Annotated in this window: 47 protein-coding genes (1 of these 47 running past the window's edge); 27 read left to right on the top strand and 20 right to left on the bottom strand. The window is 70.8% G+C overall.

Annotated elements, in window-relative coordinates:
* Nucleotides 1-918 carry the 5' portion of a phospholipase D-like domain-containing protein gene (locus KDK95_RS13835; protein ID WP_212518540.1) on the bottom strand. It extends 150 nt beyond the left edge of the window, so 918 of the gene's 1,068 nt are visible here — the first part of the coding sequence; its start codon is at nucleotides 916-918; its stop codon lies off the left edge, out of view.
* A 107-nt stretch (nucleotides 919-1,025) separates the two neighbouring features.
* Nucleotides 1,026-3,533 (bottom strand): aminopeptidase N, encoded by a 2,508-nt coding sequence (gene pepN / locus KDK95_RS13830; RefSeq protein WP_212518539.1) that lies wholly within the window; start codon nucleotides 3,531-3,533, stop codon nucleotides 1,026-1,028.
* Between the two features lie 88 nt (nucleotides 3,534-3,621).
* Between pepN and KDK95_RS13825 the strand changes: the two genes are divergently transcribed.
* Nucleotides 3,622-4,143 carry a DinB family protein gene (locus tag KDK95_RS13825; RefSeq protein ID WP_212518538.1) on the top strand — a complete coding sequence of 174 codons (522 nt, stop codon included), beginning with the start codon at nucleotides 3,622-3,624 and terminating at the stop codon, nucleotides 4,141-4,143.
* Nucleotides 4,144-4,336: 193 nt separating this feature from the next.
* Here KDK95_RS13825 and KDK95_RS13820 read toward each other — a convergent pair whose 3' ends face one another.
* From KDK95_RS13820 to KDK95_RS13800, 5 genes are all read right to left on the bottom strand, one after another.
* Nucleotides 4,337-8,644, bottom strand: coding sequence for a leucine-rich repeat domain-containing protein (locus tag KDK95_RS13820; RefSeq protein WP_212518537.1), 4,308 nt, complete (start codon nucleotides 8,642-8,644; stop codon nucleotides 4,337-4,339).
* A gap of 66 nt (nucleotides 8,645-8,710) precedes the next feature.
* A complete protein-coding gene (locus tag KDK95_RS13815; RefSeq protein ID WP_212518536.1) occupies nucleotides 8,711-9,466 on the bottom strand; it encodes a succinate dehydrogenase/fumarate reductase iron-sulfur subunit in 756 nt (251 codons plus the stop codon).
* On the bottom strand, nucleotides 9,463-11,361 hold the full coding sequence (locus tag KDK95_RS13810) for a fumarate reductase/succinate dehydrogenase flavoprotein subunit (RefSeq protein ID WP_212518535.1): 1,899 nt from the start codon (nucleotides 11,359-11,361) through the stop codon (nucleotides 9,463-9,465). Before KDK95_RS13810 ends, KDK95_RS13815 begins: the two co-directional genes overlap by 4 nt.
* A gap of 13 nt (nucleotides 11,362-11,374) precedes the next feature.
* Nucleotides 11,375-12,184, bottom strand: a complete 810-nt coding sequence (gene sdhC / locus KDK95_RS13805; protein ID WP_212518534.1) for a succinate dehydrogenase subunit SdhC — start codon at nucleotides 12,182-12,184, stop codon at nucleotides 11,375-11,377.
* Between the two features lie 241 nt (nucleotides 12,185-12,425).
* Nucleotides 12,426-13,577 carry a hypothetical protein gene (locus KDK95_RS13800; RefSeq protein WP_212518533.1) on the bottom strand — a complete coding sequence of 384 codons (1,152 nt, stop codon included), beginning with the start codon at nucleotides 13,575-13,577 and terminating at the stop codon, nucleotides 12,426-12,428.
* Between the two features lie 223 nt (nucleotides 13,578-13,800).
* Between KDK95_RS13800 and typA the strand changes: the two genes are divergently transcribed.
* Complete coding sequence (gene typA, locus KDK95_RS13795; protein ID WP_212518532.1) at nucleotides 13,801-15,666, top strand: translational GTPase TypA; 1,866 nt, start codon at nucleotides 13,801-13,803, stop codon at nucleotides 15,664-15,666.
* A gap of 82 nt (nucleotides 15,667-15,748) precedes the next feature.
* Here typA and KDK95_RS13790 read toward each other — a convergent pair whose 3' ends face one another.
* Entirely contained in the window at nucleotides 15,749-16,663 is a 915-nt protein-coding gene (locus KDK95_RS13790) for a DUF4232 domain-containing protein (RefSeq protein WP_212518531.1), read from the bottom strand.
* Complete coding sequence (locus KDK95_RS13785) at nucleotides 16,660-17,133, bottom strand: RNA polymerase sigma factor (protein WP_212518546.1); 474 nt, start codon at nucleotides 17,131-17,133, stop codon at nucleotides 16,660-16,662. The genes KDK95_RS13790 and KDK95_RS13785 overlap by 4 nt, the downstream gene beginning before the upstream one ends.
* Before the next feature lie 291 nt (nucleotides 17,134-17,424).
* Here KDK95_RS13785 and KDK95_RS13780 point away from each other — a divergent pair, with 291 nt between their 5' ends.
* A complete protein-coding gene (locus KDK95_RS13780; RefSeq protein ID WP_212518530.1) occupies nucleotides 17,425-19,581 on the top strand; it encodes a S9 family peptidase in 2,157 nt (718 codons plus the stop codon).
* A 168-nt stretch (nucleotides 19,582-19,749) separates the two neighbouring features.
* Here the strand turns inward: KDK95_RS13780 and KDK95_RS13775 are convergent, their stop codons facing one another.
* Nucleotides 19,750-20,493: a bifunctional DNA primase/polymerase gene (locus KDK95_RS13775; RefSeq protein ID WP_212518529.1), complete on the bottom strand. Its 744-nt coding sequence runs from the start codon at nucleotides 20,491-20,493 to the stop codon at nucleotides 19,750-19,752.
* A gap of 198 nt (nucleotides 20,494-20,691) precedes the next feature.
* Between KDK95_RS13775 and mshB the strand changes: the two genes are divergently transcribed.
* The 9 genes from mshB (at nucleotide 20,692) to KDK95_RS13730 (ending at nucleotide 31,505) form a co-directional block, all read left to right on the top strand.
* Nucleotides 20,692-21,588: an N-acetyl-1-D-myo-inositol-2-amino-2-deoxy-alpha-D-glucopyranoside deacetylase gene (gene mshB / locus KDK95_RS13770; protein ID WP_307844343.1), complete on the top strand. Its 897-nt coding sequence runs from the start codon at nucleotides 20,692-20,694 to the stop codon at nucleotides 21,586-21,588.
* 17 nt (nucleotides 21,589-21,605) lie between these two features.
* Entirely contained in the window at nucleotides 21,606-22,091 is a 486-nt protein-coding gene (locus KDK95_RS13765) for a DUF6113 family protein (protein ID WP_212518528.1), read from the top strand.
* Between the two features lie 280 nt (nucleotides 22,092-22,371).
* Complete coding sequence (locus KDK95_RS37410; RefSeq protein ID WP_212518527.1) at nucleotides 22,372-25,689, top strand: VanW family protein; 3,318 nt, start codon at nucleotides 22,372-22,374, stop codon at nucleotides 25,687-25,689.
* Between the two features lie 147 nt (nucleotides 25,690-25,836).
* A complete protein-coding gene (locus KDK95_RS13755) occupies nucleotides 25,837-26,793 on the top strand; it encodes an ABC transporter ATP-binding protein (protein WP_212518526.1) in 957 nt (318 codons plus the stop codon).
* Nucleotides 26,790-27,521, top strand: a complete 732-nt coding sequence (locus KDK95_RS13750; RefSeq protein ID WP_212518525.1) for an ABC transporter permease — start codon at nucleotides 26,790-26,792, stop codon at nucleotides 27,519-27,521. The genes KDK95_RS13755 and KDK95_RS13750 overlap by 4 nt, the downstream gene beginning before the upstream one ends.
* A gap of 10 nt (nucleotides 27,522-27,531) precedes the next feature.
* Nucleotides 27,532-28,755, top strand: a complete 1,224-nt coding sequence (locus tag KDK95_RS13745; RefSeq protein ID WP_212518524.1) for a sensor histidine kinase — start codon at nucleotides 27,532-27,534, stop codon at nucleotides 28,753-28,755.
* Nucleotides 28,752-29,372, top strand: coding sequence for a response regulator transcription factor (locus tag KDK95_RS13740; protein ID WP_307844342.1), 621 nt, complete (start codon nucleotides 28,752-28,754; stop codon nucleotides 29,370-29,372). The genes KDK95_RS13745 and KDK95_RS13740 overlap by 4 nt, the downstream gene beginning before the upstream one ends.
* A 150-nt stretch (nucleotides 29,373-29,522) precedes the next feature.
* Nucleotides 29,523-30,500, top strand: coding sequence for an ATP-binding cassette domain-containing protein (locus tag KDK95_RS13735; RefSeq protein ID WP_212518523.1), 978 nt, complete (start codon nucleotides 29,523-29,525; stop codon nucleotides 30,498-30,500).
* A gap of 114 nt (nucleotides 30,501-30,614) precedes the next feature.
* Nucleotides 30,615-31,505 (top strand): ABC transporter permease, encoded by an 891-nt coding sequence (locus KDK95_RS13730; protein ID WP_212518522.1) that lies wholly within the window; start codon nucleotides 30,615-30,617, stop codon nucleotides 31,503-31,505.
* Nucleotides 31,506-31,604: 99 nt separating this feature from the next.
* Here the strand turns inward: KDK95_RS13730 and greA are convergent, their stop codons facing one another.
* Complete coding sequence (gene greA / locus KDK95_RS13725; protein ID WP_212518521.1) at nucleotides 31,605-32,105, bottom strand: transcription elongation factor GreA; 501 nt, start codon at nucleotides 32,103-32,105, stop codon at nucleotides 31,605-31,607.
* Between the two features lie 144 nt (nucleotides 32,106-32,249).
* Nucleotides 32,250-32,702: a DUF4307 domain-containing protein gene (locus tag KDK95_RS13720; RefSeq protein ID WP_212518520.1), complete on the bottom strand. Its 453-nt coding sequence runs from the start codon at nucleotides 32,700-32,702 to the stop codon at nucleotides 32,250-32,252.
* 166 nt (nucleotides 32,703-32,868) lie between these two features.
* Between KDK95_RS13720 and mca the strand changes: the two genes are divergently transcribed.
* The 4 genes from mca to KDK95_RS13700 all read left to right on the top strand — a co-directional run bounded on the left by mca (nucleotide 32,869) and on the right by KDK95_RS13700 (nucleotide 36,866).
* A complete protein-coding gene (gene mca / locus KDK95_RS13715) occupies nucleotides 32,869-33,744 on the top strand; it encodes a mycothiol conjugate amidase Mca (protein ID WP_212518519.1) in 876 nt (291 codons plus the stop codon).
* A 294-nt stretch (nucleotides 33,745-34,038) separates the two neighbouring features.
* Nucleotides 34,039-35,028: a dTDP-glucose 4,6-dehydratase gene (gene rfbB, locus KDK95_RS13710; RefSeq protein ID WP_212518518.1), complete on the top strand. Its 990-nt coding sequence runs from the start codon at nucleotides 34,039-34,041 to the stop codon at nucleotides 35,026-35,028.
* Nucleotides 35,025-35,912, top strand: a complete 888-nt coding sequence (gene rfbD, locus KDK95_RS13705) for a dTDP-4-dehydrorhamnose reductase (RefSeq protein ID WP_307844341.1) — start codon at nucleotides 35,025-35,027, stop codon at nucleotides 35,910-35,912. Before rfbB ends, rfbD begins: the two co-directional genes overlap by 4 nt.
* Before the next feature lie 15 nt (nucleotides 35,913-35,927).
* Nucleotides 35,928-36,866: a glycosyltransferase family 2 protein gene (locus tag KDK95_RS13700; RefSeq protein WP_212518517.1), complete on the top strand. Its 939-nt coding sequence runs from the start codon at nucleotides 35,928-35,930 to the stop codon at nucleotides 36,864-36,866.
* Here the strand turns inward: KDK95_RS13700 and KDK95_RS13695 are convergent.
* On the bottom strand, nucleotides 36,774-37,259 hold the full coding sequence (locus KDK95_RS13695) for a DUF2304 domain-containing protein (protein ID WP_212518516.1): 486 nt from the start codon (nucleotides 37,257-37,259) through the stop codon (nucleotides 36,774-36,776). The two genes, KDK95_RS13700 and KDK95_RS13695, sit on opposite strands and share 93 nt — an antisense overlap.
* 5 nt (nucleotides 37,260-37,264) lie before the next feature.
* The gene (locus tag KDK95_RS13690) at nucleotides 37,265-37,924 is read right to left on the bottom strand and encodes a glycosyltransferase family 2 protein (protein ID WP_249161163.1); all 660 of its coding nucleotides are present in this window, start codon (nucleotides 37,922-37,924) and stop codon (nucleotides 37,265-37,267) included.
* 275 nt (nucleotides 37,925-38,199) lie between these two features.
* Between KDK95_RS13690 and KDK95_RS13685 the strand changes: the two genes are divergently transcribed.
* From KDK95_RS13685 to KDK95_RS13675, 3 genes are all read left to right on the top strand, one after another.
* On the top strand, nucleotides 38,200-40,308 hold the full coding sequence (locus KDK95_RS13685; protein WP_212518514.1) for a hypothetical protein: 2,109 nt from the start codon (nucleotides 38,200-38,202) through the stop codon (nucleotides 40,306-40,308).
* Between the two features lie 235 nt (nucleotides 40,309-40,543).
* On the top strand, nucleotides 40,544-42,121 hold the full coding sequence (locus tag KDK95_RS13680) for a DUF2079 domain-containing protein (RefSeq protein ID WP_212518513.1): 1,578 nt from the start codon (nucleotides 40,544-40,546) through the stop codon (nucleotides 42,119-42,121).
* A gap of 263 nt (nucleotides 42,122-42,384) precedes the next feature.
* Entirely contained in the window at nucleotides 42,385-43,518 is a 1,134-nt protein-coding gene (locus KDK95_RS13675; protein WP_212518512.1) for an acyltransferase family protein, read from the top strand.
* Nucleotides 43,519-43,521: 3 nt separating this feature from the next.
* Here the strand turns inward: KDK95_RS13675 and KDK95_RS13670 are convergent, their stop codons facing one another.
* Both KDK95_RS13670 and KDK95_RS13665 read right to left on the bottom strand, forming a co-directional pair.
* Nucleotides 43,522-45,018, bottom strand: coding sequence for a DUF2079 domain-containing protein (locus tag KDK95_RS13670; RefSeq protein WP_212518511.1), 1,497 nt, complete (start codon nucleotides 45,016-45,018; stop codon nucleotides 43,522-43,524).
* Nucleotides 45,019-45,115: 97 nt separating this feature from the next.
* Nucleotides 45,116-46,501 carry a lipopolysaccharide biosynthesis protein gene (locus tag KDK95_RS13665; protein WP_212518510.1) on the bottom strand — a complete coding sequence of 462 codons (1,386 nt, stop codon included), beginning with the start codon at nucleotides 46,499-46,501 and terminating at the stop codon, nucleotides 45,116-45,118.
* A 59-nt stretch (nucleotides 46,502-46,560) separates the two neighbouring features.
* Here KDK95_RS13665 and KDK95_RS13660 point away from each other — a divergent pair, with 59 nt between their 5' ends.
* Genes KDK95_RS13660 through KDK95_RS13645 form a run of 4 tightly spaced genes read left to right on the top strand, consistent with a single transcriptional unit; the run spans nucleotide 46,561 to nucleotide 50,172 of the window.
* Complete coding sequence (locus KDK95_RS13660; RefSeq protein WP_249161171.1) at nucleotides 46,561-47,448, top strand: glycosyltransferase; 888 nt, start codon at nucleotides 46,561-46,563, stop codon at nucleotides 47,446-47,448.
* Complete coding sequence (locus KDK95_RS13655) at nucleotides 47,448-48,350, top strand: glycosyltransferase (protein WP_212518508.1); 903 nt, start codon at nucleotides 47,448-47,450, stop codon at nucleotides 48,348-48,350. Before KDK95_RS13660 ends, KDK95_RS13655 begins: the two co-directional genes overlap by 1 nt.
* 50 nt (nucleotides 48,351-48,400) lie before the next feature.
* The gene (locus KDK95_RS13650; protein ID WP_212518507.1) at nucleotides 48,401-49,264 is read left to right on the top strand and encodes a 2OG-Fe(II) oxygenase; all 864 of its coding nucleotides are present in this window, start codon (nucleotides 48,401-48,403) and stop codon (nucleotides 49,262-49,264) included.
* Nucleotides 49,265-49,266: 2 nt separating this feature from the next.
* Nucleotides 49,267-50,172, top strand: coding sequence for a glycosyltransferase family 2 protein (locus tag KDK95_RS13645; RefSeq protein ID WP_212518506.1), 906 nt, complete (start codon nucleotides 49,267-49,269; stop codon nucleotides 50,170-50,172).
* Here KDK95_RS13645 and KDK95_RS13640 read toward each other — a convergent pair.
* A complete protein-coding gene (locus KDK95_RS13640) occupies nucleotides 50,169-50,561 on the bottom strand; it encodes a YchJ family protein (protein WP_212518505.1) in 393 nt (130 codons plus the stop codon). The two genes, KDK95_RS13645 and KDK95_RS13640, sit on opposite strands and share 4 nt — an antisense overlap.
* 64 nt (nucleotides 50,562-50,625) lie before the next feature.
* On the opposite strand from KDK95_RS13640, the gene rfbA reads away from it, so the two are divergent.
* Genes rfbA through KDK95_RS13620 form a run of 4 tightly spaced genes read left to right on the top strand, consistent with a single transcriptional unit; the run spans nucleotide 50,626 to nucleotide 55,374 of the window.
* A complete protein-coding gene (gene rfbA / locus KDK95_RS13635; protein ID WP_212518504.1) occupies nucleotides 50,626-51,498 on the top strand; it encodes a glucose-1-phosphate thymidylyltransferase RfbA in 873 nt (290 codons plus the stop codon).
* Nucleotides 51,499-51,502: 4 nt separating this feature from the next.
* Complete coding sequence (gene rfbC / locus KDK95_RS13630) at nucleotides 51,503-52,099, top strand: dTDP-4-dehydrorhamnose 3,5-epimerase (protein ID WP_212518503.1); 597 nt, start codon at nucleotides 51,503-51,505, stop codon at nucleotides 52,097-52,099.
* 14 nt (nucleotides 52,100-52,113) lie between these two features.
* A complete protein-coding gene (locus KDK95_RS13625; protein ID WP_212518502.1) occupies nucleotides 52,114-52,344 on the top strand; it encodes a hypothetical protein in 231 nt (76 codons plus the stop codon).
* 39 nt (nucleotides 52,345-52,383) lie between these two features.
* Complete coding sequence (locus KDK95_RS13620; protein WP_212518501.1) at nucleotides 52,384-55,374, top strand: ATP-binding protein; 2,991 nt, start codon at nucleotides 52,384-52,386, stop codon at nucleotides 55,372-55,374.
* Here the strand turns inward: KDK95_RS13620 and KDK95_RS13615 are convergent.
* The 3 genes from KDK95_RS13615 to KDK95_RS13605 form a co-directional block, all read right to left on the bottom strand.
* Nucleotides 55,365-56,186 carry an ABC transporter permease gene (locus tag KDK95_RS13615; protein WP_212518500.1) on the bottom strand — a complete coding sequence of 274 codons (822 nt, stop codon included), beginning with the start codon at nucleotides 56,184-56,186 and terminating at the stop codon, nucleotides 55,365-55,367. The genes KDK95_RS13620 and KDK95_RS13615 overlap by 10 nt on opposite strands.
* Complete coding sequence (locus tag KDK95_RS13610) at nucleotides 56,183-57,205, bottom strand: ATP-binding cassette domain-containing protein (RefSeq protein ID WP_212518499.1); 1,023 nt, start codon at nucleotides 57,203-57,205, stop codon at nucleotides 56,183-56,185. The genes KDK95_RS13615 and KDK95_RS13610 overlap by 4 nt, the downstream gene beginning before the upstream one ends.
* 121 nt (nucleotides 57,206-57,326) lie before the next feature.
* Nucleotides 57,327-57,671: OsmC family protein (locus KDK95_RS13605; RefSeq protein ID WP_212518498.1), on the bottom strand; the 345-nt coding region annotated here is incomplete at its 5' end.

Below are 57,671 nucleotides of genomic sequence, written 5' to 3'. Positions count from 1 at the left end.
GGTGTTCGAGATGTTGATCGAGCCCAGCTCGGCACGCTCGTCCCACTGTCCGTAGTCGGCCAGGAACGCCTTGGCGTGCGAGTACAGCGTGTCCGTGCCGGTGTTGTTCAGGGCGATCTGCACGCCGGCCGCCAGCAGTTGGTTCAGGTACGGGTACAGGCCGCACTCGTCGATGATGGCCAGCTTGACCTGCACGCCGCGCTGCGCCGCCGCGACCAGGGCGTTGATCACGTCGGTGTCGTACATCTCCTCCTGCTCGACCAGCAGGGTGCGGTGCGCGCCGTCGATGACGTCCAGGATCCGGTCCTCGGACGTGGTCGGGGACCAGACCAGGTCGCCGCGGCCCGCGCCCGGGGTGATCGGCTCGTGCGCGAAGTCGGCGTCGAAGGTCTGCTCGATCGCGCGCACGTCCTGCGGGTTCGCGTCGAACAGCGCGTAGTCCCGGTCGGAGTTGTACCAGTAGGAGTCCAGGTTGCCGGTCATGATGAGCGACTCCCGGCCGTCCACCGTGAGCGTCTTCTGGTGGGTGTAGTAGTAGGCCGGGTTCGACCAGACCACGTTCACGCCGCCGGCCTTCAGCTCGTCGTAGCCCGGCTGGTAGTACCTGCTGCCCGGGCCGACCCGGCCGTCCAGGATCACCCGCACGTCCACGCCGCGCTGGGCGGCCGCGACCAGGTCCGCCTCCATCGTGCTGTCGTCGAGCTCGTACATCGTCAGCTCGATGCTGCGCTTCGCCGAGTCCACGAAGTCGTAGACCGGCTGGTGCGAGCCGGGGAAGACGAGCAGCGTGTGGTTCGCGAACTCGCCGCCCGGCCCGCAGTCGGCCGCGGCGCCGGCCTGCGCGGTCGCGGTGCCCAGCGACACGGTGAGTATCCCGGCGACCGCGGCCGCAGCCAGCCGCGTGTGCTTGAGACGCATCTTGACCCTCCTGAGGTCTGCGGGCCGCCTTGGCCCGAACAGGTCAGGACATCAGGGTTGGACGATGCGAGGCCACCAAGCGCCGGTAAACACTCGGTGACGGATGGTCACGCGGCGCGGGCCCGCAGTGCCCGGGCGAGGTCGTCGCGCGCCTCGAGGACCAGCCGCCGCAGCGCCGGGGCGTGCTCCCCGGCGAGCCACTCGTCGGCCCGGGCGAGGGTGCCCGGGTCGACCAGCAGCTCGGGGAAGGCGCCGGAGACGATCGCGGAGGCGTTCTCGATGGTGCGCTCGGCCCAGATCCGGTCCAGGGACTCGAAATACGGCTCGGCGTAGCCGGTCAGCAGCTCGGCCTGCCCGGCCCGGTTGAAGCCGTTCAGCAGCGCGCGCAGCAGGTCGTTGGGCTGGTCCTTGGGCGTGCTGACCCGGCGCCACACGTCGGCCTTGGCCTCCGGCAGCGGACGCGCGGCCAGACAGCCGGCGTGGTTCCGGTGGCCCGAGGCCGTCTTGTCGCGGGCCAGTTCGGCGTCGATGCGCTCCTTGTCCGCGGCGCCCGCGGCGGCCAGCCCGAGCAGGAACTCCCAGCGCAGGTCGGCGTCCACGGTCAGGCCCTCGAGCACGGCCGTGCCCTCGAGCAGCGCGGCGAGGTAGTCGAGGTCCTCGGGGCGGTACCCCGCCTTGGCGTAGAACCGCGCCCAGGCCAGCTGCTTGTCCGAGGCGGCCTGCGCCGCGCGCAGCTCGCGCCTGGCCATCGCCGCGACCGGCTCCCGGGCGGCGGCCCGGTTCTCGTCCGTCAGGTAGTACGCGAGCACGAAGCCGGCCTGGTCGAGCAGGTTGCTGAGCACGCCGACCTCGGTCTCGGCGGCCGCGTGCCGGTTCACGAAATCGAGGAAGCGGCGGCCGGGGAGCACGCCGTCGCGCGTCATGTTCCAGAGCGAGGACCAGATCAGCGAGCGCGGCATCGGGTCGGTGAAGGTGGACAGGTGCTCGTAGGCGAAAGCCAGCTGCGCATCGTTGAGCACGACCTTGCAGTAGGACAGGTCGTCGTCGTTCACCAGCACGAACGCGGCCGAGGACAGGTCCGGCGGGATCAGCGCGCTCTCGCGCTCCAGGTCGAGCTCGACCCGCGCGACCCGGGCCACGCCCGCGTCGCCCAGCTCGTACGCGCCGACGGCGATCCGGTGCGGCCGCGGGCTGCCCTGCTGGCGCACGACGCCGTCGGTCAGCGTCAGGGTATTGACGCCACTGGTCTCCAGCCAGGCCTTGGACCAGGCGGACAGGTCGCGGCCTGAGGTCTCCTCGAGCGCGCTGAGCAGGTCGGTGAGCGTCGTGTTGGCGAAGGCGTGCTGCCGGAAGTAGCGCCGCGAGCCCTCGATGAAGGCGTCCTCGCCGACGTACGCGACGAGTTGCTTGAGCACCGAGGCGCCCTTGGCGTACGTGATGCCGTCGAAGTTGAGCTTTGCGTCTTCGAGGTCGTTGATGGTGGCCACGATCGGGTGCGTGGACGGCAGCTGGTCCTGCCGGTAGGCCCAGGCCTTGCGGCGGTTGGCGAAGGCGACCCAGGCGTTCTTCCAGCGCGTCGCGCCGACCGAGCCGTAGGAGCCCATGAAGTCGGCGAAGGACTCCTTGAGCCACAGGTCGTCCCACCAGCGCATCGTCACCAGGTCGCCGAACCACATGTGCGCCATCTCGTGCAGGATCACGTTCGCGCGCGACTCGTAGGCCGAGTCCGTCTGCTTGGAGCGGAAGACGAAGTGCTCCGTGAACGTCACGCAGCCGGGGTTCTCCATCGCGCCGAGGTTGTATTCGGGCACGAAGGCCTGGTCGTACTTGCCGAAGGGGTACGGGTAGTCGAACTTCTCGTGGAAGAAGTCCAGGCCGCGCTTGGTGACGTCGAAGATCGCCTCGTCGTCGAAGTGGTCGGCGAGGGAGTGGCGGCACAGCGCGTTGAGCGGGATCTCCAGCGTCGTGCCGTCCGGCAGCGCGCGCTTGTAGACGTCGCTGGCCACGTGGTAGGGCCCGGCGACGACGACGGTGATGTACGTCGAGATGCGCGGCGTCGGCAGAAACGTCCAGTGCGCGACGCCGTTCACGACCGGGGCGCGCTTGGCCGGGGCCGAGTTGCCGGCGATGTACCAGCCGGCCGGGGCCTTGACGTCGAAGGTGAACGAGGCCTTGAGGTCGGGCTGCTCGAAGTTCGCGTAGAGCCGCCGGGCGTCGGCCGGCTCGAACTGCGTGTAGAGGTAGACGCGGCCGTCGGCGGGGTCCGCGAAGCGGTGCAATCCCTCGCCGGTCCGGCTGTAGGCGCAGTCCGCGACGACGGTGACCGTGTTCTCGGCCTGCAGCCCGTCCAGCCGCACCCTGCTGTCGGCGAACACCTCGGCCGGGTCCAGCGGCACGCCGTTGAGCGTGACCGAGCGGACCGACGGCGCGATCAGGTCGAGGAACGTGGACGCGCCCGGCTCGGCGCAGAAGAACTCGATCGTGCTGGTGGAGAGGAACGTGCGCGCCTCCAAGTCCTTGGCGTTCCCCAGGTCGAGCGAGACCCGGTAGGTCGAGACGCGCAGCAGCTCCGCGCGTCGGGCCGCTTCGGATCGGGTCAAGTTCCTGCCTGGCATGGTTCCCAAGGCTCCTTCGCCTGCGAGGTTCGCGTCCCGCCCATCCTGCCACGCGGCCGCTGTCGGAGGCTGTCATTACCGTGGAGGCATGGAGGAGACCCGAACGCGTACCGAAGTGCCGCTGGACACCGTCGACGAGCGCACCCTGTTCGACGGCTTCCTGGACTTCCACCGCGACACACTGGACTGGAAGGCCAGCCGTCTGGCGGACGACCAGCTGCGCGCGCACGCCGTGCCCGCGTCCAACCTGACCCTGCTCGGCATGCTGCGGCACATGGCCGAGGTGGAGCGCTTCTGGTTCCGCGAGGTATGGGCGGGCGAGAAGTTCGAGAGGGGGATGTACGACCGGACGGATGACCGCGACGAGGAGTGGAATGACCTCGATTCGGACACCGGTCCCGCGGCGTACGCGCGGTGGCGGGCCGAGGTCGAGCGCGCGCGGGCCGTCGTCGCGGGCACGCCCGACCTCGACGCGGTCTTCACCCGCGGGGACACCGGGGAACGCGTCTCGGCCCGCTGGATCCTGATCCACATGGTCGAGGAGTACGCGCGGCACAACGGCCACGCCGACCTGCTGCGGGAGTCCCTGGACGGGGAGGTGGGGGAGTAGCGCGAGCCGACGTAGCGCCCGCGGCCGCCGGGACCGGGCGAGATGGGCAAGCGGCGCGAGCAGCCGCGGCGGTCACCACGGCTGCCGAGGTCGCCCGGGTCGGCGGTCGCCGTCTCGGTCAGGCCGCAGCCGAGGAGCGCGGTGTCCTCGACGTCGGAGGACCTCAGGTCGCCCGGCGGCGCGGGCGGGTGGCCTATCTCCGCCTGCGGTACGGGGCCGCGTGGTCGGCGCACAGGTAGAGGGCCAGGCCCTCCGGGGTGGTCACCCGGGTCAGGCCGCCCCAGCGCTGGGCGGGATCGATCTCGGTCAGCCAGTTCTGCAGCAGCCGGAAGCCGGCCTCGTTCGTCGCGCGCGAACTCGGGCCGTCCGGCTGCCGCTGGTCCATCGCGGGGTTCTCGCCGCGCAGGTCCACGTCGGGGAGCTGGTCGACGAGCTGGGCCATCAGCTCGAGGTCCGACTTCATGTGCTCGGTGAGGTGCTCTGCCGTGGCGCCGAGCAGCGGACCGGCGAGCGGGGCGGCGTGCTTGAGGATGACGACCAGCTCGCGCAGGTAGGGCGTCATCTTGCGCAGCCAGGGGGGTGACTGCGCGACCTGGTAGACGCCGCCCGCGCTCTCGGGCAGCGGGTGCCAGGAGCCCGGCTCCTCGCAGTAGAGCGAGAACTCGTACTTCGCCCCGCGGATCCGGCTGCGCCGCACCGGCGTCACGGCGAACACGCTCGGGCACTTCGTGTCGAGGCCGCTCTGGATCTGCTGCTGCAGCCGCAGGAACATCCGCTGCTGGTCGCTGGCGAGCTCGTTGAGCCGCTCGCCGATCTCGACGCTGCCCCGGGCCAGCCGGTCCAGCGTGCTGCGGATCTCGTCCCGGTCCGAGGGCGGGATGCCGAGCAGCAGCCGCGGCACGTAGACGTCCGCGCCGGACTTCCGGCATTCGATCTCGGTCCGCGGCGGCGTGCGCTCCAGCCGCCGCTGCAGGTCCTCGTATTCGTACAGCTCCGTGCATCCGGTCGCGCAGTTGCACGGGACCATGCGCTTGATGCTGAGGCCGGGATACCGGTCCAGGGTGAAGTTCAGCCCCTCGTTCAGCACGGCGAAGAACGTCGCGGGCGACGGTCCGCGCACGGTGAGCTCCACCTCGTTCCGGTGCCGGTCGACGCGTATCAGGGCCCGATGCCGCCCGTCCGGATGGGCGAGCAGCGCGCCGGAGCGCCAGTGCGTGTCCGTGGTGAAGCGGTGCGAGCGTGCGATGAACCAGGTCGGGATGCCCGGCGGCGTCGTGTTGAGCTGGTAGATCATCCGGATCTCGTGCCCGCGCACGCCGCCCGGCGGCACCAGGTTCCAGCGCTCCTCGTATCCGGCCGGAGCGTTCCACGGCAGCCGCTCGACGACCAGGGCGACGTCGCTGCCGTTCTCGCTCTCGGTCCGGTACGACAGGTCGTACTCGGCCATCATCCGCAGGAAGTGGTCGCGCATGCCGTGGTCGAGGTCGCTCCAGAGCTCGTCCAGGTGCGATCGGTTCAGCAGGCCGTGCCGCCGCTCCACCTCGCTGCTGTCCAGTACGCGGCTGATATACGAGTTCACCCATTCGGGCCGCAGGATGACGGTCTCACCGAGCTCCGGGTCGTCCATGTGGAAGAGGATCGAGCCGATCAGGTGCAGCGTCTCCGCGATATACCGCTGGAACTGCGGCACCCGCAGCCCGGCGGCGGCCATCGCCTGCCAGAGCTGGAGCGGCGTGACGTACTTCGCCGGCAGCGCGTCCACCGCCTGCGTCGCCGCCAGCCAGCTCGTCGGCCACCGCTGGCCCATCAGCGGCAGCGTCGCCGCGCAGTCCGCGATCAGCCCGCGCAGCGCGGCGAGGCCGTCCTCGGTCTTGTTGTCGATCGCCGTGCTCGCCGCGATCTGCGGGTACTCCCGGCGCAGATCCTCCACCGGCAGGTCCACCGGGCGCTCGTTGGACGCCGAGTGCGTGGCGACGAGCAGGATCGGCGCCTCCGGAGCGCGCGCGGCGATGATGTCGAGCCAGTACCGCAGCCGCCCCTGCTCCCAGCCGAACCGGCTGTTCCACAGCAGCAGGAACAGCGACCGGTCGGTTAGGAAGAACTGGTGGGTGGCGTGGTAGATCTCCTGGCCGCCGAAATCCCAGGTGCGCAGCTGCATCTCCACGTCCGGCCGCTCCGGATGGGCGACGCGGTAGTCGAAGATCCGGATGCCGTGCGTGGTCGACTCGGCCGGGTCGAAGGGCTCGTGAATCAGATTCTTGATCAGCGAGGTCTTGCCCACGCCGCCCTCGCCGACGACGAGCAGCTTGGAGATCCACTGCTCCGCCGTGCCCTTCCGGCGATCTCGGATGAAGGTGAGGATCGCGTTCGTGCCGCTCGCGGCGATCTCGCGCGGCGGCGTGACCAGCGGATTGCCGCCTACCTCGATGAAGGACAGGCGCGGCAGGTCGAGCAGCCAGTCGGGCACCGACCGGAGTTCGTTGTTGTTGATGTGCAGGATGCGCAGGTGAGTGAGCCCGCTCACGCTCTCGGGTACCGCTTCAATGTCGTTGCGGTCCAGGAAGATCTGGGTGAGCTGGGACGGCAGCGTCAGCAGCGGGTCCACCCACGCGATGGCGTTGTTGGAGGCGGAGAGCGAGGTCAGCGAGTCCAGCTGCCCGATAGATGCCTGCAGTTCCACCACACTGTTGTTGTTGAAGCTGAGATAGCCGAGGCGCTTGAGGCCGCTCAGCGAACGTGGCAGCGCGGTCAGCAGGTTGTCGTCGGCGTCCAGCTGCGTCAGCCACGGCAAGTCGTTGATCCAGTCCGGTAGGGCGCCGAGTTCGTTGTCTCGCAGCATCAGCCATCGGAGACGGCGCAACCGGCCGACCTCCGGCGGTAGCGAGGAGATGAGGCAGTTCGTGGCATAGAGGGTCCTGAGGCGGCGCAGGTTCCCGAGCCACGACCACGACTCAGACGCCGAGCCCGAATGCAGGTAGAGCACTCTCAGGCCGGTGAGCGCACCGAGCCATGCGGGGAACTGAAGCAGCGACTCGGCACCCAGGCCCAGCTCGGTCAGCTGGTCGTGCTCACCGAGCCAGTCGGGAAGCTCAACCATCGGGTTGTGGTGCAGCGTGATCCGCTTGAGCGTCGTTCGCCCGCGCAGCGTTCGCGGCAGCGCCGCCAACTGGTTGTTGTCGAGGTAGAGCGTTTCGAGCCGGGGGAGCGCTCCGACCCATTCGGGCAGCTCGGCGATCGAGTTGCTGTAGAGGCTGAGCCGGGTGAGGTGGATCAGCGACGCCAGTTCGTCCGGCAGACCGGTGAGCGCGCACACGCCCACGTCGAGCGCCGTCAGAGTGCGAAGGTCGCCGAGCCACCCGGGTAGCTCGCGAAGCCCGTTGGCATCCAGGTACAGCGCGTTGAGCTGCGTGAGCTCGGTCAACCGCACCGGCAGGTCGGCGAGCTTGGCGTTGGTCAGCGAGAGGCTGCGCAGGCCGCTCAGCTCGCCGATCCACTCGGGGATCTCGCTGATCGGATTGCCGTCCAGATTCAGCTCGACCAGGCGGCGCAGGCCGCGCAGCCAGGCCGGGAACTCGTGCAGGTAGCAGCGCTGCAGGTGCAGCCGCTTCAGCCGGCCCAGATCGCCGATCCAGTCGGGAAGCTCCCGCAGGTGGTCGTTGCCGGATACGCCCAGCTCCGTCAGCCTGGACAGCTTCCTCATCGACTCCGGCAGGCTGCCGAGCTCGTTGTTGTCGATGCGCAGCCTGCGGAGATTCGCCAGGTCGCCGATGGATTCGTCGACCTCGCGCAGCAGGTTCAGCGAGGCGCGCAGGTACCGCAGCCCGCTCAGCTGCGGGAGCCAGCTCGGCAGGTCGTGGAGCTTGCAGTCGTGGACGTCGAGGACGGCGAGCTGCGGCATGCGCGCGATGACCTCGGGCAGCTGCTCGAAGCGGTTGCCGCTCAGGTACAGATGGTCGAGGCGGTGGAGTTCGGCGAGCCACGCGGGGAGGTCGGCAAGGCGGTTCTCGGACGCGTCGAGCGTCGCCAGATGGGGTAGCGACGCCAGCGAGGGCGGGAGTTCGGACAGCAGCAGATCGCCGATGCCGAGCCATCTCAGCTCCGTCAGCTGCGTGATCCAGTCCGGAACCGCCGGCAGTTCCGTCATGCCGATGTCGAGGACGAGGAGCCTGCGCAGCGCGGTCATCGACTCGGGAAGCTCGCTGAAGTCGTTGCCGTACAGCCGCAGTCGGCGCAGCTGCCGGAAGCCGCCGATCCAGTCCGGGATCCCGGCCAGCGAGTTGCCGGTGAGGTCGAGCACCTCCAGCAGGCTCTGCCCGCTGAGCAGCCAGCGCGGCAGCCGCTCGATGCGGTTGCCCTGCGCGTGCAGAGCCCGCAGATCCTTGATCTGCAGGATGGTCTCCGGCAGCTCGGTGAGCCCCAGATCCTTCAGCCACAGCGACTTCTCGCCGCGCTGCGCCGCGCGGGCTATCCGCCGCTGCGCCTCTTGCTCGCCCCAGGACATCGCACGCCTCCCCGAAAACATAGTGGCCCACCGGTCACCCGGCGGGCCACTCAGGAATGCGGATTCTTACTTACCGCTTCGGCGGGCGATCTTGCTGCCCAGCCACACCAGCGGGTCGTACTTCCGGTCGACGACGCGCTCCTTCATCGGGATCAGCGCGTTGTCGGTGATCTTGATGTGCTCGGGGCAGACCTCGGTGCAGCACTTGGTGATGTTGCAGAAGCCGAGGCCGTGCTCCTCCTGCGCGTCGTTGCGCCGCTCCCGGCTGTCCAGCGGGTGCATGTCGAGCTCCGCCACGCGCATGAGGTACCGGGGGCCGGCGAAGTGCTCCTTGTTGTCCTCGTGGTCGCGCACGGCGTGGCAGGTGTTCTGGCACAGGAAGCACTCGATGCACTTGCGGAACTCCTGCGAGCGCTCGACGTCCACCTGCTGCATCCGGTACTCGCCGGGCTTGAGGCCCTCCGGCGGCTCGAACGCCATGACCTCGCGGGCCTTGGTGTAGTTGAACGACACGTCCGTCACCAGGTCCCTGATCACCGGGAAGGTGCGCAGCGGGGTGACGGTGACCGTCTCCTCCTCGGTGAAGGTGGACATCCGGGTCATGCACATCAGACTCGGCCTGCCGTTGATCTCGGCGGAACAGGAGCCGCACTTGCCCGCCTTGCAGTTCCAGCGCACCGCCATGTCGGGCGCCTGGGTGGCCTGCAGCCGGTGGATGATGTCGAGGACGACCTCGCCCTCGTTGACCTCGACGTCGTAGTCCGCCAGCTCGCCCTTGCCCGCGTCGCCGCGCCAGACCTTGAACTTGGCCTTGTAGCTCACTTGGCGTCCTCCAGCCCCTCGAGCTCCTCGTCCGTCATGTACTTCTTCAGCTCGGACAGCTCGAACAGCTCGAGGAGGTCCTTGCGGATCGTCGGGACCGGCTTGCGCTCGAGCTGCGCCAGCCCCTGCTCGTCCAGCGAGCAGACGAGGTTGATCTTGCGCCACTCGGCGGACATCGCCGGGTAGTCCTCGCGGGTGTGGCCGCCGCGCGACTCCTGGCGCTCCAGCGCGGCCTTGGCCACGCAGTCCGCGACCAGCAGCATGTTGCGCAGGTCCAGGGCGAGGTGCCAGCCCGGGTTGAAGGTGCGGGTGCCGGGGGCGGAGATCTTCTCCCGGCGCTCGCGGAACTCGGCGAGCTTCTCGACCGCGGCCGCGACCTCGGCCTCCCGCCGGATGATGCCGACCAGGTCGTTCATCGTCTGCTGCAGCTCCGCGTGCACGGTGTACGGGTTCTCGCCGCCGTCGTGCTCCAGCGGGGCGAGCGCCTCGACGCGGGCCGCCTCGACGTCCGCGTCGGAGACCGCCGGACGGCCGCCGGCCGCGAGCCCGTCGATGTACTCGGCCGCGCCCAGGCCCGCGCGCCGGCCGAAGACCAGCAGGTCGGACAGCGAGTTGCCGCCGAGGCGGTTCGAACCGTGCATGCCGCCCGCGACCTCGCCGGCCGCGAACAGGCCGGGCACGGTGGACGCCGCGGTGTCCGGATCGACCTCGACGCCGCCCATCACGTAGTGGCAGGTCGGGCCGACCTCCATCGGCTCGGCCGTGATGTCCACGTCCGCCAGCTCCTTGAACTGGTGGTACATCGACGGCAGCCGCTTGAGGATCTGCTCCGCCGGAAGGCGCGTGGAGACGTCCAGGAAGACGCCGCCGTGCGGGGTGCCGCGCCCGGCCTTGACCTCGGAGTTGATCGAGCGCGCGACCTCGTCGCGGGGCAGCAGTTCCGGCGGCCGCCGGTTGTTGTCCGGGTCCTCGTACCAGCGGTCGGCCTCCTCCTCGGTCTCCGCGTACTGCTTGCGGAAGACGTCGGGGACGTAGTCGAACATGAAGCGCTTGCCCTCGGAGTTGCGCAGCACCCCGCCGTCGCCGCGCACCGACTCCGTCACCAGGGCGCCCTTGATCGAGGGCGGCCAGACCATCCCGGTCGGGTGGAACTGGATGCACTCCATGTTGATCAGCGTCGCGCCGGCCAGCAGGGCCAGCGCGTGGCCGTCGCCGGTGTACTCCCAGGAGTTCGAGGTGACCTTGAAGGTCTTGCCGACGCCCCCGGTCGCCAGCACCACGGCCGGCGCCTTGAAGAGCACGAACCTCCCGTCCTCGCGGCGGTAGCCGAAGGCTCCGGCGATCCGGTCGCCGTCCTTGAGCAGCCGGGTGACCGTGTGCTCCTGGAAGACCTTCACCCGGGCCTCGTAGTCGCCGTGCTCCTTGAAGTCCTTCTGCTGGAAGGAGACGACCGCCTGCTGCAGGGTCCTGATCAGCTCCAGGCCGGTCCGGTCGCCCACGTGCGCCAGGCGCGGGTACTCGTGCCCGCCGAAGTTGCGCTGCGAGATCTTGCCGTCCTTGGTGCGGTCGAACAGCGCGCCCCACTCCTCGAGCTCCCAGACGCGGTCCGGGGCCTCCTTGGCGTGCAGCTCGGCCATCCGCGGGTTGTTCAGGAACTTCCCGCCGCGCATGGTGTCGCGGAAGTGCACCATCCAGTTGTCGTGCGCGTTGACGTTGCCCATCGCCGCCGCGGCGCCGCCCTCGGCCATGACCGTGTGCGCCTTGCCGAACAGCGACTTGCAGACGATGGCGACGGACTTGCCGTGCGCCCGGGCCTCGATCGCGGCGCGCAGCCCCGCCCCGCCGGCGCCGATCACGACGACGTCGTACTCGTAGGTCAGAATCTCAGTGGCCATAGTCCCGGCCCTCCTAGAAGAACTTCGGGTCGGAGAACACGCCCGAGGCGACCAGCCAGACGTACAGGTCGGTCAGCGCCACGCCGAACAGCGAGGCCCAGGCGAGCTGCATGTGCCGGGTGTTGAGCTTCGAGACGACCGTCCAGGCCCGGTAGCGCACCGGGTGCTTGGAGAAGTGCTTGAGCCGCCCGCCCATGATGTGCCGGCAGGAGTGGCACGACGCCGTGTAGAGCCACAGCAGCGTCGCGTTCGCCAGCAGCACCAGGGTGCCGAGGCCCATGTGGCCCCACTCGCCCTGGGCGTTGCGGAAGCCGAGGATCGCGTCCCAGGTGAGGATGACGTTGAAGACGGCCGCCGCGGCGAACCAGTACCGGTGCGAGTTCTGCAGCAGCAGCGGGAACCGGGTCTCTCCGGTGTACTTGCCGTGCGGCTCGGCCACGGCGCAGGCCGGCGGGGACTGCCAGAACGCGCGGTAGTAGGCCTTCCGGTAGTAGTAGCAGGTCATCCGGAAGCCCAGCGGGAAGATCAGGATCAGCAGCGCGGGCGAGAGGCCCCACCAGGATCCGATGAAGTGCACTTCGCCCGCGCCGGGCATCGGCACGCAGTTGGTGGAGATGCACGGCGAGTAGAACGGGGAGATGTACGGCGGGGCGTAGTAGTACTCGTTCTGGAACGCGCGGAACGTGGCGTACGCGATGAACGCGAGGAAGACCACGAACGTCAGCAGCGGCGCGACCCAGTAGCGGTCGGTGCGCAGCGTGGGCTGCTCGATCTCCGCCCTCGACCGCGCGGGCGGTGGTGTAGATACGGTACCGGTGCTCATGCTTTTGGAAGCTCCTGCAGCTGTGAAGGAGCCGGGCGGCTATGTGTCGTCGGCGCACTGCACTCTAGTGGAGTGATCTTCAGATCCAAACGGGATCATCACTCCGAGTAGTGGCGGGTGACCAACATCACATGCCGAAACGGCTGAGGGGATCTTGAAAAAACGGCGCTCGGCAGCGTAGGAGCGGCCGAGGGATGGCTGCCGGGCTCGCGGGCCGGCCCCCCTCCCTCGGTCGCTAAAGTCAACGACGCGGCGCGGCCCACGGATCGCGGTGCGGGTCGCGCGAGGCCGGATCAATGGTCTGAGCCGCGTCTAGCGGGCCGGCCGCGCCGAGGCCCTCGACGGCCTCGATGCCAAGGCGCTCGCGGACGATAGCGACCCGGGCGTACCAGGGGGCGAAGGTGTGCGCCTCCCGCAGCGTCCGCGCCGCGCGGTCCACGCTGCCGGCGGCGGCCTCGATGCGGGCGCGGGTGCACAGCGCGTCGGCGATCTCCAGGGGCGTGCTCACGCTCGCCAGGAAGCGCTCCATGCAGCCGCGGGCATTCGGCAGGTTCCCGGTCTCCAGCCGGTAGAGCGCGAGCATCGCCGCGAAGCCCTCGCTGCTGGCGACGTGCGTCTGCCGGCGCAGAAAGGCGCCCGCGAGCATCACGGCCTGCTCCGTGGTCTCCGGCCTCGCCTCGGCCATGAGCAGGGCCAGGTGCGTCGTCTCCAGATCGGCCAGCATGTGCTTGCTCGGGTCGAAGTCCATCGCGACGGAGACGGCCTCTTCGTACTCGCCGCGCGCCACGTGCAGTGCCTCGACGATGAGCTTGGACCCGTCCAGCGGCCATCGGTTCGCGTGCACGGCCGGCAGCAGCGCGGCGGCCGTGGCCCAGTCGCCGTAGAAAACCGCGTGGTAGGTGTGCGCGAAGACCGGGAACCGCGGCTCGGACAGCTCCGCGTCGAGCGACGGCGTCGTCCTGCGCACGACGCGCATGATGACGCGGCGGCGCGTGTACTTCTCCTTCGCGAGTGCGCGGATCAGGACGCAGACGAACACGAACGCCAGCGTCGCGACCGTCGTCCAGCCCGGCACGAACACGGCGACGAGCGCGCCGAGCAGCAGCGGCGAGACCAGGCCCGAGCTGATCAGCAGGCGCTTGTCCCGCGCGTAGTGCTCCCGGCGCGGCAGGTATCTCGCCTGGAAGCGGATCGGGAGCATCCGGATCTCGGTGACGTGCTCGCGGCCGGGCGTGCGCCGCAGCACCGGCCCGAAGCCCCACTCGACGTTCGTCACCCGGGCGCCGAGGCCGCGGGCGAGCAGGAGTTCGAGGAGCGGGTCGAGCAGCAGTATCGCGAACCCGAGCACGAGGCCGAGGTAGGTCTCCGGTATCCAGCCAGAACCCGCCGACATGCGCCGCCTTCCCCGCTTGTTCGCGCCTCGGACCCGCGGAGGCGGCCTTATGTTATGGGGCGCGGGTACCCCGAGGAAGAGTGCACGGTCGGCGTGTCCCCGAATTTGCCCGTACCATGGACATGGTGCCCGCGCTGTGTCTCAGCAGCGCAGGGGGCAATGGAGCCCCGAACGAGCGGCACCCCTCTACCGCTTCTCCCTACCCGAAAGCGACGCTACCGGCATGCCTACGCGTAACGACATCCGCAACGTGGCCATCGTGGCGCACGTCGACCACGGCAAGACCACGCTCGTCGACGCGATGCTCAAGCAGTCCGGCGCGTTCCGCGAGAACCAGCACGTGGACGAGCGCGTGATGGACTCCAACGACCTGGAGCGGGAGAAGGGCATCACGATCCTGGCCAAGAACACGGCCGTGCACTTCCGCAGCCCCAAGGACGAGACCGACACGGTCATCAACATCATCGACACCCCGGGCCACGCCGACTTCGGCGGCGAGGTCGAGCGCGGCCTGTCCATGGTCGACGGCGTCGTGCTGCTGGTGGACGCCTCCGAGGGGCCGCTGCCGCAGACCCGCTTCGTGCTGCGCAAGGCCCTGACCGCGAAGATGCCGGTCATCCTCGTCATCAACAAGACCGACCGTCCGGACGCGCGGATCGCCGAGGTCATCGACGAGACCTACGAGCTGTTCATGGACCTCGACGCGACCGAGGACCAGATCGACTTCCCGATCGTCTACGCCTCCGGCCGCGACGGCAAGGCCTCGCTGGACAAGCCGGAGAACGGCGCCGCCCCGGACAGCCCCGACCTGCTCCCGCTGTTCGACACGATCCTGAACACCATCCCGGCGCCGACCTACGCCGAGGGCGCCCCGCTGCAGGCGCACGTGACCAACCTGGACGCCTCGAACTTCCTCGGCCGCATCGCGCTGTGCCGGATCATGCAGGGCACCATCCGCAAGGGCCAGCAGGTCGCCTGGATCAAGCGCGACGGCTCCACCGAGCGGGTCAAGATCACCGAGCTGCTGATGACCGAGGCGCTCGAGCGCAAGCCCGCCGAGCAGGCCGGCCCCGGCGACATCTGCGCCATCGCCGGCATCCCGGACATCATGATCGGCGAGACCCTGGCCGACCCGGAGGACCCGCGCCCGCTGCCGCTGATCCACGTCGACGACCCGGCGATCTCGATGACGATCGGCACCAACACCTCGCCGCTGGTCGGCCGGGAGAAGGGCTCGAAGGTCACCGCGCGCATGGTCAAGGACCGGCTCGAGAAGGAGATCGTCGGCAACGTCTCCATCAAGGTGCTGCCCACCGACCGGCCGGACGCCTGGGAGGTGCAGGGCCGCGGCGAGCTGGCGCTGGCCATCCTGGTCGAGCAGATGCGCCGCGAGGGCTACGAGCTGACCGTCGGCAAGCCGCAGGTCGTCAAGAAGGAGATCGACGGCAAGGTGCACGAGCCGGTCGAGCGGCTGACCGTGGACTGCCCGGAGGAGTACCTGGGCGTCATCACCCAGCTGCTCGCGGTCCGCAAGGGCCGGATGGAGTCGATGTCGAACCACGGCACCGGCTGGATCCGGATGGAGTTCCTGGTCCCCTCGCGCGGCCTGATCGGCTTCCGCACCGAGTTCCTCACCGACACCCGCGGCACCGGCATCGCGAACACCAACTTCGAGGACTACGAGCCGTGGTTCGGCGAGCTGCGCACCCGCGCCTCCGGCTCGCTCGTGGCCGACCGGGCCGGCGCGGTCACCGCGTTCGCCATGACGAACCTGCAGGAGCGCGGCACCCTGTTCGTCGAACCCGGCACCGAGGTGTACGAGGGCATGATCGTCGGCGAGAACTCGCGCTCGGACGACATGGACGTCAACATCACCAAGGAGAAGAAGCTCACGAACATGCGCTCCTCCACGGCCGACGTCACCGAGACGCTGATCCCGCCGCGCAAGCTCTCGCTGGAGCAGGCGCTGGAGTTCTGCCGCGAGGACGAGTGCGTGGAGATCACGCCGGCGAACGTGCGCATCCGCAAGGTCGTGCTGGACGCCGCCACCCGCGGCCGTTCCGCGGCGCGCGCCAAGCACGGCAACTGACGCCTCGCGCGTAACGCGGCGGCCCCCGATCGGTGAGAACCGATCGGGGGCCGCTTTCCGTTCCGAACGGGCGGCGCCGGGGTCAGCCGCTCGAACCCGAGACCAGCGGGTCGGTGTCCAGCACGCCGTTGCCGCAGACCGTGATCGGGCCGCCGGTGATCGTCTGAACGATCTGCTGCTTCTGGTTGGGCGGGATCACGGCGAGCGAGTACGAGGGCATCCCGCAGCCGGCGCCCGAGGTCGAGCCGGCGGCCGGCGCGGTGAACGTGGCCGTGGTCGAGACCGAGCCGTTCGCCGGGACGACCAGCTTCGCCACCGAGGACCTGTTGACCCGGGTCACCGTCGTGCTCTGCAGCTGGCCGGAGTCCGTCTCGAGCTGCAGGCCCGGGTACCCGTACGTGGTGCACGAGTGGCCGGAGGTGTTCGTCAGCACGATCAGGATCGAGTCGGCGGTGCTGCCCGAGCTGCCCGCGGCCGTGCTCACCGTCAGCGTGAAGCTGTCGCTGGCGCACTCGGGCATCGAACTGGCGGACGGGCTCGCCGTTCCGGCCGCCGCGGCCGTGGTCGCGCCGGTCTGCGTCGCCGTGGCCGAGGGGCTCGGCGTCGGCTTGGCCGACGGGGACAGCGCGGTGGCCGAGGCCGACGGCGAGGAGCTCGCGGTCGACGAGTTCGCCTCGCCGATCACCGGACCGCCCGGGCCGGTGTGCCCGCTGAGCGCGACGGTCGTGCCGGCGGTGCCCGCCATCACGACGAACGCGGCGGCCGCGGCCCCGGCCCAGACCTTGCGGGCCCGGCGCCGGCGGCCGGCCACCAGCACGCGCTCGAACGCGTACGGCGGCGTGGGCATCGCCGGCATCGGGCCGAGCCGCTCGCGGAACATCGCGTCGAAGTCCGGATCGGCCGCGCCCCAGGTCATCGAGTTGGGGTCGTCGAACAGGTGGTGCTCGGTGTTCTCGTTCCCGTCGTGCGTCTCTTCGGGGTCGAAAGGGGACGTCATCGCGTTCCCTCCAATGCCTTGCGCAACACTGCCCTCGCTTGGAACAGGTCGCTCTTGACGGTTCCCGTCGGCCGGTTGGTCAACCGCGCGATGTCTCCGATCGGGAAGCCTGCGTAGTAGTAGAGCAGCACCGACACGCGCAGCCGCTCCGGCAGCTGCTCCACCAGGCGGCGCAGTTCGGGGTCGCCCGACTCGTGGTCGGACTGCCGCTCGTTCTGCAGCACGCGCATGCCGTCGCGCTCGCGCTTGGTCTTGCGCCAGTGGTCGCGCACCAGGTTGGCCGCGATCACGTACAGGTAGCCGACCGGGTCGTCCACCTTGCGCAGCCGCCCGAGCAGGCGGGTGAAGGCCTCCATGGCTATCTCGCTGGCCGTGCCGTCGTCGTCCAGCAGGCGACGGCACCAGCCGGCCAGCCGACCGTAGTGCGCCGCGAACAGCTCCGCGGCCACCGCGTCGTCGGACAGCCGCATCTTGCTGCCCGGCGTCAGTTCGTCGGCAAGCACGGGCCAGCTTCCGCTGGTCTCTTCCACACCCACCCCACACAAGACAGTGCTCACTTACCCCGCGCCCCCCGTCCGGGGCGCAGGAGGTAGTCTGCCCTGATCTCCCGGCCGGTGCCCACTCCCGCACTTCACGATGTCTAAGACGTCCGGTTCGCGTATCGGTTGTCACGAATTCGCAACAGCGCGGTGAGCCATGCGTGACCTCTCCGGTGCCGCCCCCGTCGGCGCGAAGTCGCAGCGGCAGGTGAGAATGGGCGCATGACGGACGCAGAGCAGATCACCTTCCCCAGGCAGCACGCGCGCACCCAGCGCTTCACCCTGGGCGCACCACGCGCCTTCACCCCGGCGCCGGACGGAAGCCGGATCGCCCTGCTGCGCACCAAGACGGGTGCGGACTCGGCGACGTGCCTGTGGACGGCGGACCCGGGCACCGGCGCGCTGACCCTGATAGCCGACCCGGTGGAACTGCTCAGCGGCGGCGGAGCGGAGCAGCTGACCGAGGCCGAGCAGGCCCGGCGCGAGCGCTCCCGGCAGGGCGCGGCCGGCATCGTGGACTACTCGGCGGACGCGGCGGTGACCGTCGCGGTCTTCGCGCTCTCCGGCCGGCTGTTCGCGGCCGACCTCGCCAAGGGCGGCGTGCGCGAACTGCCCGCGCAGGGCCCGGTGGTGGACCCGCGGATCGACCCGGACGGCCGAGCGGTGGCCTACCTGTCCGGCGGCTCGCTGCGGGTGATCGGCGCGGACGGAACCGGGGACCGCGCGCTGGCCGAGCCGGACGGTCCGGAGCCGGAGAACGTGGCGTACGGCGCCGCCGACTTCATCGGGGCCGAGGAGTTCCACCGCTTCCGCGGCCACTGGTGGGCGCCGGACGGCGGCTCGCTGCTCGTCGCCCGGGTGGACGAATCGCCGGTGCCGGTCCAGTACATCTCCGACCCGGCCAACCCGACCCGGCCGCCGCGCGCGGTGCGCTACCCGGCCGCGGGCGTCGCCAACGCCATCGTCGACCTCTACCTCATCGGGCTCGGCGGCGAGCGGCGCAAGGTCGAGTGGGACCGCGAGGGCTTCGAGTACGTGGCGGCCGTCAGCTGGAACGAGCACGGCCCGGCGCTGGTCGCGGTGCTGAACCGGGACCAGCGCACCGGCCTGGTGCTCGCGGTCGGGGCGGACGGCTCGACCTCGGTCGCCGCCGAGGAGCACGACCCGGTCTGGGTCGAGTTCTTCCCGGGCGCGCCGGTCTGGGCACCCCCGAGCGGCCCCGAGGGCGCGGCCCGGCTGGTCCGGATCGCGCCGCGCGGCGAGTCGCACCGGCTGCTGCTGGACGAGCAGGCGGTGACGCCGGAGGGCGTGCAGGTGCGCTCGCTGCTGTCCGCCGGGCCCGAGTACGGCTTCGTCACCGCCTCGATGGACGATCCGACGCGGGTGCACGTGCTGCGCGTGGCCTGGGCGGACGGCGCGATGAAGCGGCTCAACGGCTTCTCCGGGGTCAGCTCGGCCGCGATCGGCGGCAGCCTCGCGGTGATCACCACGGCGACGCTGGAGGAGCCGCACGGCAGGAGCGCGGTGGCCGACGTCTCCGGCGAGCAGCCGCAGAAGCTGGCGGTGATCGAGTCGGTGGCCGAGCGGCCGGTGCTCACCGCCCGGCCGATCGAGCTGGTGCTCGGCGAGCGGGAGCTGCGCGGCGCGCTGCTGTTCCCGGCCAGCCACAAGCCGGGCAGCAAGCTCCCGGTGCTGCTCGACCCGTACGGCGGCCCGGGCGCCCAGCGCGTGCTCGGCGCCCAGAACGTCTACCTGACCTCGCAGTGGCTGGCCGACCAGGGCTTCGCGGTGCTGGTGGTCGACGGCCGCGGCACGCCGGGCCGCGGGCCGGCGTGGGAGCGCTCGATCCGCGACGACTTCGCCGGGGCCACCCTCGACGACCAGATCGACGCGCTGCACGCCGCGGCCGCCCGGTATCCGGACCTCGACCTGGACCGGGTGGCCATCCGCGGCTGGTCCTACGGCGGCTACCTCGCGGCGCTCGCCGTGCTCAAGCGGCCGGACGTCTTCCACGCGGCCGTGGTCGGCGCCCCGGTCACCGACTGGCGGCTCTACGACACCGCGTACACCGAGCTCTACCTCGGCCACCCGGACGAGCAGCCGGAGGTCTACCGGGCCAACTCGCTCTTCCCCGAGGCCGGCGAGGGCGCGTGGCAGTGGGCCGAACCGCACCGGCCGATGCTGCTGATCCACGGCCTCGCCGACGACAACGTCGTGATGGCGCACACCCTGCGGCTGTCTTCGGCGCTGCTCGCCGCCGGCCGGGCGCACCAGGTGCTGCCGCTGTCCGGCGTCACGCACATGACGCCGCAGGAGGTCGTCGCGGAGAACCTGCTGAAACTGCAGATGCAGTTCCTGCAGGACGCGCTCGGCCGGTGATCCGGGCCGCGGTGTGACGGTCGGCGCATGGCGGCCGTTGCGTCCCGGCCGGGCGGACTCGGGCTCCGACCCGGCCGGGACGAACGGCGTCGCCCGCCGCGCTCCGGCGACAGCGCGCCGCGGGCGGGCCCGGGCGAGGACGGACGCCCGGGCCCTTCCGGTGAGTCCTCAGGCGGTCTTGGCGTGCACGGTCCGCCACAGCCCCGGATACGTCGAGCGGACCGCGCGGTCGATGACCTCGACCACCGCGGCCAGCGGCGGCAGCGCGCGGCCGGCCGCCGGCGGCGTCGCCCAGACCACGCCGGCCCGGCCGGTGTGCCCGGGCGTGGGCAGCGGCACGTAGTCGAGCCGCTCGGGACCGCCCAGCACGCTCAGGTCGAGCCCGGCCCGCTGCCAGCGGGCGAAGTCCGCCTCGGCCTCCTCCAGCGCCTCCGGACCGATGCCGAGGTCGACCAGGAACGTGATCCTGCCGTGCCCGTCCACCGCCGGACCCTCCATCGCCGAGCGCTTGGAGAGCTGCTCCAGCGCCGCGACGCCGACCAGCGCCGGGGCCCGCACCGCGCCGAGGCGGCAGGCGCCGGGGACCGGGCGGCCGAGCACCGCCAGGACCGGCGCCTCCGTGCACATCCGCCACACGACGCGCACCAGCGTGGGCGTCGCGCAGGAGGCGAGCCGCCAGGCCCCGGGCACCGGGTGCGCGCCGTAATCCGGGCACTGCTTCGCGCCGCAGTCGCAGATCTCACCGTCCACCGCGTAGCCGGGGGCCAGGGGCCAGCCGAGCCGCTCCGCGTAGCCGATGGCCGCCTGCGCCGCGGGCCCGGGGACTTCCGCGGCGTGGTGGCCGTCCGTCCGTCCCCATCCGCCCGTCGAGCGCACGATGCGGCCGTTCGCGCCTCGCTGGGTGTCTGTCATCACCGGTATGTGTCCTCTCCCCGAACTCGATCGTCCCGCGGGCCGTCCGCCGCCGCGGCCCGAGTCGCTGCGTGGGTGGTGGCGGAGGTTCCGCGTGTCACTACAGAGTGAAACGATCCGGACACGGTTCTGCGAGGCCTGGCGACCGGACTTCTAGCGGACAGGTCCGGTCACCCGGGTACGGGTTAACCTGACCAGGTGACCAGCGACACGGCAGCGGACCCCGTCACCGCGCGGACCGGGGGCATCCTGTTCGTCCACGCGCATCCGGACGACGAATCCATCAACAACGGCGCCACGATGGCGAAGTACGCCGCGCAGGGCACGCGCATCACCCTCGTCACCTGCACCCGCGGCGAACTCGGCGAGATCATCCCGCCGCGCTTCGCGCACCTGGCCGCCGACCGCGAGGGCCGGCTCGGCGAGCACCGGGAGGCGGAGCTCGCGGCGGCGATGAAGGAACTCGGCGTCGACGACCACCGCTTCCTCGGCGAGCCGGGCGAGTACCGCGACTCCGGGATGATGGGCACCGAGGGCAACGAGCTGCCCGAGTCCTTCTGGCGCGCCGACGTGGACGAGGCGGCCGGACGGCTCGCGGACGTCATCCGGGAGGTCAGGCCGCGGATCGTGGTCACCTACAACGAGATCGGCGGCTACGGCCACCCCGACCACATCCAGGCGCACCGGGTCGCGCTGCGCGCGGTGGACCTCGTCGAGGGCACCGAGCACGCCGTGGACCGCGTGTACTTCAACCTGATGCCCCGCTCGGTGATGGCCGCCGCGCTCGACTCGCTGCGCGCAGCCGGGGACGGCACCGAGTTCTCCGTGCCGGCCTCCGTGCAGGACGTCGCCGTGGTCGTCGAGGACGACTCGCTGGTCTCCGCTGCCGTCGCCGCGGAGGAGTTCGCCCAGGCCAAGGCGGCGGCGATGCGCGCGCACGCCACCCAGATCACCGTCGACGAGCCCTTCTACGCGCTGTCCGACAACGTCGGCATGGCCGTTCTCGGCACCGAGTACTACCGCCAGGCGCGCGGCGACCTGCCGGACCCGGGCGCGCCCGTGCGCACGGACCTGTTCGCCGGGCTGGCGGGATAACCGGGAGAATGTCTGCCGTGACCACGCCGCCCGACACCAAGCCCGCCGCCGCGCCCACCGCGGCCGGCCGCGCCACCCGGATCGCGCTCTCGGTGCTGCTCCTCGCCGCGGGCCTCGCGGTGGGCACCGTCGGCGCCTTCTACCACCGCGCCGAGTTCACCACCGGCACGATCTCCTGGCCGAACGGCCTGCTGCTGAGCCTCGGCGGCCTCGTCGGCCTGCTGCTCGGCCTGGGCGAGCTGCTCCCCGTCGTGCCCACCCGCCGCGAGGTCCCCGCGCGCCTGCCCGGCGTCGCCTTCGCGGCGGCGGGCTGGGTGATCGCCGTGATCTGGCTGTCCTACATCGGGCCGCCCTTCAGCTTCGCCAACAAGGGCGACGTCATCCTCGCCAACGACTGGATCTCGATGGCGTTCCTGATCGTCGGCATGGCCCTGGCCACGTTCTTCCTCTACCGCGCGTGGATCGCCTCGCTGGACGCGAAGCTCGCCAGGGCCCGCGGCTGACGCCGTCCCCCCGGCCCGGCCGGGCTATCCCGGCTATCCGCCGACCGCGGCAAGGCTCTTACTCGCGGTCGCCCTGGGTGCCTGGCTCGAATCCGCATGCCAGGCCCTGATCCGGACATCAAGGGCCTCACCCGTCAGGGTGAATTCATCCGCAAGCTCCCTGCGTACGCACGGGACTACCCGCTGTAGTGGGGGAAAGCGCCACGGGGCGTTCGCCGGTCACAGTATGGTGATCGGCGAAATACTGTCCGTCAGCGGAGCGGAAGGCCGGACCGGCGTAGTGACCGACGCATTCCCAGACCCCAGCGAGCCCACCGACCTGCTCGAGTTCCCCCCGCTGCCGCAGCAGCCGGGGCGGAGCGGCGACGGGGGGCCGCGGCACGGGCAGCGGCCGCCTCAGCAGGGCCCTGATTCCAATGGCGGCAGGCCGGCCGGCGACGCGGGCGAGCAGCCGGACTCAGGACCGATCCGCGTCGTGCCCGAGGCCGAGGCCACCGCGCGGATCCGGATCATGCTGCCGACGCAGCCGCCGACGCCGTCCACCGCGCTGCGCCCGCAGCACTCGTGGGAGGACACGCACGCCGCGGACGAGCCGGCCGTCGAGGCCTTCGCGCGGGTCGCCGCGTCCCCCGCCTCGCCGAGCACGCTGCCTTCGCAGCTGGCCGCGATGACGCTGGCCACCATGGTCATCCCGCTGCCGCCGTCGGTGCGCCCGGGCTCCGGCCTGCTCACCACGACGCTGCCGCCGGACCAGGCCGCGCAGGCCAACGCCGCGCAGATCGGCGACGCGTTCCGGGACACCATCGAGGAGATCTTCGGCGTCGACCTCGAGACCGTCGACCCGGCGGAGCTCGGCCTGCCGCCGCGCCCGGCCGCCGCGAGCGCGGCCCCTGACCTCGAGTCCGGATACGCCGCGGCCTACGGCGCCGAGGACGACGACGCGTACGGGGGCTACGACGCCGACGTCTCGGGCACCTACGCGCTGCCGGCCGACCCCGAGTCCGGCTTCCGGGCCGAGGAGCTGGCCGAGCAGGCCTTCCCGCCGATCCCGGCGGCGCCCCCGATGCCGTTCCCGCGCCCGGTTCCGGCCGAGGTGTTCGGCGGCCCGTACGGCGTGCCGACCGCGCGCGCCCCGTTCGGCGGCGTGCCGGAGCCGGCCGACCCCTTCGGCCACCAGCGCGGCATCGCCGATCCGCAGCGGCACGCGCTCGCGCTGCGCTACCTCGGCGGCATCTTCCACGACTCCAGCGGCGAATCCTCGTTCCTGGACCCGGACGAGATCGACCAGGGCTGGATCCCGTCGGCCTTCGGCGCCGTCCCGCCGGACGCGCCGACCGAGCAGATCGCGCGGATCACCGCCGAGCTGCCGACGCCGGGCTACGCCGCGCCGGCCCCCGCCGTGCCGGACCGCTCCGCGTCCGCGCCGACGACCGTGCTGCCCGCCATCACCCCGACCACCGTGCTGCCCGCGGTCGCGTCCGCCGACCCGGTCGATCCGGCCCACGGCCGCTCCGGCGCACGCCGCGCCGCCCGGCAGGCGCCGTATCAGGGCGGTGACAGCGCCGCGGCGAAACCCGCGCAGCCCGGGGCGCAGCCGAGGCCCGCGCAGCCGAAGCCCGCGCAGGCCAAGCCGCAGCCCACGACTCCTCAGCCGCAGACTCCTCAGTCCAAGACGCCGCGCCCGAAGTCCCAGCACACTAAGGCCCACTCGGCCGGGCAGGCGAAGACCGGGCAGGGCAAGCGCGGCAAGACGCTGACCCTCGTCGGGCTCGTCGTCGCCGGCTTCGCGATGCTCTACGGCATCGCGCTGCTGGTCGCCGGAGGCGTGCTGGACGGGAAGATCCCGGCAGGCGTGAGCGTGGACGGCGTGAACATCGGCGGCATGAGCCAGGACGCCGCGCGCAACGCCATCGCCACGCAGCTCGGCCCGATCTCCACCCGGCCGGTCCAGCTGATGGTCGGCCAGACGCCCGTCACCATCGACCCGGCGAAGTCGGGGCTGTCCCTGGACGTCGTGCAGACCGTCGCGGCCGCCGAGGCCGAGCACACCGATCCGTTCTCCGTCATCCCGGCGCTGTTCGGCGTGCACCACGCCGTCGACCCGGTGATCGCCGTGGACCAGTCCGCGCTCACCGCCGCGCTGGACAAGCTCGCGGCGACTTACGACAGTCCGCTCGTCGAGGGCGAGATCACCTTCACCAACGGCCAGCCGGTCGTCACGGATCCGAAGGAGGGCCGCGGTTTCGACGTCGCGGCGGCCGTCAACGCGGTGAAATCCGGCTACCTGCGGATCACCCCGATCGAGCTGCCCGTCAACGCGCAGACCCCCAGGGCCACGGCCGACGGACTGCAGAGCGCACTCGAGCAGATCGCGCGTCCGGCCGTGAGCGCGCCGATCACGATCGTCACCGGCAGCGTCAGCACGACGCTGACGCCGACTCAGATCGGCAACGCGCTCACCATCGAGCCGAACCAGAGCGGCACGATGGTCCCGATCCTCGACGGCACCATGCTGCGCGCCGACCTCAACCCGGCCGCGCTCGCCACCGAGCGGCAGGGCACGAACGCCTCGTTCACCGTGATCAGCGGCCAACCGCAGTTGATCGCAGAGAAGGACGGCGTCGGGTACTCGCCGCAGGCCCTCGCCTCGGCCGTCGCGGGCGTGCTGACCAGCGCCTCCCCGCGCTCGGTGACCCTGCAGCAAGGTCCGCTGCCTCCGTCCTTCACCACGGCGCAGGCGCAGGCCCTCGGCGTGCAGGCGGTCCTCGGCAGCGCCACGATCGCGATTCCCGCCGCGACCGACCGGGACGTCGACACGACGCACGCCACGTCGCTGATCATGGGCACGATCGTGCAGCCCGGCGAGGTGTGGTCCTTCAACAAGACGGTCGGCGCGCCGACCAAGGCGAACGGCTACACCGAGCCGGCGGGCACCTCGTCGACCGACGGCGTGGACGAATCCGGCGCCGACGACATGGTCGCCACCGCCGTGTTCGACGCCGCCTTCCACTCCGGCATGGGCGACACCGTGCATCACCCCAACGCCGCCTACTTCAGCCGCTACCCGGTCGGCCTCGACGCCGCGGTCGTCTACCCGGGCACCGACCTGCAGTGGACGAACAGCGGCAGCCACCCGGTGTACGTCTACGCGAGCTACGCGAACGGCTCACTGACCGTCGCACTGCTCGGCCAGTCCTCGTACGACCAGGTCAGCGTCTCGGTCTCCGGCCAGCAGAGCGTCGTGAGCCCGAGCGCGAGCCCGCACTACGGCTGCCCGGCCGAGCCCGCCTCGAACGGCTTCCAGGTCGTCGTGACCCGGGTGCTCACCCGCGGCGGAGCGCAGGTCGGCACCGAGCAGTTCCACGTCAGCTACCAGCCCTTCGAGGGGACCACCTGCGGCGCCACCTCGACGCAGAGCCCGGCCGTCGGCGCCGGCTCGTCCGGCAAGAACGGCTCGGCGGGCTCCACGACGGCGTCCACCTCCCGCTCGAGCGGCGGTGGCGGCGGTTCCGGCGGCGGCGGCACCACCCCGGCGCCGAACAGCTCGTCCGCGGCCCCGACCAGCAGCAGCGGCGTACTCGGAGGACTGCTCCATTAGAAGCGGCATGACACTTGTCATGCCGGTGTCACGACTACGCACACTGATGCGGAGCAGCCGGTTCCCGGTTAGCTTGTCGTAGCGTTCCCGGCCCGGGGTACGGGCTCACGGGGGGACGCACGTCGAGTGACTGGGGATGAGACAAGGATGAGCAACGAGAGGCTCGTCGGAGACCCGGAGGTACCCGCGGTCTCCTTCGAGCAGGTCTCCAAGCATTACGGCCCGGTGCAGGCGGTGCGCGAGCTGAGCCTGCAGCTGCCGCAGGGCCGCGCGATCGCCTTCCTCGGCCCGAACGGGGCGGGCAAGTCGACCTCCATGGAGATCCTGCTGGGGCTCAAGCACGCGTCCAGCGGCCGGGTGGAGGTCTTCGGCAAGCCGCCGCGGCAGGCCATGACGGCCGGGCACGTCGGCGCGATGCTGCAGTCCGGCGGGCTGCCCGCCGACGTGACGGTGCGTGAGCTGCTCACGCTGATGACGAAGCTGCACCCGAAGCCGCTGAGGGTGGACGAGGTGCTGCTGCGCGCGAACATCGCCGACCTGGCCGACCGGCGCGCCGGGAAGCTGTCCGGCGGGCAGACCCAGCGGGTCCGCTTCGCCATCGCGATCGCCGGGGACAGCGACCTGATCGTGCTGGACGAGCCGACCACCGGCATGGACGTGGAGAACCGGCACATCTTCTGGAACTCCATGAAGGACGAGGCGGAGCGCGGCAAGACCGTGCTGTTCGCCACGCACTACCTGGAGGAGGCGGACCAGATCGCCGACCAGGTGGTCGTCATCAACAAGGGGCGGCTGCTGGCCAACGGCTCGGTCTCCGACATCAAGGCGATGGCCGGCTTCCAGAGGATCGCCTTCCGGCTGCCCGGCGTCACCCGCGAGCAGCTGCTGAACCTGCCGCACGTGGTCTCGCTCGACGTGCTGCACGACCACGTCCAGATCCAGACCTCGGATTCGGACAAGACCTTCTACGCCCTGCTCGACCAGGGTCTGCGCCCGATGGAGATCGAGATCAGCGCGCTCGGCCTGGAGCAGGCCTTCGTGGCGATCACCGAGCGGGACAACGGGGACGCCGTCGAGACGACCGAAACGGAGGACGCCCGATGAGCGGCGTGATGGCACTCGGCCGGCTGGAGATCGTCAGGTCGCTGCGCAACCGGCGGGTGATGTTCTTCACCATCCTGTACCCGGCGATGCTCTTCCTGCTCAGCGCGAGCAGCGTCAAGGGGAAGAACGTGCCGGGCACGGACATCCCGTACGTGGACTACTTCCTGGTGGCCTACGCCTCCTTCGGCGTGATCGCCGCGTCGTTGAACAACAACGCGATGCGCATCTCGCAGGAGCGCAAGGAGGGCTGGATCCGGCAGCTGCGGCTGACGGCGCTGCCCAGCTACGGCTACGTGGTCAGCAAGATCGCCGCCTCGCTGCTCGTGGTGATCCCGGCGATCGTCGTCACCTTCCTGCTCGGCACCACGCAGGGCGTGAAGCTGAGCGGCGAGGAGTGGGTCTCCGCCTTCCTGGTGATCTGGCTCGGCTCGCTGGCCTTCACCGCGCTCGGCATCGCGATCGGCTACGGCGTGCCGCAGGACGCGGTGCAGCCGGCCACGCTGATCATCTACGTCGCCGGCTCCTTCCTCGGCGGCCAGTTCTTCGCGGTCTCCGGCACGCTGGAGACGATCGGCAAGGCGCTGCCCACCTACTGGGTGCGCGAGATCGCCACCCAGGTGATCTCGGGCCAGCCGATCAGCTGGGGAGGCGTGGCGATCCTGGCCGCGTGGGTCGTCGGCTGCGCGATCTTGGCCGCGGTCATGTACCAGAAGCGCGCCGAGGACTGACCGGACCGCCATGACTCAGCACGACACCGGTGAGAACGTTCGCGACATCCCGTTCGATCCCGGCAGGAATCGGGCGGGATGGGTGTTCGCCGCGATCTGGCTGATCTACCTGGCCGACCCGCTCTCCCGGCTGTTCGACCACCGCGATCACCCGCACACGGACGTGGCCGTCGCCGTCACGCTCGTGTGCGTCGCGGTCTTCTCGGCCGCGTACGTGGCGGTGAACCTGATCGTCCGCCAGGAAGCCGCCGTGCTGCCGTCCGGCGAGTACGGCGACCGGCGCAAGCTCGGGCTGATCGGAGTGCTCGCTGCCGTCGCGACGGTGCTCCCGCCGACCGTGGATCCGGAGTGGGTGGTGCTGTGGATCTACGTGGCGAGCGCCTGCGGCGGCGCGCTCCCGCTGCGCAAGCCGCCATCCCCGGCGCTGCTCGGCGGGCTCGCCGCGACGATCGCGATGGCCGTGGAGTCCGCGGCCCTGGGCGTTCCCACCAGCTCATGGCTGCTCCTGCTGCTGCCGTGCCTCTTCTCCTGCCTCGGCGTCATCGCGGTACGCGGCATGCGGAACCTGATCAGGCAGCTGCAGCAGGCGCGCGCGGAGGTGGCGCGGCTGGCGGCCAGCGAGGAACGGCTGCGGATGGCGCGCGACCTGCACGACCTGGCCGGGCACTCGCTGGCCACGATCACGCTCAAGGCGGAGCTCGCGCGCAAACTGCTGCGGGTGGACGTGGACCGCAGCGAGCAGCAGATCCTCGACCTCGAACACGTCTCCCGCGAGGCGTTGGCCGACATCCGCGAGGCGGTCTCCGGCTACCGCCGCGCGACGCTCGCCGTGGAGGCGTCCTCCGCCCGCACGGCCCTGCGCGCCGCCGGCATCAAGCCCGACATCGACCCGTCGATCGCCGCGCGGTCCGGCACCGCCGACCCCGACGCGGAGTCGGCGCTCGCCTGGTGCCTGCGCGAGGCCGTCACGAACGTGGTCCGGCACTCCGGCGCCCGCACCTGCCGGGTCCGGCTGATCGACGCCCGCGTGGACGGCGAGCCCTCGCTGACGCTGGAAGTCCTCGACGACGGCCCCGTCACCCCCGCCGACGCGACCGCGTCCGCCGGAAACGGCCTCACCGGCCTGCGCGAACGGCTGCTCGCCATCTCCCCGGACGCCGCGCTCACCGCCTGTCCGGTGAGTCCGTGCGGATACCGCCTCACCGCGACGGTGCCGATTAGGCTCGGTCCGTGACCAGACTGCTGCTCGCCGAAGACCAGGCGATGATCCGCGAGGCCCTGGCGACGCTGCTGGACCTCGAACCGGACCTCGAGGTCGTCGCGACGGTCGGCCGCGGGGACGAGGTGCTCGACGCGCTCGCCGCGGCGAAGGCGGCGGGCACCGAGGTGGACGTGGCGCTGCTCGACATCGAGATGCCCGGCATGGACGGCATCTGCGCGGCCGAGCGGGCGCACGCCGCCTACCCCGGCCTGCGCATCGTGATCCTCACCACGTTCGGAAGACCGGGCTTCCTGCGCCGCGCAATGGAGGCCGGCGCCAGCGCCTTCCTGGTCAAGGACGCCCCGGCCGCGCAGCTGGCCGACGCGATCCGCCGGGTGGTCGCGGGCGAGCGGGTGATCGACCCGGACCTGGCCGCCGCCGCCCTGGCCGACGGCGTCAACCCCCTGACGAGCCGGGAGCGCGATGTGCTCGCCGCCTCCGCCGGCGGCGCCACCAACGCGGAGATCGCCGCGAAGCTGTTCCTGTCCGAGGGCACCGTGCGCAACTACCTCTCGGCCTGCATCCAGAAGACCGGCACCCGCAACCGCACCGAGGCGCTGACCCTGGCCCGCGCGAAGGGCTGGCTGTAGGCGTGCTCTCGGCTTGGGGGGCCGGCCGTCATCCGCGAAAAAGGTCTGCCGTGACCGGCGTATTTGGTTAGGCTCGAAGGCCGCGGCACCGCGTACCGCTAACGGCTGATCCGGGCCGCGCCGGTTCGCCGAGTGACGGAGCATCGGAGCATGGCGGCGATTGAGGCCGAGGGCCTGGTGAAGACGTACGGCTCGGGGGAGAAGACGGTCCGCGCGCTCGACGGCGTCGATCTCGAGGTCCCCGAGGGCACCGTGCTCGGCCTGCTCGGGCCGAACGGCGCCGGGAAGACCACCGCCGTGCGCGTGCTGACCACGCTGCTCACCCCCGACTCCGGCCGGGCCAGCGTGCTCGGCCTGGACGTGCTGCGCGAGCCGCAGCGGGTCCGCGAGCGGATCGGGCTCTCCGGCCAGTACGCGGCCGTGGACGAGAACCTGACGGGCCGGGAGAACCTGGTGATGGTCGGGCGGCTCTACCACCTCGGCAAGAAGGACGCGCAGCGCCGGGCGGCGGCCCTGCTGGAGCAGTTCGCACTCGTCGACGCCGCCGACCGTCCCACGAAGACGTACTCGGGCGGCATGCGCCGCCGCCTCGACCTCGCCGCCGCGCTCGTCGTCCGCCCGCCGGTGATGTTCCTCGACGAGCCGACCACCGGCCTCGACCCGCGCACCCGCATCGCGATGTGGGACGTCATCGCCGACCTCGTCGCGGGCGGCGCCACGCTGCTGCTCACGACCCAGTACCTGGAGGAGGCCGACCGCCTCGCCGACTCCATCGCCGTCGTCGACCACGGCAAGGTCATCGCCCGCGGCACCGCCGACGAGCTCAAGACCCAGGTCGGCGGCGAACGCCTGCAACTCGTCGTGCACGACCGCGACCGCCTCGACGACGCGGCCCGCATCCTGGCCCGCCTCGCCCTCGCCGAGCCGACCGTGGACCGCCGCACCCGCGAACTGCTCGCCCCGATCGAAGGCGGCGCGAAACTGCTGGTCGAGACGGTGCGCGAGCTGGACAACGCGGGCATCGCCGTCGACGACCTCGCGCTGCGCAGGCCCACCCTCGACGACGTGTTCCTCACCCTGACCGGCAAGGCCGCCGAGCCCACGGCGAACGAGGAGGCGGACCGATGACCGCGACCGCGCACCAGGAAGCCGCCCGGATGACGGTGAACGAGGAGGCGGGCCGATGACCGCGACCGCGCACCAGGAAGCCGCCCGGACGACCGCGAAGGAGGAGGCGGCACCATGACCGCGGACACCGAGACCTTCACATCCGGGCCCTCGTCCCCGTCCCCGTCCTCCGGCCCCGGAGCCCGCCACGTGCCCGGACTGACCGGCGCGTTCTACGACGGCTGGGTCGTCACCCTGCGCAATCTGCGCCGGATGACCCGCATCCCCGAGATGGTCGTCTTCGCCACCATCCAGCCGATCATGTTCGTGCTGCTGTTCGCCTTCGTCTTCGGCGGCGCGATCCCCGTCTCCGGCGGCGGCACGCACGCCTACCGCGAGTACCTGCTGCCCGGGATCTTCGTCCAGACCCTCGCCTTCACCACCGGCACGACGGCCGTCGGCCTGGCCGACGACCTGCACAAGGGCCTCGTCGACCGCTTCCGCTCGCTGCCGATGGCCAGATCGGCGGTGCTGCTCGGGCGCACCGTCGCCGACTGGATCCAGAACCTGTTCGTCCTCGCGATCATGGCCCTGTGCGGCCTCGCCGTGGGCTGGCGCATCCACAACGGCTTCTGGAAGGCGCTCGCCGCGTTCCTGCTGGTGATGATCTTCGCCTACGCGATGAGCTGGATCGGCGCCGTCATCGGCCTGTCCGTCAGCACCCCCGAGACGGCGAACACGGCCGGCTTCATCTGGCTCTTCCCGGTCACGTTCGTCTCGAACGCCTTCGTGCCCACGTCCTCGCTGCCCGGCTGGCTGCAGCCCATCGCCGAGTGGAACCCCATCTCGTCGACGGTGCTGGCGCTGCGCGAGCTGTTCGGCAACCCCACCGGCTACGCCCCCGGCCAGGTCCCCGACGTGCTCCCGATGCAGTACCCCGGCTGGGTCTCCCTCGGCTGGTCGGCACTGATCCTGGCCTTCTTCGTCCCGCTCGCCGTCCGGAAGTACCGTTCGGTGAGCGCTTAAGTCAGCGGCCGCTCTCAACCACGCGCCCCGCTCTCCTCAACCGGGAGCGGGGCGCGGGTACGAGACGGCAGGTGAGCCGGGACGGACCGAACGGCCTGGTCAGCCGGTGTACGGCTCCGCCGACAGGAGCTTCACCGAGATCGACTTGCCGTTGGGCAGCTCGTAGCTGGCGCTCTCGCCGACCTTGTGGCCGTTGATCGCGGAGCCGAGCGGGGACTGCGGGGAGTAGACCTCGATGTCGGTGGCCGCGGACTCGCGGGAGCCGAGGAGGAATTCCAGCGTGTCGTCCTCGTCGCCGTCGAAGGCGATCTTCACGACCATGCCGGGCGCGGCGGTGCCGGAGGCGGTGGTCGGCGGGGTGCCGACCTGGGCCTTCTCCAGCATCTGGGCGAGCTGCAGGGCCCGCGCGTGCATCTTGCCCTGCTCCTCCTTGGCGGCGTGGTAGCCGCCGTTCTCGCGCAGGTCGCCCTCTTCGCGCGCGGCCTCGATCTTCTTGGCGATCTCGACCTTGTACGGACCCTGGAGATAGTCCAGTTCGGCCTTCAGCCGGTCATACGCTTCCTGGGTAAGCCAGGTGACGTTGTCACTGGTCTGGGTCACGATGCTCCTCGTAGGGTCGGATGATGCCTTCGCTCGGCGGGTCCGTACACACCGGTACCCGCCGAAACTACGAGGCTAGCAAGCTTCGCCGACATTTTCCTAGAAGAGGTGGTCCGCACGGGCGGGCCACGGCGGCCGAACGCTTCAGGAAACGGCCGTGCAGCTCGACACCACGGCGGTGTTCGGCGTTCCGGTGGTGTTCACCGTGTACACCATGTCCTCCTGGGCGCGCCCGCTGGGCACCACGACGTTCGCCGAGCCGATGACCGAGCCCTTGACGTCCTCGGCCTCGATCGTGCACTCGACACGCTGGTCGGCGGACTTGTTGACCTGGAAGGTCACGTTGATCGAGGTGCCGTTGACGTTGTACGAGATGACCTCGGCCTGGATCTGCGGGTTCGCCTCGTTCCAGGCGATGTAGCCGACCACGCCGCACAGGACCGCGAGGCCGACCAGTGCGAGGGTGATCTTGCGTGTGCGGGACATGCCGCGCTTGACGCCGTAACGCTCGGCGAAGGCCGGATCGCTGTAACTGAGCCCGGGCGCGTCGGTCGGGCGCGCGGATTCGGGCTGGTCGTGGATGGAGTTGTCGGACATTTACCGCCCCTTGGCTGTGCTGGGAAGTTTCTGCGGCCGGCCCGTGCTCTTGGTAAGGGCAGCGGAGGGGAAGGCGCGTTGTTGTTTCGCGGTTATCCCCGGCCGTCCGCCACTATAGAGACTCCGCGAGTGGAGTTAAGTGTCAGGTGCGAGGGAGCAGGGACCGGTGGAGGACAAGCTGCGGCTGATGGCGGTGCACGCCCACCCGGACGACGAGTCGTCCAAGGGCGCCGCGACCATGGCCAGATATGTCGCCGAGGGCGCCGAGGTGCTGGTGGTCACCTGCACCGGCGGCGAGCGGGGGGACGTGCTCAACCCGCGGCTGAAGGGCGACGCGGAGATCGAGCGCAACATCCACGAGGTGCGCAAGGCGGAGATGGACCGGGCCCGGGAGATCCTGGGCGTTACGCAGGCGTGGCTGGGATTCGTCGACTCCGGGCTCCCGGAGGGCGACCCGCTGCCGCCGCTGCCGGAGGGCTGCTTCGCCCTGGAGAAGGTCGAGACCGCGGCCGAGCCGCTGGTCAAGCTGATGCGCGAGTTCCGGCCGCACGTGGTCACCACGTACGACGAGAACGGCGGCTACCCCCATCCGGACCACATCCAGTGCCACCGGATCAGCGTGGAGGCCTTCGACGCGGCCGGCGATCCGGACCGCTACCCGGAGGCGGGCGCGCCGTGGCAGCCGCTGAAGCTGTATTACAACCAGACTTTTACCAAGGCGCGCATCCTCGCGCTGCACGCCGCGATGCTGGAGCGCACCGGCAGCTCCCCGTACGAGGGCTGGATCCAGCGCTTCAACAGCGAGGACGGCCAGCAGCGCCCGGAGCGCGAGATCACCACCCGCGTGCCCTGCGGCGAGTACTTCGAACTGCGCGACCAGGCCCTGCTGGCGCACGCCACGCAGGTGGACCCGGACGGCCCGTGGTTCTCGGTGCCGATGGAGATCCAGCGCGAGGTGTGGCCGACCGAGGACTTCGAGCTCGCCCGCAGCCTGGTGGACACGACGATCCCGGAGGACGACCTGTTCGCCGGCGTCCGCTGAGCGGCGGAGGGCGCTGACCGCTGAGGTGTGGGCCCGCCGAGCCGGGGCGTCCGGTGGGCGGCGGAGCGCGCTGCGCCGAAGAACCGGCCCGCCGAGCCGGGGCGTCCGCTGAGCAGGGTAGGGCGCTGATCGCCGAGCAGCCGGCCCGCCGAGCCGGGGTGTCCGCTCAGCGGGGCAGCGCGCTGATCGGGGGCCGCGGCGGGCTCCGGGCCGGCCGCGGCCGGTCCCCGAGCTGTTGCCGAGCTGAAACCGGCGGTGGCGTTTCGGTCAGCCCGAGCGGCTACGATGTCCCGCATGAAGATCCTGGTCACCGGCGGAGCCGGATTCATCGGTTCCGAGTACGTCCGCGCGCTTCTGACCGAACGTCTGCCCGGCTCGGCCGGCGCGGGCGACACCGTGACGGTGTATGACAAGCTGACGTACTCGGGCAACCCGGCCAACCTGGACCCGGTCCGCTCGCACCCGGGATTCTCCTTCGTGCAGGGCGACATCCTCGACGCGGCGCTGCTCGACGAGGTGCTGCCCGGCCACGACGCGATCGTGCACTTCGCCGCCGAGTCGCATGTGGACCGCTCGATCACCGGCGCCGCGGACTTCGTGACCACCAACGTGCTCGGCACGCAGACGCTGCTGGACGCCGCGCGCCGCCACCGGATCGGCCGCTTCCTGCACGTGTCCACCGACGAGGTCTACGGCTCGATCGACGAGGGCTCGTGGACCGAGACGTGGCCGCTGCAGCCGAACTCGCCGTATTCGGCGGCGAAGGCCGGCTCGGACCTGCTCGTGCTGGCCGCGCACCGGACGCACCACTTCGACGCCGTGGTGACGCGCTGCTCGAACAACTACGGGCACTACCACTTCCCCGAGAAGATGATCCCGCTGTTCATCACGAACCTGATGGACGGCAAGCACGTCCCGCTCTACGGCGACGGCGGCAACGTGCGCGACTGGCTGCACGTCTCGGACCACGTGCGCGGCATCCACCTGGCGCTGACCAAGGGCCGGGCCGGCGAGGTCTACAACATCGGCGGCGGCACCGAGGTCACCAACAAGGAGCTGACCGAGATGCTGCTCAGCGCGACCGGCCGGGACTGGTCCTACGTGGACTACGTCGAGGACCGCAAGGGCCACGACCGCCGCTACTCGCTGGACATCGGCAAGATCTCGGACGAGCTCGGCTACACGCCGCAGGTTCGCTTCGAGGACGGACTCGCGGCGACCGTGCAGTGGTACCAGGAGAACCGCACCTGGTGGGAGCCGCTCAAGGAGAAGGCCGCGCTGTGAGCTCCTCCGCGCACAACGACGCACGCTGGCTGGTCGTCGGCGCGCGGGGCATGCTCGGACAGGACCTCGGCGCGCTGCTCGCTGCCGAGGGCGTCGAGCACACCGCGCTGAGCCGCGCCGAGCTGGACCTGACGGACCCCGAGGCGGTCAAGGCCGCGGTGTCCGGGTACGACGTGGTGGCCAACGCCGCCGCGTGGACGGACGTGGACGGCGCCGAGACGAACGAGGCCGCGGCCAGCGCGATCAACGGCGCCGCGGTGCGCAACCTCGCCGCCGCGTGCTCGGACTCGGGCGCCCTGCTGCTGCACGTCTCCACCGACTACGTCTTCCCCGGCGACGCCGCCGAGCCGATCGCCGAGGACGCGCCGACCGCCCCGATCAACGCCTACGGCCGCAGCAAGCTGATCGGCGAGCAGGCGGTGCTGGAGCTGCTGCCGGAGCGCGGGTACGTGGTGCGGACCGCGTGGCTGTACGGCAAGCACGGCAAGAACTTCGTGGCCACGATCCTGAACGCGGCCGGCCAGCGCGAGTTCCTCGACGTGGTGGACGACCAGCAGGGCCAGCCGACCTCGACCCGGGCGCTCGCCCGGCAGCTGCTCGCCCTCGGGAGCGCCGCGCACGCCGGCCGGGCCCCGGCCGGGATCTACCACGGCACCTGCTCGGGGCGGACCACCTGGTTCGGCCTGGCCCGCGCCGCCTTCGAGCTGACCGGGCTGGACCCGGAGCGGGTGCGGCCGACCACCAGCGACAAGTTCGTCCGGCCCGCACCCCGCCCGGCGTTCAGCGTGCTGGGCCACGATCGCTGGGCCGCCGCCGGGCTCGAGCCGATGCCGGACTGGCGCGAGGCGCTCGGCGAGTACCTGACTTCTGCGGCAGAGGCCTGAGAAAGGCGCGGACCGATGGCCGAATCCACCCCCGGCCCGGCCGAGGGGACGCCGAGCATCGACGTGATGATGCCGTACTACGGCGACGTCGCGCTGATGCAGGCCGCCGTGCGCAGCGTGCTCGCGCAGACCGATCCGGACTGGCACCTCACCGTCGTCGACGACGGCGCCGCGGCCGGCGTGCCGGAGTGGTTCGCGCAGCTCGGCGACCCGCGGGTGACCTACCTGCGCAACGAGGTGAACCTCGGGATCTCAGCCAACTTCCAGAAGTGCCTGGAGCTGGCCACCCGCGACCGCCTGGTCATCATGGGCTGCGACGACCTGCTGCTGCCGAACTACATCGCCGCCGTGCGCGCGCTGGCGACGGCGCATCCGAAGATCGGCCTGGTGCAGCCGGGCGTGCGCGTCATCGACGAGACCGGGGCGCCGACCTCGAGCCTGGTGGACACGATCAAGCGGCGGCGCTACGCCCCGAAGGAGCTGCTGCACGGCGGCGGACCGGTCGTACTCGAGGGCGAGGCGCTGGCACTGAGCCTGCTGCGCGGCAACTGGCTCTACTTCCCGTCGCTGTGCTGGCGCACCGACGCGATCCAGGCCACCACCGGCTTCCGCGAGGATCTGCGCGTGGTCCAGGACCTGGCCGTGATCCTGCAACTGGTGGCGGCCGGCGAGTCGCTGGTCGCGGACCACGCGGAAGCCTTCGAATACCGCAGGCACGCGCAGAGCGAGTCCTCGCGCGCCGCGGTGGACGGCTCGCGCTTCGACGAGTCGCGCCGCTTCTTCACCGAGACGGCGCGCCGGATGGACGAGATCGGCTGGCATCGGGCCGCGCTGGTCTCCCGGCGGCACCGCTCCACCCGGCTACACGCCCTGACCCTCGCCCCGACCGCCCTGCGTCAGCGCGACGCCGCGGCCTTCCGCCGGCTCGTCCGCTACGCCGCCTCCACCAAGTGAGCCCTCGTCCGCGGCGGATCCGTCCTCCGCGGTGAGGGCGGCCAGCCGCCGGGCGGCGTCGGCGTCCGGCGGGATCGCGTCCCGGATCGCCATCGCCCGGGCCAGCCGGGTCAGCCGCTTCTCGGTGTCCTTGAAGCGCAGGTAGGTGTTCAGCGCGAAGAAGCCGAAGATGACGGTCAGCATGTAGAGCAGCAGGTCGGTGCCGCGGCCGACGCCGACGCGGTTGGCCAGCCAGGTCATCACGTCCGGCTTGAGCACCGCGAGCACGCCGAAGGCGCAGAACAGCAGGAAGCCTATGCGCTTGAACGCCTGCAGCCGCGCGGTCTGCGACCGCCGCAGGAACAGGACGAACAGCAGCACCGCGGCCAGGATCAGCAGGGCCTGGATCAACACGGCGATCAGCCTCTCCGGCGTAGGGCGAGGTCGAACATGATGTTCACCCCGTTCAGCAGGGACTGCCCCTTGGACATCGAGTACTCGGTGTACTTGATGGTGACCGGCACCTCGCGCACCCGGAAGCTCGAGCGGGACAGGAAATCCACCAGCTCCGAGGCGTGCGCCATGCCCGCCTGGGTGATGTCCACCTTCTCCGCCACCGCGCGGTTGAACGCGCGCAGGCCGTTGTGCGTGTCCGTCAGGCCGAGCCGGCGCGAGGAGCCGCTGAGCGCGGCGATGGTCCGCAGCACGAGCTTCTTCAGCGGCGGCACCTCGTGCGTCGACTCGAGGAAGCGCGAGCCGAGCACGACGTCGGCCTCCTTGGTGCGCAGCACCCCGATCATCGCCTCGACGTCCTCGACCTGGTGCTGGCCGTCGGCGTCGAAGGTGACGAAGTACTCGGCGCGCGGCTGCGCGAGCGCGTAGCTCAGGCCGGTCTGCAGCGCCGCGCCCTGGCCGAGGTTGATCGGATGGCGCAGCAGATGCGCGCCGCTGCCGAGGATGCGCACGGCCGAGCCGTCCCTGCTGCCGTCGTCGACGCAGACCACGTTCGGGAATGTCCGCAGCACGTGGGCGAGCACGTCCGCGATCACCGTCTCCTCGTTGAAGACGGGAATCACCAACCATACGTCCTGAAAGTCCTGCACCCGTCAACCCTGCGATCGGAGAGGTGCGCGCCGCCCGGAAGGAGGCGCGGAACACGATTGCGCCGATCCTAACAGGGGAACCTGATGCCCGGCCAAAGTCTCGAAGAGGGCCCGGCCAGGCCTGGAGCGAGCGCGGGGCCCGATGGTACAGTCGGCCGTTCTTACCCATGGTTCAACCAGGCGCCCTAGACTGGCCCGCGCCGACAAGGGCGTCGGCCATGTTCGATCCGGGTTCGCTGAGGAGTCACGTAATGGGTTCGCAGGCGTTGGGGTCGCCCGCAGAGGCGGCGGACTCCATCAAGTCGACCGCACCCCGGCGCACGGGGCGCGGTCCGGTGCGCCCGCGTCCGTGGATCATGGCCGCCCTGTTCGCCGGAGCCTGGGTCGTGCCGGTGCTCACCCAGCTGAGCCGGACCGACCCGCTGCTGGTGCTGCTCGTCGTGTTCGGCACCGGCGGCCTGGTGCGCGCCGGGTCCACGATCGTGGACCGCCTGTTCATCACGGTCGGGCTGCTGATCGGCCTCGCGATCGTCGGCGGCCTGCTGTTCTCGCTCTGGCCGTTCGGGCTGGCGCCCATCGCGCTCGGCGGGGTCGCGCTCACGCTGCTGGTCGCCGCCTACCTCTGGCTCGGCGCCCCGCCGCCCTGGCACGGCTGGCCGCGCCGGATGCTCGGCAGCGACGCCGTCCTGCTGCTCGGCGGGATCGCCGGCTTCCTGGTCGCGTACTGGCCGAGCTGGAGCACCGTGGCCGGCAGCAAGCTCGGCTACGCCGGCATGACCGGCGACCGGCTGCGCCACTTCAGCCTCTTCGACGCGATCCACCGGTACGGCGGCTACACCTTCCTGATGCAGGGCAAGGTGAAGAACGTCGTCGATCCGGGCGTGCTCGCCGTCTACCCGCCAGGCCAGCACTACCTTTACGCGCTCGCCGACATCTTCCTGCGCTCGAGGGTCGACCCGGGTAACGCGGCGTCCGAGATGGTCCGCTACAACATCTGGGTCAGCATCGGCTACGGCTTCATGATCGCCTCGGTCGCCTGGGCCGCGCGCTGGGTCGCCGGGCCGATGCTCAAGGGCTGGCGCCGCGTCTTCCTGACGACGGCGATCGCCGCCTACCTGTTCGCCGGCGCGTTCACCGAGGCCGTCTGGTCCACCTGGGACCCGCAGGTGGTCTCGATGGCCCAGATCGCGATCCTCGCCGCGATCTGCTTCCGGCCGCCGCCCGGCTGGCGGCTGCACGCCGCGCTGATGGCCCTGCTGTTCGTCGCCGTCTGCCTGACCTACGAGCTGTACGCGCCGTTCGCGGCCATACTGATCGCCGTCTCGCTCGTCTACCACCGCAAGCGGCTGCTGCCGCACTGGAAGGCGCTGCTCGCCGTCACGGTCGTGGCGATCCCGGCCGCGGCCAGCGAGTACATCGCGGCCAAGCACGCCGGCCTGAACGCCTCCTCCGCGGTGCAGGCGACCGGCTTCACGATCCCGATCAGCTGGCTCGTGATGACGATGCTCGCCGCGTTCGGCCTGCTCGGCTTCGCGACCCGTTCGGCGCGCCGCCGCCCGTCTGCCGTGGTCGGCCTGATCGCGGGCGTGCTGAGCACGCTGGCCGTGCTCGCGATGATGGCCTACATGTTCGACACCATCGGCGCCGTCAGCTACTACTACTGGAAGGTCGTCGAGGCCTGGGCCGTGATCCTGATGGTGGGCGCCGGCTCCTTCGGCCACCTGCTTCGGCGTCCGCGGCTCGCGGTGTCCGGCTGGAAGGGCTTCGGCATCGGCGTGTGCGCCTTCCTGCTGGCGATCGGGGTCACCCGCAGCTTCTGGTGGTCCACGGTGCTCAACAAGGTCGCCGCGCCCGCGAACGCCGCGAACTCGGCGACGCAGTGGCAGCCGGGAACCGGCGCCACCTGGGCGTCGACGTGGATGGCCGACCGGATCGCGCCGGACAACATCGCAGTACTCGGCGGTTTGCAGCACGACCACCTGCTGATCAGCGAGGTGCCGACCGTGACGGTGATATACACCGACGCGCTGAGCAATGTGAACATGACGCTGCAGCTCGCGGTGCTCAACCAGCGCGCCGGCACGATGAGCTCGATAATCTACGGGTCCTCGACCGACACCTACCGGGGTCTCAACTCCAGCGACCACCTCGTGTGCGCCGGGCAGAACGGCGCCGCGTGGAGCGCGCAGGATCTCAAGAACCTGGCCGAGTTCGAGGCCGGCCTCAAGGCCGTCGGCGAGCCGGTCCGCGTGGTCGTCGCGACGCAGCAGCTGGCGCAGAAGCTCGAGGCGTGGGGTGCGCAGAACCCCGGCGCGATCTACGACGTCGTCGCGCTGACCCAGTTCCCGCCGGTCTGCTGACACGCCCGAAGCCGCATCACCCGAGCGGGTGCCGGTCCGCCTGACGCGCGACCGGCGCCCGCCCGGTCTTCCAGGGGTGCGCCCGTCACAGGTCGGTCACATGTTGTCCCCGACTGTGTACGCAGGCACAGAGGTCGTTGAAGTGCTCATTAAGCTGAAGCCGCCCTTAATCTGAGCCCCGCCGGGATGACGGCTGCTGCCGCCGGAGCCCGCCTGCACCGAGGAACGGCCCCACGTGCTCGAAGAAGCTCCAGCCCGGCCGGTCGCGGCGACGCCGTCCGAACCCGAGGTAGTCGACGTGCCCGCCGCCGAGGAACCGCCCGCCGCACGGCCGGGTGCGGGCCGGCGGGTGGCCCGCGGGCTGCGCAGGGCCCTGCTCTCGCCGTGCACCTGGATCGTCTCCGCGGCGTTCACGGTCTACTGGATCTTCGCCTACAACGAGTACATGCAGCAGCAGGCCGGCGCCTGCGACCTCGGCATCTTCTACCAGGCGACGGTCGGCTGGGCATACCGCCTGTACCCGTACGTCGCGATCAAGGGCTACGCGCAGATAGGCGACCACTTCTCGCCGATCTACGTGCTGCTGGCCCCGGCGATATGGATCCACAACTCGCCGGCCACGCTGATCCTGGCGCAGGTCGTGCTGCTGTGCCTGTCCGGCATCCCGGTGTACATCGCGATCCGCCGGGTCTGGGGCATCCCGGCCGCCTCGCTGCTGCTGATCGCCTACCTGTTCAGCATCGGGATGCAGGGCTCGGTCAACTTCCCGGTGCACGAGGTGATGTTCTCCGCGCCGCTGATCGCCTGGGGCCTCGAGCGCGCGCTCGCCGGGCGCTGGACCTGGGCGAGCGTCCTGATCGGCATGACCGCCTTCGTCAAGGAGGACATGGGGATGCTGATCGTCATGTTCGCCCTCTGGCTCGCCTTCAACCGCAAGTGGCGGCACGCGGCGATCCTGGCCGTGTGGGGCATCGGCATGTTCCTGGTCACGGTCAACGTGATCATCCCGCACTTCAACCCGGCCGGCTTCACCTACGCCGACGACTACGCGACGACGCTGCACGCGACCACCTTCACCGGTGAGATCGAGGCGATCGTGCTGCACCCGGTGCACACGCTGCAGCTGATGTTCGGCGGCGAGGAGAAGGCCCAGCTGTGGACGCACGTGCTGCTGCCGGTCGCCTTCCTGTGCCTGGGATCGCCGATCTCGCTGATGGCGCTGCCCTCGCTGGTCACCTCGACGCTCTCGGGCCGCGTCGGGCACACCGAGTGGTCCTGGAACCTGTACTACGAGATGCCGCTGATGCCCATCCTGTTCATCGGCGCCATGGACGGCACCAACCGGCTGATCCGGGCCGTGCGCAGGGTCGCGAAGTGGAACGAGGCCGAGGGGATGGACTGGCTCGGCCACCGGCTGGTGCCGCCGATCGCCGGCATCGTGCTCGGCCTGTTCGCCCTCCAGATCACCTGGTCGGTCACCCAGACCGAGTCGCTGGGCTACTGGATGAACTCGAAGACCGCGTACACCGCGCAGAGCGGCCAGATTCAGAATGTGACGCAGGCGCTGAAGTACGTCCCGTCGGGCGTCGAGGTGCGCGCCACCAACAACCTGGTGATCCCGCTGGCGGCCCGGGACACGGTCACGCTGGTCGGCTCGAAGGTGGAGAAGGGCCCGTGGGCGGCCATGGACCTGGCCAGCCCGGGCTGCCCGGTGACGCCGGACTACATGGCGGGCTATCTCAGCACCCTCGAGAAGCAGGGCTTCCAGATCGTCGACGAAGAGGGCTCGATCGTCATCCTCCACCAGGCGTAAAGAGTGTCTGAAGACTCACGTCCGATCCGCTGGGTGCGGTAGAGCACGGCCTAGTATGGTCGGACTGTCCGACCCATCCCGCAAGCGGGCGCAGGGGTAGCGCTCGGGAGCGGCACACATCACAAAATCAGCCTTGGGGGCCGATTTTGCTTCAGGACCAAGCAGCGTTGCCTGGTGCCCAGCATCAGCCCACGCATACGCTCGAGCCCGAAGGGCAGGGCTCTGCGGCGCCCGCGCCCGGCGAACCGCGGCAGCCGGAGGCGGTGTCGGCTCCCGCACCACCCCGTGCGACCGGCTTCTCCCGGCTGCCCTCGCTGACCGGGCTGCGCTGGCTGGCGGCGTTCATCGTGTTCGGATACCACATCGGCACGATCGGCGTGATACACCGGCCGCCGTCCCCGCCCGGCGCCCCGCCGAACCCCGGCGGCCGGCTGCTGCGGTCCTGGGAGGCGGTCTTCGGCCAAGGCGACATCGGCGTCGCGTTCTTCTTCGTGCTGAGCGGCTTCGTGCTCACCTGGGTGGCCAAGCCCGGCGACTCGCACACCGCGTTCTGGCGCCGGCGGATCGCGAAGATCTACCCGAACCACGCGGTCACCTGGGCGATCGTGCTCGGCATCGGACTGCTCTGGGGCGAGCGGATCAGCAAGGTCGTCGCCCTGCTGAACCTGGCGCTCGTGCAGCCCTGGTTCTACGGCTCCTACCACGGTGCCGGCATCGGCTACAGCGTGAACACCGTGAGCTGGTCGCTGGGCTGCGAGGCGTTCTTCTACCTCAGCTTCCCGTTCATAGCCCCGCAACTGCGGAAGCTGAGTGTGAATCAGCTGTACTGGACCGCGTTCATGCTGGTCGGACTGACGTACTGCCTGCAGCAATGGCAGTTCTACATCTTCCCGCACAACCCGGTGCGGTCCTACTGGTTCGTCTACATGTTCCCGCCGGTGCGCAGCATAGAGTTCTGGCTCGGCGTGATCACCGCACTGCTGGTCAAGCGCGGCCGCTGGTACGGCCCCGGATTGTGGATGGCGACGCTGTTCGCGGTGGGCGTCTACTACCTCAACGGCACGAACTGGATCCCGCTGAACCTGCACACGATCTACTTCGACGTCGCCTGCTGCGTCCTCATCGCGGCGGCGGCGAAGGCGGACCTGTCCGGCACCTGGTCGCCGTGGCGCTGGCGGCCGCTCGTGTTCCTCGGCGAAATCTCCTTCGCGTTCTACCTCGTGCACGTCGAGCTGATCCAGCAGATCATGCGCCTCTGGCGCCCCGAGGGCTGGCACGGCGGCACGGCGCTGCTCGTGGTCTTCGCGCTGCTCGCCGGTGCCACCGGCCTGGCATACCTGCTCTACCGCTGGGTGGAGATGCCCTGCATGCGGCTGCTGAGACCCAAGAAGAGCTGACCCTCAGCCTCCCGGAGACGACGAGGACGACGAGGATGGCGCTGACGACGAAGACGACGAGGGCTGGGCGCCGGCGACTGTCACGAGTCTGCCGATCGTCCAGCCCTTGTAGCTCGCGTAGACGGCGTAGCGCGCGTCGTTCCTGCCCGCTGCCAGCGTCTGGTTGAGCGCCGCGACGTCCCCCGACATGTCCTGCGTCAGAATCCACTCCGGGGCCGCAGCCGCGAAGTGCAGGTTGACCGGATGCACGTGGCCTCCGGTGTACGGATCGCTCGGCCACGGCATGAGGACCTCGCTGCCCGCAGGCAGCTCCTTCAGCAGGTGCTCCTGCGCATGTACCGAGTCGGTCGTCTGCCACAGCGCCTTTGACGTCACCGCCGAGAGCGGGAAGCTCGGCAGCAGCGCCACGCTCACCGCCAGCGCCGCGACGGCCCAGGCGAGTCGCCATCGTGGCCGGCGGAACTTGCCGGCGCCGTCCACGGCCGCCATCACGACGATCGCGATCAGGAACGCGTTGTAGTGGTAGTCCCTGATCCAGTAGAAGCTGATGTCCGCGAAGTAGCGCTCAACGACGAGCGGCAGCGCGAGCAGCAGGATCCACGACCGCAGGCACAGGAACAGCACCGGCAGCATCAGCCACAGCAGCGTCGTCACCTTCACATGCGGATCGATCAGCTGCGTCACGATCTGCGATGGATGCTCGACCAGGTGAAGCACGGCCTGCCCCGGAGTCGCACCGAGCTGCGTGTACTCGAAGTCCCGCAGCGACGACCCGCCCGCGAGCGGCATCAGCACACCGATGATCAGAGCCATCGCCCCGAGCCCGGCAGCCGCGAACCACGCCCCGGCCTTCCGGTCCCCGCGGATCAGAAGCCAGATCCCGGTCATGGCCACGACCAGCCCCATGTCCTCCTTCACCAGCAGCAGCAACCCGGCCGCCACCGCCGCGTGCCCCCACCGCCGCGCGTCCGCCCGCTCGATCAGCAACGCGATCAGCAGCGGCGCGAACGCCACTTCGTGGAAGTCGAAGGCGAGCGCCGACTGCAGCGGCCACGACAGCAGGTAGACCGCCGCCGCGAGGTAAGCCGCCGTCGGCCGGGCGGGCGGTGCGCACAGCCGCCGGCGGGCGAACGCGAAGATCGGCAGCGCCGCCGCCGCGAAGAGCACCGCCTGCGCGAACAGCAGGTTGTACGCACTGTTCGAGACCCAGTAGAGCGGCGCGAGCAGCATGAGGATGGGACTGAAGTGGTCCGTCCACTCCAGCCGCCCCGGATCCCCCGCGTAACCGTGCTGCATGCTCGTGACGTACGGAAGGTGGAAGTGCGCATAGGCCCGCACGGTCTGATCGAAGATCCCCAGATCCCACCCGAAGAACCCGCCCTGCCGAAACTTCAGGTACGCGTAGAGCGCATACCAGACCCCTGCCACCGTAGCCATCAGCCCGACGCCGAGCCACTTCGAGGGCATGGCCGGGCGGGGGCTACCCTCTGTGCCGATCATCCCCTTCAGTATGCAGGCGGTGACGTTTCGTATGCGGCAGTCGGCGGCCTTCGTGACGAGCCTGTCGCAAATATCGGGGAAACGGGTGAAGCGCGCCTCAGTGCAGCGTCGAGGTGGCCGGGTCGGGGTCGGGCGACGAGGACGTATCGAGGGGAGCGGGTGTGGCGGCGGCGCGGTGGCGCATGCTCCACCACAGGTCGATCGCCAGGAAGATGGACGTGACCAGCGGGCCGACGATCGCGCCGACGGCGGTGACCTTAAGGATGTCGCCGTTGACCAGGAAGACCGGCACGGTGGCGACGATGCCCAGGGTCCAGCCGATCATCACGCTCTTGTGCCGGTTCATCGCGATCAGGCCCGGCTGCAGGATCATCGCGATCATCATGAACATGGTCGCCCCGGCGAACGCCGCGAGGAACCAGCGCGGCAGGTCGGCGAGGGCGTGCATGATCTCGCTCATGACCCAGGGGCCGATGGTGGCGCACACGAGCACGGCGGCGAGGCCGATTCCCGCGCAGATGGCCACCAGCAGCAGCGTCTTGCGCCGCACCTCGGCGACGTCGCCGCGCTCGGCCGCCGTGGTCAGCTTCGGCAGCAGCGGCGTCTGGATGGGGAGCAGCGCCACGATGCCGATGCGGGCCAGGCCCACCGCCGAGTTGATCGCGGCGGCCAGATCGACGGTCTGCTTGTCGTGGGAGTTCGAGTAGCGCGCGATGACGAGCAGCGAGACAGCGTTCAGCAGCAGTTGCGAGGCGAGCGTCGCACCGGTCAGCAGGCCGAGGTTGGCCGCGGCGCGGCCGCCGCTCTCCTCGGCGGCGGTGCTCGGCTCCCCGGTGTCGTCTCCGCCGAACCCGTCGTACTGCGGACGGTGCCAGATCCGCGGCAGCACGATGCCGACCACGGCCGAGAACACCGGGCCGAGGGCGAAGAACAGGCCGTAGAGCCAGAGGTCCTTGTTTCCGGCCACGAGCAGCAGCGCGCACGGGAGCATGCGGGTGAACGACTCGACCAGCAGGGTGATCGAGAAGACGTGGAAGTCCTGCTTGCCGGAGAGCGTGCCGCGCACCTGGAACGAGACGACCGCGCCGAGCAGGCCGATCATCAGCTCGATGTACATGACCCAGCTGCCGGCCAGGAAGTGCTTGGTCAGCACCGGCGAGAGCACGAGGCAGCCGGCGATGGTCACGCCGACGAACCAGGCGGCCTGCTTGACCTGTCTGCGGATCACCGGCGCGGTGGGCAGCCGGTGCACGATCGCGCGGCTGACGGCGCGGACCATCTCCTGCTCGATGCCGGACATCACACCGGTGCTGATCGCCGCGAGCAGCGTGTTCAGGCCCTGCAACGCCAGGACGTAGTTCCCGTTGTCATGGAACGCCAGGTTGACGATCAGCAGGTAGACCGACCCCGAGAAGGCGGAGACGATCAGGCCCACGGCCAGGAAGATTGTGGGCCGGCGCAGGAAGTCCAGAATGCGGCGCATGACCAGGTGATATTAGCGTAGCCGTGCGCGGAGCCGATACGCTCGGGTGCGTGCGAGAGATGAAGATCGTCGCGGTGCTCACCGCGTACCACCCGGACGAGCGGCTGGCCGCCGTGGTGGACTCCTCGCTGCGGGACTGCGCCGCCGTGATCGTCGTCGACAACACGCCCGCGCCGGCCCCGTCACTGGCCGGAAAGCTGGACGATCCGCGGGTCACGGTGCTGCCGGTCGGCCGCAACCTGGGCCTCGGCGGCGCGCTCAACCTGGGCGTGGGCGCCCTTCCGGCCGACGCCGAGGCAGTGCTGCTGATGGACCAGGACTCGGTGCTGCCGGACGGCCTCGTCGCCGGTCTGCGCGCGCACCTCGAGTCCGATCCGAAGATCGGCATCGTCGCGCCGACGCCGTGGGACGCCGCGCACGGCGCCGCCTACAACTTCGGCACCGAGGGCAAGACCGTCGAGGACGCCACCGCGGTGATCACCTCCGGCATGCTGGTCCGCCGCGAGGTGGTCGACCGGTGCCCGTTCCGCGCGGACCTGTTCAACGACTTCGTGGACATCGCCTTCTGCGTGGACGCGCGCAAGGCGGGCTTCCGCGTCATCCAGGACTTCACGCTGAAGCTGCCGCACTCCATGGGCAACCGGCAGGAGCACGGCGTCGGCCCGGTGCGGGTGCGGGTCACCCACTACCCGCCGTGGCGGCACTACTGGATCGCGCGCAACGGCGTGCAGTACGCGCTGGACTACGACCGGCGCCGGCCGCAGGGCATGGCCTCGATGGCGATCTTCCTGGCGCGCAAGTTCCTGTCCGTGGCGTGCTGGGGACCGAAGCGCGCAGCGCAGCTGACGGCGCTCAGCCGCGGCGTGTTCGACGCGCTGACCGGCCGCTATTCCCTCGGATACCTGCCCGAGGGCTCGTACCCGCCCGGTGTGAGGGATGCGGACTGATGGCGAGGATCGCGGCGGTCGTCACCGCCTACCACCCGGACGAGCGCCTTGCGGCGGTGGTCGAGTCCGCGCTGCTGAGCTGCGCGTCCGTGGTGATCGCCGACAACACGCCGGGCGACGCGGAGAGCCTGGCCGGCAAGATCGACGATCCGCGGGTCACGGTCCTGCGGTCCGGCGCCAACCGCGGGCTCGCGGGCGCGCTGAACCTCGGGCTCGCCGAGGTGCCGGCCGACGCGGACGCCGTGCTCTTCCTGGACCAGGACTCGGTGCTGCCGGCCGAGCTCGTCGCCGGGCTGCTCGCGCACCTGGACGACGAGACGATCGCCGTCGTCGGGCCGACCCCGGTGGACGCGGCGACCGGCGGCCGCTACGAGCGCGGCGCCGACCGGCACGCGGCGGTGGACGACCGGCCGAGCATCATCACCTCCGGCATGCTGGTGCGCCGCTCCGCCTTCGCGGACGTGCCCGGCTTCCGCGAGGACTTCTTCGTGGACTGCGTCGATTCGGACTTCTGCCTGCGGATCCGCCGCTCCGGCCGGCGCGTGGTGCGCGACGCCGGACTGGTGCTGCCGCACTCGATCGGCTCGGGCCGGGACCACCGGATCGGGCCGCTGAACATCAGGGTCCTGCACTACCCGGCCTGGCGGCACTACTGGATCGCCCGCAACGGGATCGTGCTGAGCAGGGAGTTCCTCGGCGCCGAGCGCGGCTTCGTGCTCACCAACGCGCTGTTCATGGCGCGCTGGCTGCTGGTGACGGCGCTCTTCGACGAGCACCGCGGCTCCTCGGTCCCCGCCGTGCTGCGCGGCCTGCTGCACGGGGTGACCGGCCGCGTCGAGCGCCGCTACCTGCCCTCGGGCGCTGAGTACGATGCAGTCCGGAGTGCTAATCTGCCCGGGTAACTCGGGCACCCCCACAGCCGACGTCACGAGCGTGATGGAGTATTGCGGACATGACCGCCTCACCAGTGTTCGACCTCGAGAAGTTCCGGGCTAACGCCGAGGAATGGTCCGTGCGCTACGCGGCGAACAAGCCGTTCCCGCACATCGTGCTCGACGACATGCTGCAGGTCGGCCCCGAGTTCGCCGACGAGCACTTCCCGAAGCCGGACTGGCCGGACTGGCGCCCGCTCGGCGACACGTACCAGATGCAGAAGTTCACCTGCGACGACATCGCGAAGATCCCCGAGCCGCTCGCGCAGCTCATCAACGAGCTCTCCCAGCCCGCCTTCCTGCGCGCGCTGGAGAAGGTCACCGGCATCCCGAAGCTGCTGGTCGACCCGTACCTGGTCGGCGGCGGCCTGCACCTGAGCGGCCCGGGCGGCATCCTCGGCAAGCACACCGACTTCCACATCTACGACGCGATGGACCTCTACCGACGCGTCAACGTGCTGGTCTACCTGAACGAGGGCTGGGACGAGTCCTTCGGCGGCTGCCTCGAGGTCGGCGACCTGAGCAAGGACGGCGCGCTGGTCGTGCCGGACTGGGGCCGCGTGATGATCTTCACCACCGACGACAAGTCGGTGCACGGCTTCCCGAAGCCGATCGTCGAGGGCCACTGGCGCCGCTCGGTCGCGCTCTACTACTACACCGCGCTCGAGGCTCCGGGCTTCAGCGGCGACGCCTCGACGCACTGGCGCGAGCACGGCGAGCAGAAGGGCCTGGCCCGCAAGCTGCGCTTCGGGCTGTTCAAGTTCTTCATGCAGACCTCGCGCGCCTTCTCGCTGCTCGCCCACCTGAGCAACCCGAACCAGGGCGCCGGCTGGTGGAAGAACCGCCAGGAGCGACTGAAGCAGGACGCCGAAGAGGGCCGCTGAGCGTGCTGCGCATCACCGCGATCGTCACGGCGTACCACCCGGACGAACTGCTGCGCGCAGTCGTCGAGTCGGCGCTCGGGGCCTGCGAGTCGGTCATCGTCGTCGACAACACCCCGCTCCCGGCAGACGGCGGCGAGCTGCCCGACCCGCTGAGCGGCTTCGCCGATCCGCGGGTCACCGTGCTCGGCGGCGGGCGCAACCTCGGCCTGGCCGCCGGGCTCAACCGCGGCATCGCGCACCTGCCGGACGACGCCGAGGCGGTGCTGCTGCTGGATCAGGACTCGGTCATCCCGGACGGCATGATCGAGGGTCTGGCCAAGGTGCTCGGCGACCCGGGCATCGGCATCGTCGGGCCGAGCCCGGTCGACGCCGACACCGGCCGCACCTACGAGACGATGGCCGACCGGCGGCACGAGCAGGTGGACGACCGCGACCTGGTGATCACCTCCGGCATGCTGGTGCGCCGCTCGTGCCTGGACCGGGTGCCCGGCTTCCGCGAGGACTTCTTCGTCGACTACGTGGACGTGGACTTCTGCCTGCGGATGCGGCGCGCCGGGGTGCGCATCGTGCGCGACCTGTCGCTGGAGATGCCGCACTCGATCGGCGACGTGCGCGTGCACCGGTTCCTGGGCCGGGAGATCCGGGTCGGTCACCAGGCCGCGTGGCGGCACTACTGGAACACCCGCAACGGCGTGGTGCTGATCAAGGAGCACGTGCGCCGCAATCCGGTGTGGGCGCTGGCGAACGCGCTCTTCCTGGTGCGCTGGTTCGGCTACATCGTGCTCTTCGAACCCGAGCGCGGCCGGGACGTCCCCGCCTACCTCAGGGGCCTGCGGGACGGCGTCACAGGGCACGTGGCGGGTGCGTACATCCCGTCGGGCGCCGAGTACCACGGCACCGCCGGTTAGAGCGCTGATACGTACACCCAGGCGCCGTCCTCGCGGGCGAAGGCGCTGTTCTCCTCCATGAAATCCGGGGCGGCGCCGGGCGCGACGTAATGCGCGCGGAACCGCACCGTGCCCGAGGTGTGGAACGGGCTGCCGTCGCGGGTCTCGAGGATCTCCAGCCGGATCCACCGCGTGTCCTCGTCCAGCTCCAGCCGCTTCGGGCGCGTGGACGAATGCCAGGACCGCCGCAGGTACGCCGCGTCGCCCGTCGCGAACGCGCTGTAGCGCGAGCGCATCAGCTGCTCGGCCGTCCCCGCCCGCGCCTCACCCGAATGCAGGGGCCCGCAGCAGCGGTCGTAGATCTCGCCGGAGCCGCAGGGGCATCGGGGTCGCGCGCCGTTGTCAGCCATGGCTCCATTCTCCCGCGCCGGGCGCCGTCCTCGGACTCAGCCGCGCGGGCTACACTGTCGGCCCATGCGCGGAATCATCCTGGCCGGGGGTACCGGCTCGCGGCTGTGGCCGATCACCAAGGCGATCTCGAAGCAGCTGATGCCGGTCTTCGACAAGCCGATGATCTACTACCCGCTCTCCACCCTCGTGATGGCCGGGATCAGGGACATCCTGATCATCACGACCCCGGAGGACCAGTCCGCGTTCCAGCGGCTGCTCGGCGACGGCTCGCAGTTCGGGATAAACCTCGAGTACACGGTGCAGCCCAGCCCCGACGGGCTGGCCCAGGCCTTCGTGCTCGGCGCCGACTTCATCGGCGACGACCGGGTCGCGCTGGTGCTCGGCGACAACATCTTCCACGGCGTCGGCCTCGGCACGCAGCTGCGCGCCAACACCGAGATCGACGGCGGCCTCGTCTACGCCTACCAGGTCGCCGACCCCACCGCTTACGGCGTCGTCGAGTTCGACGAGGACGGCCACGCGATCTCCATCGAGGAGAAGCCCGCCAAGCCGAAGTCCCGCTTCGCCGTGCCCGGCCTGTACTTCTACGACAACTCCGTCGTCGAGATCGCCCGCGACCTCAAGCCCAGCGCCCGCGGCGAGCTGGAGATCACCACCGTCAACGAGACCTACCTGAAGGCCGGCCGGCTCACCGTCTCGGTGCTCGACCGCGGCACGGCCTGGCTGGACACCGGCACCTTCGTCTCGCTGGTGCAGGCCTCGGAGTACGTGCGGGTGATCGAGGAGCGCCAGGGCCTGAAGATCGGCTGCGTCGAGGAGGTCGCCTGGCGCGCCGGGTTCCTCAGCGACGAGCGCCTGTACGAGCTCGCCCAGCCGCTGCTGAAGTCCGGCTACGGCGACTACCTGCTGAACCTGCTCGATTCCGAAGGAAACTAGACACGTGAAGATCACGCCGCTGTCCATCGAGGGCGCGTGGGAGATCCTGCCGCAGCAGTTCGGCGACCAGCGCGGGCTGTTCCTGGAGTGGTACCGGCACGACAAGCTCGCCGAGGCGGTCGGCCACCCGCTGCGGCTGGCCCAGGGCAACCTCTCGGTCTCGGCCAAGGACGTGGTGCGCGGCATCCACTTCGCCGACGTCCCGCCGTCGCAGGCCAAGTACGTCTCCTGCGTCCGCGGCGCCGTGCTGGACGTGATCGTGGACCTGCGGGTGGGCTCGGAGAGCTTCGGCGCGTGGGAGTTCGTCCAGCTCGACGACGTCGACCGGCGCTCGGTCTACCTGTCCGAGGGCCTCGGCCACGGCTTCGTCGCGCTGACCGACGACGCGACGCTGCACTACTGCGTGAGCGAGACCTACAACCCGTCCGCCGAGCACGGCATCCACCCGCTGGACCCGGACCTCGGCATCGACTGGCCGGCCGAGGTGCCGATCCTGTCCGCCAAGGACGAGGCGGCCCCCTCGCTCGAGGAGGCGCTGAAGTCGGACCTGCTGCCCAGGTACGCCGACTGCGTCGCTTACACTTCCTCATTGAACGGCTAGAAGGAGCGGTTTCCATGAGCGGCGTGGCCATCAGTCTCAACCCGAACCAGGTCTCCCCGGGCCTGCTCGGGTTCATCATCGTCTGCATCCTCGGTGTGGCGGTCTGGCTGCTGTGCCGCAACATGGGCAAGCACCTGACCAAGCTGGACGCCGAGTACCGGGACGAGCAGGCCAAGGCGACCGGGCAGGACGCGGACTCCGAGGAGTCCGCCGACGCCCCCGCGGTGCCCGCGCAGCAGAAATAGCCGCACCGGCGCGCGGCCCGATACGCGACAATGGGCCGCATGGGTCTGGTCACGGGTGTCTCGGTGCTGCGCGGAGCCGCGGTGCTCCGGGACGGCGAGTCCGTGGAGATCACCGGCTTCCGGCTGCGCGCGCTGCTCGCCCTGCTGGCCGTGGCCCCGGGCGAGGTCCGGCGGGCCGAGTACCTGGCCGACCAGCTGTGGAACGGCGAGCCGCCGAGCGCCAACGCGCTGCAGGCGCTGATCTCGCGGCTGCGCCGGGTGGTCGGCGCGGAGACCGTCGCCTCGCGGCCGACCGGCTACGTCCTCGACGTCGACCCGGAGCGCGTCGACCTCTGCCGCTTCGAGCGGCTCGCCGAGCTCGGCAGCCCGCAGAGCGCGCGCGAGGCGCTCGCCCTGGCCGGTCCGGAGCCCCTCGCCGAGTTCGCCGACGTGCCCGACCTGGCCGGCCTCGCCCGCGTCATCGAGACCGAGTGCGCGCGGCTGAGCCTGCTCGCCGGCCAGGCCCCGCCGGCTCCCGCCGACCCGCTGCCGCCGCCGGCCCCCGCGCTGCCCATCGTGCACCGGCTGATCGGGCGGGACGCCGTCCTCGGCGAGATCCAGGACCGGCTCGGCCGCACCCGGCTGCTCACCCTCACCGGCGCCGGCGGCTCCGGCAAGACCTCGCTGGCCAGGGCCGTCGCCGCCGCGCGGGAGGTCGCGCACGTGGCCGAGCTCGCCCCCGTCTCCGCGCAGGCCGTGGACGCGGAGGTGTACGCGGCCGTCGGCGGCCGGGACAACATGATCAACACGGCCGAGCGGGCCAGGCTCGCCGCGGAGCTGGACGACGCGGCCCGGCTGCTCGACGCGCTCGGCGACCGCCCCGCGCTGCTCGTGCTGGACAACTGCGAGCACGTGATCGACGCCGCCGCCGGGCTCGCCGCGAAGATCCTCGCCGCCTGCCCGCGGGTGACGATCCTGGCCACCAGCCGCGAGCCGCTCGGCGTGCCCGGCGAGCAGCGGCTGCCGGTCGCCCCGCTGGCCGTGCCGCCGCCGGACTCCGCCGGGGACCGGCTCGCCTCGTACTCCGCGATGCAGCTGCTGCTGGAGCGCGGCCGCGCGGTGCGCCCGGGGCTCGGCGCGGCCGGCGAGGACGGCGCCGCGCTGGCCGAGATCTGCCGCCGCCTCGACGGCATCCCGCTCGCCCTGGAGCTGGCCGCCGCGCGCTTCAACGTGCTGACCCCGCGCCAGGTCGCCGGCCGGCTCGACGACCGGTTCCGGCTGCTGACCACCGGCGCGCGCACCGCGCTGCCCCGGCAGCAGACGCTGCGCGCCGTGGTCGACTGGAGCTGGGAGCTGCTCAGCGCCCGCGAGCGCGAGCTGCTCGCGGTCTGCGGGGCCTTCGCGGGCGGCGCAGCCTTGGAGGACCTGGAGGGGGTCTCCGGTCTGGACGCGCTGGACGTGCTGGACCTGATCGACCGGCTCGTCTCCAAGTCGCTGGTGCTGGCCGAGCCGGCCGTCGCCCCGGCGGGCGGCGACCACGGCATGCGCTACCGGCTGCTGGAGACCATCCGCGAGTACGCCCTGGAACGGCTGGCCGAGCAGGGCCGCGAGAAGCAGGTCCGCACCCGGCACGCGAACTACTTCGCCGACCTGGCCGAACGCGCCGATCCGCTGCTGCGCGGCCCCGGCCAGGTGGAGTGGATCTACCGGCTGGACGCGGCCGAGGACAACCTGCGCGCGGCGCTCGAATGGGCGATCCGCACGGACGACGCGGCCTGCGCGCTGCGGCTGTGCGCCGGCCTGTCCTGGTACGGCACGATGCGCGGCAAGCAGTTCGACCGGCACCGCGTCCCGAAGGCGCTGGAGCTGGCCGAGCGGCTCGGCGTGCCGCGGGACGCCGGGTTACTGCGGGTCCTGACATTCGATGCCCTCTACGCGTTCGAGCGCGGGGTCAGCCTGGAGGAGGCGTCCGCGCACCTGCATCGGGCGCGGGACCTGGCCCGCGCGGGGGAGTGGCGCGACGCGCTCTACTCGCTGGCCGAGATCGCCACCGCGCTCTACACCGAGCCGGAGCGGATCGAGGACGCGTTCGAGCGCGAATACGCGCGGCTGGCCGAGCGCGGCGACGAATGGGGCCTGGCCGCCGTCCGCATGCTCAACGCCAAGATCAGCATGGAGGACCCGGAGCGGGCCGAGGTGCTGACCGCGCAGGCGCTGGCCAGCTTCGTGCAGCTCGGCGACCAGTGGGGCATCGCCAACTGCGGGCAGACCGTGGCCCTGCTGGAGAGCCAGCGCGGCGCCCACCGCGAGGCGCTGGCCGCGATCGAGGACGTGCTGCCCGCGACCCGGCTGATCGGCTCGTCGACCGACGAGGTGATGCTGCTGCTGATGGCGGTCAACGAGTACGAGAGCCTGGGTGAGAAGGAGAGCGCGGCCCGCACCCTCGCGCAGGCGCATGAGATCTCCCGGAACCGTCCGGAGAGCCACGCCAAGATCTACCTGATGACCGCCGAGTGCGTCCGCGCCCGCCGGGACGGCCGGCTCGACGAGGCGCAGGCCTGGCTGGACGAGCTCGGCCGCGTCGCCGGACGGACGTTCCTGACGCCGGTGCTGGCGCTGCTGTCCACGCAGCGGGCCTGGATCACGCTGGCCCGCGGCGACCTCCGGGAGACCGCGCGGCTGCTCAGGGAGGCCTTCGAGTACGCCGTCGCCTTCCACTACGACCGGCCGGACATCGGCGCGGTGATCGAGGCGAAGGCGGCGTTGGAGGTGGCCGAGGGCAACTGGCGCCGGGCGGCCTGGCTGCACGGGCTCTACGCCGTCGTGCGCGGCCGCGAGCTGCCGCCGTCAGTCACCCCCGACCTCGCCGAGAGCATCGCCGCGGCGCGCGCCGCGCTGGGGGAGGAGGCGTACGGCGCGGCCTTCGCGGAAGGCCGCGCCGTGGACTCCGGCACGGTGCTCGAGACCTGCCACGAGGTCTTCGCCGTGGACCCGGCCGTCTCGCCGGGCTGGTGGTGGCGAAACCGGCGGGATCACGACGCTCAGATGTGACGGTTGTAGGCGCGCAGGGCCAGCGGAGCGAACACGATGCTCATGCCCGCCGCCCAGGCCAGCGTGATCCAGACGTCGTGCCCGGCGGTGAACTGGCCGCCGACCATCAGCGCCCGCGCCGAGTCCGCCGCCGTGGTCAGCGGGTTGACCTTCGCGAAGGCCTGCAGCCAGCCCGGCATCGTGCTCACCGAGGTGAAGATCGAGGAGCAGAACATCAGCGGGAACAGCGCGATGTTGAGCACGCCCTGCACCGCCTGCGGGCTGCGCACGACCGTGCCGACGTAGACGGAGAGCCAGGACACGCCGAAGCCGAGCGCGAGCAGCAGCGCGATGCCGCCGAAGAACTCGAACACGTTCGTGTGCACCCGGAAGCCCAGGCAGGTCGCCACCGTGAAGGTGATCAGGCTGGCCAGCAGCAGCCGCAGCACGCTGGAGACCAGGTGCGCGCTCAGCACGGACACGCGGGCGATCGGCAGCGAGCGGAAGCGGTCCATCAGGCCCTTGTCGAAGTCGGAGTTGAGCTTGATGCCCACGCCGATCGAGCCGAAGGACAGCATCTGCACGAAGATGCCCGGGATCAGGTACTCGATGTAGTCGCCGCCGGTGCTCGACTTCAGGCCGCCGCCGAACACGTACGTGAACATGACGGTCATGATGATCGGGAAGAACGTGACGTCGAGCAGCTCCTCCGGCGTGGCCTTGGTGGAGAGCAGATTGCGGCGGATCAGCGCGCCGGTGTGCCGCAGCGTGTCCCGGAGGCCGGTGCGCGAGCTGAGGTTGCTCGGCGCGAGAGTGCTGGTGATCGCGGTCATCGGGCTGCCTCCAGGGCGCTGCTGTCGTCGTCGTGCGTCGGCTCGGGCACGGACGTCTTCTCGGAGACGCCGCCCTTCTTCTCGGTCAGGGTGAGGAAGACCTCGTCGAGCGAGGCCGTCACGGTGCTGATGTCGGCGATCGCGATCCCCTGTGCCGCGATCGACTGCAGCAGCCGCGCTACCTGCGCGTCCTCGGACACCGGGCCGCCGACCGTGCCCGGCGCCACCTCGTCGGCCGCACCCAGCACGTCCATCAGCACCTCGCGCAGCGCCGACAGCTCCGCCGCCACGACCGGCCGAAGCCGGATGCTGCGGCCCGCGATGCGCACCTTGAGCTCGTCGGCCGTCCCGCGCGCGATGAAGTGACCGTGGTCCATCACCGCGATGTCCTGCGCGAGCGCCTCGGCCTCCTCCATGTACTGCGTGGTCAGCAGCACGGTCGTGCCGCCGTCGGCCAGATCCCGCACGATGTCCCACAGGTCGTTGCGCCGCGCCGGGTCGAGCCCGGTGGTCGGCTCGTCCAGGAAGAGCACCCGCGGCCGCCCGACCAGCGAAGCGGCCAGGTCCAGCCGCCGCCGCATGCCGCCGGAGTACTGCTTGGCGATCTTCCGGGCGTCCTGCTCAAGCCCGAAGACCGCGAGCAGCTCCTCCGCCCGCTGCCTCGCCTCCTTGCGCGGCATGTCCAGCAGCCGCCCGATCATGTAGACGTTCTCGTAGCCGCTCAGCGCCTCGTCGACCGCGGCGAACTGCCCGGTCAGCCCGATCACCCGCCGCACCGCCTGCGCATGCCCGACCACGTCGAGCCCGGCGACCCGCGCCGTGCCCCCGTCGGGCCGCAGCAGCGTGCTGAGCATGCGGACGATCGTCGTCTTCCCCGCCCCGTTCGGCCCCAGCAGGCCGAAGACGGACCCGGCGGGGACCGCGAGGTCGACATGGTCTACGGCGGTCTGCTCGCCGAACCTCTTCACCAGGCCCTCGACCTGGATCGCGATCTCCTCGGATGGGTTCCGTGTATTCATGCGACCACTGTGCACGCCGCCTCTGACACCCGGCTGACGAGCTGCTGATACGGAGAATCAGCGCCGGGGAACGGCTGACAGCGCGCTGACGTGCGGGGTTGCGGGAGCCGTCCCGGGAGCCTCAGTCGTCCGCGATGGTCGAGCTCACCGGGGTACCGCGCTCGACGGTCCTGCTCACGGTGCACAGCCGGTCGTGCGAGAGCTTCACCGCGCGCGGCAGGATCGCCCGCGCCCGGTCGCCCTCGGGCCCGGCCGGGAACTCGACGTGGAAGGTCACGGCGAGATTCTCCATCCGGCTCCCCTCGTCGTCCGCGATCTTGTCCCCCTGCACGGCTACGCTGAACCGCACCGGCTCCGCGTGCCGGCTCGTCGCCACGTCGGCGTCGATCGCCGTGCACCCGCCGAGGGCGGCAAGCAGCAGCTCGACCGGAGTGAAGTCCGCGTCGCCCCCCGTCCCGAACTCGAT

It is taken from the genome of Actinospica acidithermotolerans (assembly GCF_018139625.1).
Taxonomy (GTDB): domain Bacteria; phylum Actinomycetota; class Actinomycetes; order Streptomycetales; family Catenulisporaceae; genus Actinospica; species Actinospica acidithermotolerans.
This window is presented reverse-complemented; position numbering and strand designations above follow the sequence as displayed.

Bases quoted from the DNA above. Each gene is read 5' to 3' on its own strand.
- pepN (WP_212518539.1), bottom strand. From the start codon at position 3,533: ATGCCAGGCAGGAACTTGACCCGATCCGAAGCGGCCCGACGCGCGGAG.
- KDK95_RS13825 (WP_212518538.1), top strand. From the start codon at position 3,622: ATGGAGGAGACCCGAACGCGTACCGAAGTGCCGCTGGACACCGTCGAC.
- KDK95_RS13820 (WP_212518537.1), bottom strand. From the start codon at position 8,644: ATGTCCTGGGGCGAGCAAGAGGCGCAGCGGCGGATAGCCCGCGCGGCG.
- KDK95_RS13810 (WP_212518535.1), bottom strand. From the start codon at position 11,361: ATGGCCACTGAGATTCTGACCTACGAGTACGACGTCGTCGTGATCGGC.
- sdhC (WP_212518534.1), bottom strand. From the start codon at position 12,184: ATGAGCACCGGTACCGTATCTACACCACCGCCCGCGCGGTCGAGGGCG.
- KDK95_RS13800 (WP_212518533.1), bottom strand. From the start codon at position 13,577: ATGTCGGCGGGTTCTGGCTGGATACCGGAGACCTACCTCGGCCTCGTG.
- typA (WP_212518532.1), top strand. From the start codon at position 13,801: ATGCCTACGCGTAACGACATCCGCAACGTGGCCATCGTGGCGCACGTC.
- KDK95_RS13790 (WP_212518531.1), bottom strand. From the start codon at position 16,663: ATGACGTCCCCTTTCGACCCCGAAGAGACGCACGACGGGAACGAGAAC.
- KDK95_RS13785 (WP_212518546.1), bottom strand. From the start codon at position 17,133: ATGCGGCTGTCCGACGACGCGGTGGCCGCGGAGCTGTTCGCGGCGCAC.
- KDK95_RS13780 (WP_212518530.1), top strand. From the start codon at position 17,425: ATGACGGACGCAGAGCAGATCACCTTCCCCAGGCAGCACGCGCGCACC.
- KDK95_RS13775 (WP_212518529.1), bottom strand. From the start codon at position 20,493: ATGACAGACACCCAGCGAGGCGCGAACGGCCGCATCGTGCGCTCGACG.
- KDK95_RS13755 (WP_212518526.1), top strand. From the start codon at position 25,837: ATGAGCAACGAGAGGCTCGTCGGAGACCCGGAGGTACCCGCGGTCTCC.
- KDK95_RS13750 (WP_212518525.1), top strand. From the start codon at position 26,790: ATGAGCGGCGTGATGGCACTCGGCCGGCTGGAGATCGTCAGGTCGCTG.
- KDK95_RS13745 (WP_212518524.1), top strand. From the start codon at position 27,532: ATGACTCAGCACGACACCGGTGAGAACGTTCGCGACATCCCGTTCGAT.
- KDK95_RS13735 (WP_212518523.1), top strand. From the start codon at position 29,523: ATGGCGGCGATTGAGGCCGAGGGCCTGGTGAAGACGTACGGCTCGGGG.
- KDK95_RS13730 (WP_212518522.1), top strand. From the start codon at position 30,615: ATGACCGCGGACACCGAGACCTTCACATCCGGGCCCTCGTCCCCGTCC.
- KDK95_RS13720 (WP_212518520.1), bottom strand. From the start codon at position 32,702: ATGTCCGACAACTCCATCCACGACCAGCCCGAATCCGCGCGCCCGACC.
- rfbB (WP_212518518.1), top strand. From the start codon at position 34,039: ATGAAGATCCTGGTCACCGGCGGAGCCGGATTCATCGGTTCCGAGTAC.
- KDK95_RS13700 (WP_212518517.1), top strand. From the start codon at position 35,928: ATGGCCGAATCCACCCCCGGCCCGGCCGAGGGGACGCCGAGCATCGAC.
- KDK95_RS13685 (WP_212518514.1), top strand. From the start codon at position 38,200: ATGGGTTCGCAGGCGTTGGGGTCGCCCGCAGAGGCGGCGGACTCCATC.
- KDK95_RS13670 (WP_212518511.1), bottom strand. From the start codon at position 45,018: ATGATCGGCACAGAGGGTAGCCCCCGCCCGGCCATGCCCTCGAAGTGG.
- KDK95_RS13665 (WP_212518510.1), bottom strand. From the start codon at position 46,501: ATGCGCCGCATTCTGGACTTCCTGCGCCGGCCCACAATCTTCCTGGCC.
- KDK95_RS13660 (WP_249161171.1), top strand. From the start codon at position 46,561: ATGAAGATCGTCGCGGTGCTCACCGCGTACCACCCGGACGAGCGGCTG.
- KDK95_RS13655 (WP_212518508.1), top strand. From the start codon at position 47,448: ATGGCGAGGATCGCGGCGGTCGTCACCGCCTACCACCCGGACGAGCGC.
- KDK95_RS13650 (WP_212518507.1), top strand. From the start codon at position 48,401: ATGACCGCCTCACCAGTGTTCGACCTCGAGAAGTTCCGGGCTAACGCC.
- KDK95_RS13640 (WP_212518505.1), bottom strand. From the start codon at position 50,561: ATGGCTGACAACGGCGCGCGACCCCGATGCCCCTGCGGCTCCGGCGAG.
- rfbA (WP_212518504.1), top strand. From the start codon at position 50,626: ATGCGCGGAATCATCCTGGCCGGGGGTACCGGCTCGCGGCTGTGGCCG.
- KDK95_RS13625 (WP_212518502.1), top strand. From the start codon at position 52,114: ATGAGCGGCGTGGCCATCAGTCTCAACCCGAACCAGGTCTCCCCGGGC.
- KDK95_RS13620 (WP_212518501.1), top strand. From the start codon at position 52,384: ATGGGTCTGGTCACGGGTGTCTCGGTGCTGCGCGGAGCCGCGGTGCTC.
- KDK95_RS13615 (WP_212518500.1), bottom strand. From the start codon at position 56,186: ATGACCGCGATCACCAGCACTCTCGCGCCGAGCAACCTCAGCTCGCGC.
- KDK95_RS13610 (WP_212518499.1), bottom strand. From the start codon at position 57,205: ATGAATACACGGAACCCATCCGAGGAGATCGCGATCCAGGTCGAGGGC.